The 56,179-nt window shown below is 63.4% G+C and carries 57 protein-coding genes (2 of these 57 only partly in view); 34 read left to right on the top strand and 23 right to left on the bottom strand.

The features are described 5' to 3' along the window. Positions 1-1,350, top strand: partial view of an alpha-L-rhamnosidase-related protein gene (locus ACODTW_RS17225; RefSeq protein WP_488947291.1) — the 3' portion only. The gene continues 1,035 nt to the left of window position 1, outside the view; only the last 1,350 of its 2,385 coding nucleotides appear in the window; its start codon lies beyond the left edge, outside the window; it ends in the stop codon at positions 1,348-1,350. Between the two features lie 10 nt (positions 1,351-1,360). Continuing rightward, positions 1,361-2,776, top strand: coding sequence for an NAD-dependent epimerase/dehydratase family protein (locus ACODTW_RS17220; protein ID WP_488947290.1), 1,416 nt, complete (start codon positions 1,361-1,363; stop codon positions 2,774-2,776). A 48-nt stretch (positions 2,777-2,824) separates the two neighbouring features. Here the strand turns inward: ACODTW_RS17220 and ACODTW_RS17215 are convergent, their stop codons facing one another. The 3 genes from ACODTW_RS17215 to ACODTW_RS17205 are packed head-to-tail and all read right to left on the bottom strand — an operon-like array spanning position 2,825 to position 5,283. Continuing rightward, positions 2,825-3,757: an alpha/beta hydrolase gene (locus tag ACODTW_RS17215; RefSeq protein ID WP_488947289.1), complete on the bottom strand. Its 933-nt coding sequence runs from the start codon at positions 3,755-3,757 to the stop codon at positions 2,825-2,827. Between the two features lie 34 nt (positions 3,758-3,791). Further along, positions 3,792-4,466 (bottom strand): hypothetical protein, encoded by a 675-nt coding sequence (locus ACODTW_RS17210; RefSeq protein WP_488947288.1) that lies wholly within the window; start codon positions 4,464-4,466, stop codon positions 3,792-3,794. A gap of 16 nt (positions 4,467-4,482) precedes the next feature. Then, on the bottom strand, positions 4,483-5,283 hold the full coding sequence (locus ACODTW_RS17205; protein WP_488947287.1) for an SDR family NAD(P)-dependent oxidoreductase: 801 nt from the start codon (positions 5,281-5,283) through the stop codon (positions 4,483-4,485). A gap of 171 nt (positions 5,284-5,454) precedes the next feature. Between ACODTW_RS17205 and ACODTW_RS17200 the strand changes: the two genes are divergently transcribed. From ACODTW_RS17200 to ACODTW_RS17190, 3 genes are all read left to right on the top strand, one after another. After that, positions 5,455-6,534 (top strand): hypothetical protein, encoded by a 1,080-nt coding sequence (locus ACODTW_RS17200; RefSeq protein ID WP_488947286.1) that lies wholly within the window; start codon positions 5,455-5,457, stop codon positions 6,532-6,534. Positions 6,535-6,623: 89 nt separating this feature from the next. Then, entirely contained in the window at positions 6,624-7,019 is a 396-nt protein-coding gene (locus ACODTW_RS17195) for a VOC family protein (RefSeq protein WP_488947285.1), read from the top strand. Between the two features lie 80 nt (positions 7,020-7,099). After that, the gene (locus ACODTW_RS17190; RefSeq protein ID WP_488947284.1) at positions 7,100-8,323 is read left to right on the top strand and encodes an NADH:flavin oxidoreductase; all 1,224 of its coding nucleotides are present in this window, start codon (positions 7,100-7,102) and stop codon (positions 8,321-8,323) included. Between the two features lie 33 nt (positions 8,324-8,356). Here the strand turns inward: ACODTW_RS17190 and ACODTW_RS17185 are convergent, their stop codons facing one another. From ACODTW_RS17185 to ACODTW_RS17160, 6 genes are all read right to left on the bottom strand, one after another. Beyond that, on the bottom strand, positions 8,357-8,857 hold the full coding sequence (locus tag ACODTW_RS17185) for an Lrp/AsnC family transcriptional regulator (RefSeq protein ID WP_488947283.1): 501 nt from the start codon (positions 8,855-8,857) through the stop codon (positions 8,357-8,359). Next, positions 8,854-9,336, bottom strand: coding sequence for an Lrp/AsnC family transcriptional regulator (locus ACODTW_RS17180; RefSeq protein ID WP_488947282.1), 483 nt, complete (start codon positions 9,334-9,336; stop codon positions 8,854-8,856). Before ACODTW_RS17180 ends, ACODTW_RS17185 begins: the two co-directional genes overlap by 4 nt. A gap of 218 nt (positions 9,337-9,554) precedes the next feature. Further along, positions 9,555-10,355 (bottom strand): sugar phosphate isomerase/epimerase family protein, encoded by an 801-nt coding sequence (locus ACODTW_RS17175; protein ID WP_488947281.1) that lies wholly within the window; start codon positions 10,353-10,355, stop codon positions 9,555-9,557. Next, a complete protein-coding gene (locus ACODTW_RS17170) occupies positions 10,355-10,816 on the bottom strand; it encodes a flavin reductase family protein (protein WP_488947280.1) in 462 nt (153 codons plus the stop codon). The genes ACODTW_RS17175 and ACODTW_RS17170 overlap by 1 nt, the downstream gene beginning before the upstream one ends. Positions 10,817-10,841: 25 nt before the next feature. Next, a complete protein-coding gene (locus ACODTW_RS17165) occupies positions 10,842-11,657 on the bottom strand; it encodes an alpha/beta fold hydrolase (RefSeq protein WP_488947279.1) in 816 nt (271 codons plus the stop codon). Between the two features lie 14 nt (positions 11,658-11,671). Further along, complete coding sequence (locus ACODTW_RS17160) at positions 11,672-12,892, bottom strand: acyl-CoA dehydrogenase family protein (RefSeq protein WP_488947278.1); 1,221 nt, start codon at positions 12,890-12,892, stop codon at positions 11,672-11,674. A 330-nt stretch (positions 12,893-13,222) separates the two neighbouring features. Between ACODTW_RS17160 and ACODTW_RS17155 the strand changes: the two genes are divergently transcribed. From ACODTW_RS17155 to ACODTW_RS17070, 18 genes are read left to right on the top strand one after another with little or no spacing between them, the layout of a single operon-like run. Then, positions 13,223-14,143 (top strand): VOC family protein, encoded by a 921-nt coding sequence (locus ACODTW_RS17155; RefSeq protein WP_488947277.1) that lies wholly within the window; start codon positions 13,223-13,225, stop codon positions 14,141-14,143. Between the two features lie 4 nt (positions 14,144-14,147). Then, the gene (locus ACODTW_RS17150) at positions 14,148-15,029 is read left to right on the top strand and encodes a CoA transferase subunit A (protein ID WP_488947276.1); all 882 of its coding nucleotides are present in this window, start codon (positions 14,148-14,150) and stop codon (positions 15,027-15,029) included. Positions 15,030-15,041: 12 nt separating this feature from the next. Then, the gene (locus tag ACODTW_RS17145; RefSeq protein ID WP_488947275.1) at positions 15,042-15,839 is read left to right on the top strand and encodes a CoA-transferase subunit beta; all 798 of its coding nucleotides are present in this window, start codon (positions 15,042-15,044) and stop codon (positions 15,837-15,839) included. A gap of 10 nt (positions 15,840-15,849) precedes the next feature. After that, the gene (locus tag ACODTW_RS17140; RefSeq protein ID WP_488947274.1) at positions 15,850-16,746 is read left to right on the top strand and encodes an enoyl-CoA hydratase; all 897 of its coding nucleotides are present in this window, start codon (positions 15,850-15,852) and stop codon (positions 16,744-16,746) included. Then, positions 16,746-17,825 (top strand): NAD(P)H-dependent flavin oxidoreductase, encoded by a 1,080-nt coding sequence (locus ACODTW_RS17135; protein WP_488947273.1) that lies wholly within the window; start codon positions 16,746-16,748, stop codon positions 17,823-17,825. The genes ACODTW_RS17140 and ACODTW_RS17135 overlap by 1 nt, the downstream gene beginning before the upstream one ends. Before the next feature lie 15 nt (positions 17,826-17,840). After that, positions 17,841-18,590, top strand: coding sequence for an enoyl-CoA hydratase family protein (locus ACODTW_RS17130; protein WP_488947272.1), 750 nt, complete (start codon positions 17,841-17,843; stop codon positions 18,588-18,590). Further along, positions 18,590-19,744, top strand: a complete 1,155-nt coding sequence (locus ACODTW_RS17125; protein ID WP_488947271.1) for an acyl-CoA dehydrogenase — start codon at positions 18,590-18,592, stop codon at positions 19,742-19,744. Before ACODTW_RS17130 ends, ACODTW_RS17125 begins: the two co-directional genes overlap by 1 nt. A gap of 15 nt (positions 19,745-19,759) precedes the next feature. Further along, entirely contained in the window at positions 19,760-20,791 is a 1,032-nt protein-coding gene (locus ACODTW_RS17120; protein WP_488947270.1) for an acyl-CoA dehydrogenase family protein, read from the top strand. After that, complete coding sequence (locus ACODTW_RS17115) at positions 20,784-21,935, top strand: acetyl-CoA C-acetyltransferase (RefSeq protein ID WP_488947269.1); 1,152 nt, start codon at positions 20,784-20,786, stop codon at positions 21,933-21,935. The genes ACODTW_RS17120 and ACODTW_RS17115 overlap by 8 nt, the downstream gene beginning before the upstream one ends. A gap of 21 nt (positions 21,936-21,956) precedes the next feature. Beyond that, complete coding sequence (locus ACODTW_RS17110) at positions 21,957-22,601, top strand: phenylacetic acid degradation protein PaaY (RefSeq protein WP_488947268.1); 645 nt, start codon at positions 21,957-21,959, stop codon at positions 22,599-22,601. A 2-nt stretch (positions 22,602-22,603) separates the two neighbouring features. Beyond that, entirely contained in the window at positions 22,604-23,509 is a 906-nt protein-coding gene (locus ACODTW_RS17105) for an SDR family oxidoreductase (RefSeq protein WP_488947267.1), read from the top strand. A 3-nt stretch (positions 23,510-23,512) separates the two neighbouring features. Next, complete coding sequence (locus tag ACODTW_RS17100; RefSeq protein ID WP_488947266.1) at positions 23,513-24,595, top strand: acyl-CoA dehydrogenase family protein; 1,083 nt, start codon at positions 23,513-23,515, stop codon at positions 24,593-24,595. Continuing rightward, positions 24,592-25,380: an SDR family oxidoreductase gene (locus ACODTW_RS17095; RefSeq protein ID WP_488947265.1), complete on the top strand. Its 789-nt coding sequence runs from the start codon at positions 24,592-24,594 to the stop codon at positions 25,378-25,380. Before ACODTW_RS17100 ends, ACODTW_RS17095 begins: the two co-directional genes overlap by 4 nt. A gap of 2 nt (positions 25,381-25,382) precedes the next feature. Next, positions 25,383-25,844: a MaoC family dehydratase gene (locus ACODTW_RS17090; RefSeq protein WP_488947264.1), complete on the top strand. Its 462-nt coding sequence runs from the start codon at positions 25,383-25,385 to the stop codon at positions 25,842-25,844. Between the two features lie 3 nt (positions 25,845-25,847). Next, positions 25,848-26,222 (top strand): nuclear transport factor 2 family protein, encoded by a 375-nt coding sequence (locus ACODTW_RS17085; RefSeq protein WP_488947263.1) that lies wholly within the window; start codon positions 25,848-25,850, stop codon positions 26,220-26,222. A 9-nt stretch (positions 26,223-26,231) separates the two neighbouring features. Beyond that, positions 26,232-27,434 carry an acetyl-CoA C-acyltransferase gene (locus ACODTW_RS17080; protein WP_488947262.1) on the top strand — a complete coding sequence of 401 codons (1,203 nt, stop codon included), beginning with the start codon at positions 26,232-26,234 and terminating at the stop codon, positions 27,432-27,434. Beyond that, positions 27,434-28,606, top strand: coding sequence for an acyl-CoA dehydrogenase family protein (locus ACODTW_RS17075; protein ID WP_488947261.1), 1,173 nt, complete (start codon positions 27,434-27,436; stop codon positions 28,604-28,606). The genes ACODTW_RS17080 and ACODTW_RS17075 overlap by 1 nt, the downstream gene beginning before the upstream one ends. Further along, positions 28,603-30,183, top strand: coding sequence for a FadD3 family acyl-CoA ligase (locus ACODTW_RS17070; protein ID WP_488947260.1), 1,581 nt, complete (start codon positions 28,603-28,605; stop codon positions 30,181-30,183). The genes ACODTW_RS17075 and ACODTW_RS17070 overlap by 4 nt, the downstream gene beginning before the upstream one ends. A gap of 255 nt (positions 30,184-30,438) precedes the next feature. Here the strand turns inward: ACODTW_RS17070 and ACODTW_RS17065 are convergent, their stop codons facing one another. The 4 genes from ACODTW_RS17065 to ACODTW_RS17050 all read right to left on the bottom strand — a co-directional run bounded on the left by ACODTW_RS17065 (position 30,439) and on the right by ACODTW_RS17050 (position 34,812). Next, positions 30,439-30,891 (bottom strand): VOC family protein, encoded by a 453-nt coding sequence (locus ACODTW_RS17065; protein WP_488947259.1) that lies wholly within the window; start codon positions 30,889-30,891, stop codon positions 30,439-30,441. 19 nt (positions 30,892-30,910) lie between these two features. Then, entirely contained in the window at positions 30,911-31,336 is a 426-nt protein-coding gene (locus ACODTW_RS17060) for a nuclear transport factor 2 family protein (RefSeq protein ID WP_488947258.1), read from the bottom strand. 109 nt (positions 31,337-31,445) lie between these two features. Further along, on the bottom strand, positions 31,446-33,812 hold the full coding sequence (locus tag ACODTW_RS17055; protein ID WP_488947257.1) for a TonB-dependent receptor: 2,367 nt from the start codon (positions 33,810-33,812) through the stop codon (positions 31,446-31,448). A 217-nt stretch (positions 33,813-34,029) separates the two neighbouring features. Then, the gene (locus ACODTW_RS17050) at positions 34,030-34,812 is read right to left on the bottom strand and encodes an SDR family oxidoreductase (protein ID WP_488947256.1); all 783 of its coding nucleotides are present in this window, start codon (positions 34,810-34,812) and stop codon (positions 34,030-34,032) included. 244 nt (positions 34,813-35,056) lie between these two features. Here ACODTW_RS17050 and ACODTW_RS17045 point away from each other — a divergent pair, with 244 nt between their 5' ends. From ACODTW_RS17045 to ACODTW_RS17035, 3 genes are read left to right on the top strand one after another with little or no spacing between them, the layout of a single operon-like run. Then, the gene (locus ACODTW_RS17045; protein ID WP_488947255.1) at positions 35,057-36,136 is read left to right on the top strand and encodes an aromatic ring-hydroxylating dioxygenase subunit alpha; all 1,080 of its coding nucleotides are present in this window, start codon (positions 35,057-35,059) and stop codon (positions 36,134-36,136) included. 15 nt (positions 36,137-36,151) lie between these two features. Beyond that, positions 36,152-37,018, top strand: coding sequence for an SDR family NAD(P)-dependent oxidoreductase (locus ACODTW_RS17040; protein ID WP_488947254.1), 867 nt, complete (start codon positions 36,152-36,154; stop codon positions 37,016-37,018). A gap of 48 nt (positions 37,019-37,066) precedes the next feature. Continuing rightward, complete coding sequence (locus ACODTW_RS17035; RefSeq protein WP_488947253.1) at positions 37,067-37,519, top strand: nuclear transport factor 2 family protein; 453 nt, start codon at positions 37,067-37,069, stop codon at positions 37,517-37,519. Between the two features lie 26 nt (positions 37,520-37,545). Here ACODTW_RS17035 and ACODTW_RS17030 read toward each other — a convergent pair whose 3' ends face one another. After that, positions 37,546-39,144 carry a GMC family oxidoreductase gene (locus tag ACODTW_RS17030; protein ID WP_488947252.1) on the bottom strand — a complete coding sequence of 533 codons (1,599 nt, stop codon included), beginning with the start codon at positions 39,142-39,144 and terminating at the stop codon, positions 37,546-37,548. Positions 39,145-39,357: 213 nt separating this feature from the next. Here ACODTW_RS17030 and ACODTW_RS17025 point away from each other — a divergent pair, with 213 nt between their 5' ends. Continuing rightward, entirely contained in the window at positions 39,358-41,055 is a 1,698-nt protein-coding gene (locus ACODTW_RS17025; protein ID WP_488947251.1) for an FAD-dependent oxidoreductase, read from the top strand. A gap of 34 nt (positions 41,056-41,089) precedes the next feature. On the opposite strand, the gene ACODTW_RS17020 is transcribed toward ACODTW_RS17025, so the two are convergent. Continuing rightward, a complete protein-coding gene (locus tag ACODTW_RS17020) occupies positions 41,090-41,602 on the bottom strand; it encodes a nuclear transport factor 2 family protein (RefSeq protein ID WP_488947250.1) in 513 nt (170 codons plus the stop codon). A 145-nt stretch (positions 41,603-41,747) separates the two neighbouring features. Here ACODTW_RS17020 and ACODTW_RS17015 point away from each other — a divergent pair, with 145 nt between their 5' ends. Next, entirely contained in the window at positions 41,748-42,917 is a 1,170-nt protein-coding gene (locus tag ACODTW_RS17015; RefSeq protein ID WP_488947249.1) for a sulfotransferase family protein, read from the top strand. A 15-nt stretch (positions 42,918-42,932) separates the two neighbouring features. Then, a complete protein-coding gene (locus ACODTW_RS17010) occupies positions 42,933-43,559 on the top strand; it encodes a nuclear transport factor 2 family protein (protein WP_488947248.1) in 627 nt (208 codons plus the stop codon). A 95-nt stretch (positions 43,560-43,654) separates the two neighbouring features. On the opposite strand, the gene ACODTW_RS17005 is transcribed toward ACODTW_RS17010, so the two are convergent. Together ACODTW_RS17005 and ACODTW_RS17000 are read right to left on the bottom strand one after the other, a co-directional pair. Further along, the gene (locus ACODTW_RS17005; RefSeq protein ID WP_488947247.1) at positions 43,655-44,872 is read right to left on the bottom strand and encodes a cytochrome P450; all 1,218 of its coding nucleotides are present in this window, start codon (positions 44,870-44,872) and stop codon (positions 43,655-43,657) included. Beyond that, on the bottom strand, positions 44,869-45,075 hold the full coding sequence (locus ACODTW_RS17000) for a ferredoxin (protein WP_488947246.1): 207 nt from the start codon (positions 45,073-45,075) through the stop codon (positions 44,869-44,871). Before ACODTW_RS17000 ends, ACODTW_RS17005 begins: the two co-directional genes overlap by 4 nt. 135 nt (positions 45,076-45,210) lie before the next feature. On the opposite strand from ACODTW_RS17000, the gene ACODTW_RS16995 reads away from it, so the two are divergent. Then, positions 45,211-46,062 carry a helix-turn-helix transcriptional regulator gene (locus tag ACODTW_RS16995; RefSeq protein WP_488947245.1) on the top strand — a complete coding sequence of 284 codons (852 nt, stop codon included), beginning with the start codon at positions 45,211-45,213 and terminating at the stop codon, positions 46,060-46,062. 47 nt (positions 46,063-46,109) lie between these two features. Here ACODTW_RS16995 and ACODTW_RS16990 read toward each other — a convergent pair whose 3' ends face one another. Next, positions 46,110-47,309 (bottom strand): MFS transporter, encoded by a 1,200-nt coding sequence (locus tag ACODTW_RS16990; RefSeq protein WP_488947244.1) that lies wholly within the window; start codon positions 47,307-47,309, stop codon positions 46,110-46,112. 168 nt (positions 47,310-47,477) lie between these two features. Here ACODTW_RS16990 and ACODTW_RS16985 point away from each other — a divergent pair, with 168 nt between their 5' ends. After that, positions 47,478-48,545, top strand: a complete 1,068-nt coding sequence (locus ACODTW_RS16985; RefSeq protein WP_488947243.1) for an alkene reductase — start codon at positions 47,478-47,480, stop codon at positions 48,543-48,545. Between the two features lie 12 nt (positions 48,546-48,557). Here ACODTW_RS16985 and ACODTW_RS16980 read toward each other — a convergent pair whose 3' ends face one another. Together ACODTW_RS16980 and ACODTW_RS16975 are read right to left on the bottom strand one after the other, a co-directional pair. Further along, entirely contained in the window at positions 48,558-49,022 is a 465-nt protein-coding gene (locus tag ACODTW_RS16980; RefSeq protein ID WP_488947242.1) for a nuclear transport factor 2 family protein, read from the bottom strand. Between the two features lie 98 nt (positions 49,023-49,120). Next, positions 49,121-50,221 carry a helix-turn-helix transcriptional regulator gene (locus ACODTW_RS16975; RefSeq protein WP_488947241.1) on the bottom strand — a complete coding sequence of 367 codons (1,101 nt, stop codon included), beginning with the start codon at positions 50,219-50,221 and terminating at the stop codon, positions 49,121-49,123. A 101-nt stretch (positions 50,222-50,322) separates the two neighbouring features. Between ACODTW_RS16975 and cysD the strand changes: the two genes are divergently transcribed. From cysD to ACODTW_RS16960, 3 genes are all read left to right on the top strand, one after another. Next, entirely contained in the window at positions 50,323-51,231 is a 909-nt protein-coding gene (gene cysD / locus ACODTW_RS16970) for a sulfate adenylyltransferase subunit CysD (protein ID WP_488947240.1), read from the top strand. A gap of 69 nt (positions 51,232-51,300) precedes the next feature. Further along, complete coding sequence (cysN, locus tag ACODTW_RS16965) at positions 51,301-53,223, top strand: sulfate adenylyltransferase subunit CysN (RefSeq protein WP_488947239.1); 1,923 nt, start codon at positions 51,301-51,303, stop codon at positions 53,221-53,223. Between the two features lie 11 nt (positions 53,224-53,234). After that, positions 53,235-53,999, top strand: a complete 765-nt coding sequence (locus tag ACODTW_RS16960; RefSeq protein WP_488947238.1) for a 3'(2'),5'-bisphosphate nucleotidase CysQ — start codon at positions 53,235-53,237, stop codon at positions 53,997-53,999. A gap of 56 nt (positions 54,000-54,055) precedes the next feature. Here ACODTW_RS16960 and ACODTW_RS16955 read toward each other — a convergent pair whose 3' ends face one another. The 3 genes in view from ACODTW_RS16955 to ACODTW_RS16945 are tightly spaced (at most 42 nt apart) and all read right to left on the bottom strand, a layout consistent with a single transcriptional unit that may run on beyond the window. After that, on the bottom strand, positions 54,056-55,150 hold the full coding sequence (locus ACODTW_RS16955) for a DUF1214 domain-containing protein (RefSeq protein WP_488947237.1): 1,095 nt from the start codon (positions 55,148-55,150) through the stop codon (positions 54,056-54,058). 34 nt (positions 55,151-55,184) lie between these two features. After that, on the bottom strand, positions 55,185-55,970 hold the full coding sequence (locus ACODTW_RS16950; RefSeq protein ID WP_488947236.1) for an SDR family oxidoreductase: 786 nt from the start codon (positions 55,968-55,970) through the stop codon (positions 55,185-55,187). Positions 55,971-56,012: 42 nt separating this feature from the next. Beyond that, positions 56,013-56,179: the 3' portion of an aldo/keto reductase gene (locus ACODTW_RS16945; protein ID WP_488947235.1), read on the bottom strand. The gene runs 805 nt beyond the window's last position; only the last 167 of its 972 coding nucleotides appear in the window; the start codon falls outside the window, past its right edge; the stop codon is at positions 56,013-56,015.

The following is a 56,179-nucleotide window of genomic DNA, read 5'->3' as shown; positions in this document are numbered from 1 at the left end:
ATTGAGGTGACGACCAAGGAACGGCCGCTGACCCTGGAAAAACTTTCCGTCTTCGAAACCGGCTATCCGTTCCAAAAGGTAGCACGGTTTGAGAGCAGCGATCCGGAACTGGACCATATCTGGCGCGTCGGCTGGCGCACTGCAGAGGTCGATGCCCATGAAACCTATATGGACACATCCTTCTGGGAACAGTTGCAATATGCTGGCGACACGCGCCTTCAGATGCTGATTTCCTACGCCGTTTCGGGTGATCCAAGGCTGGCCGAACAGGCCATCGACGCCTTTGCCAGTTCCAACACCGATAACGGCCTGATCGAAGCCGCATATCCCACCCGCCGCCCCAACGCCATCGCCCCCTTCTCCCTGTTGTGGGTGGGGATGCTGCATGACTGGTGGATGGAACAGCCGGACCCACGACCCATCGCCCGGAACCTGGACCGGATGCGCACCGTGCTGGACTGGTTCGAGAAATACCGGTCTCCCCGCGGCTTGCTGACCCGGAATCCGCAATGGAACTTCATCGACTGGGCCGGGCAGACCGCCGTGGACCGTGACAAGTTCCCTTCCTATAGCAAAGAAACCAATGAAAGCTGCCTGATGTCAGTCACCTGGCTGGGGGCGCTGGATCAGGGGGCGGCACTGGAGGGAGCCCTGGGCGATGCGGGGCGCGCTGCCAGCTTCAAGGGGAAGGCTGACGCCCTGCGGACCGCCCTTCGCCAACATTGCTGGAACGTCGAACGCGGTCTTTTCGCCGACAACCCCGATCTGGATGTGTTCAGCCAGCACACCAACGCGTTGGCTGTGCTGTATGATGTGGCCACGCCCGAACAGGCACCGGGCATCCTGGATCGCATCATGGCGCCGGGCAAGGGCATCGACGCGCCGGAAGGCATGTTCACCACCAGCTATTATTTTGCCTGGTACCTGATCCGGGCCTTCGATCATGCCGGCCTGTCCGAGCGCTATCCAAGCCTGCTGAAGACCTGGCGGGATCTGCTGGCGCTCAATTACACCACTTGGCCGGAGGAGCGTGGCAACACCCGGTCCGATAGTCACGCCTGGAGCGCGCATCCCACCGCCGACCTGCTGGGCATCGTCGCCGGTATCCGTTCCGCCGCCCCTGGTTACGCAGCTCTGCGCGTGGAACCGCATTTGGGCAGCCTGACCCGGTTGGATGCAACCGCCGCAACCCCACACGGGCCGGTCAAGGTGCGCTATCGGCTGGAAGGCGGCTGGCTGGAGGCCGAGATCGACAGGCCGGCCAATCTACCCGGCAGCTTCATCTGGAACGGACAATCCCATCCCTTGAACGAGAGCCGGACGCGGCTGCGGCTGCGCGCATCGCCCTGAAAGCCCCATCATGAAGAATGATCAGACGATTTTCCTGACCGGCGCCACGGGGAACATGGGCCGGGAAGCCCTGGCGCATCTGCTCGCCAGGGGCGGGGCCAAGATACGCATCCTGGTCCTGCCCACGGAGGCCAAACATCCGGTGATCCAGCAATTCGGCGGGCACCGTGATGTTGACATCCTCTGGGGCGACCTGACCAAGTATGAAGATGTGGAACGCGGCGTGGCCGGATCGGATATCGTGCTGCATGTGGGCGGCATGGTTTCCCCTCTGGCTGACCGGTTCCCGGAACTGACGCGGCGCGTGAATGTCGGCGGGGCGCAGAACATCGTCCACGCCATCCAGAACCAGCCGGAACCCGACCGCATCCGTCTGGTCTATATCGGCACCGTCGCCCAGACGGGCAGCCGCATGGCGCCCGTTCATTGGGGTCGCACGGGCGACCCCATCAAGATCAGTTGCTTCGACCATTACGCCGTCACGAAGACGGAAGCGGAAGCCATCGTCGCCACGTCCGGATTAAAGCATTGGGTATCCTTGCGCCAGACGGGCATGGCTTATCCGACCATCTGGAAGACCCACGACCCGATCATGTTCCACAATCCGTTCAACGGGGTGTTTGAATGGGTCACGGCCAAGGACAGCGGCCGGCTGATGGCAAATATCTGCGGCGCGGACGTGCCGGAGACGCTCTGGCGGGGCTTCTACAATATCGGCGGCGGGGAAAGCTGCCGGGTGGTGAACCATGAATATATGGTTCAGATGTTCACGGCCTTGGGCATCCAGGACTTCCGCCGGATCTTCGATCCCAACTGGTTCGCCACCCGCAATTTCCATGGCCAGTGGTACAGCGATTCCGACCGGCTGGAAGCCCTGGTCCCCTACCGTAGTCAGACAATCAGCGATTTCCTGAGCGATCTGGCGGCCAATGTGCCCTGGCTGGTAAAAACCATCGGCCGTTTCGCCCCCGGATTGATCCGCAGCCGGATTGAGACCCTGGCCAAGGCCGAGGGCGGATCGCTGCATTGGCTGGCAACGGACGACCGCGACCATATCAACGCCTATTTCGGCTCCCGTCAGGCATGGGAGGCGCTCACGTCAAGCTGGGACAAGTACCGCCTCGACCAGCCGTCGCGCACGCCAACCCTGCTCAACCATGGCTATGATGAAAGCGTGGCGCCTGCCGACTGGACCGTTTCGACGCTGCGCGATGCGGCCAGGTACAGGGGCAGCCGCTTCCTGGGCGACAATGCAAACGCCCACTTGCCCGCCCCCTGGGAATGTGCGCTGGGTCATGAGTTCAGTATGACGCCAAACCTTATGCTGAAGGGTGGCCACTGGTGCCCCCACTGCCAGACAGATCCGGCCAGCTATGGACGCGTCATGGCAAAAAGCCCGTTCTTCGCGCAGGTGGCGCCGTTCTGAAGATCAGTTCCCTGAAGCCCTTCCGGGCTTCAGGGACAGCGCGACCGGTCACCGCGCCCAGCAGAGTTTCAGCCAGCCGCTGGCATCATCAATGGCAGAACGGGCGCAATCCACCATGCCCAGCCAGGACACAAAGCCGTGGATGGCGCCGATATAGCGGCGGGTCAGCACCGGCACCCCGGCCGCGATCAGCCTTCGGCCATAGGCCTCGGAATCATCGCTGGTGCTGTCATATTCCGCGGTGATGATAAGCGCCGGAGCCACCCCCCGGAAATCCGTCGCCCGTCCGGGAGAGGCCAGCGGGTTCTCCCGGTCTTCGGGCCTGGTCAAATAGGCGTCCCAGAAATAAAGCACATCCTTGATGTCAGACAGCGGCGCGTGGGGATAGCGCTTCCAGGTCTCCCCCTCTCCCGTGGGATAGCCGTCGCCGCCATAGATCAGCACCTGCGCCGACAGCTTCGGTCCGCCCTCGTCGCGCGCCCGCAACGCCACGGCAGCCGACAGCACGCCACCGGCACTGTCGCCGGCAACAGCGATCTTGCCTGGGATGCCACCGATCTCCGCCGCGTTTTCGGCGGCCCACAGGGTGGCGGCCCAGCAATCATCGACGGGGGCCGGGAACGGATATTCGGGCGCCAGCCGGTATTCCACCGACACCAGCACGCATTGCGCCGCATGGCACAGGCCGCGTGCGATCATGTCCTGCGTGTCCAGGTCCCCCATGACGAAGCCGCCGCCATGAAAATAAACCAGCACCGGTGCCGGCATGCCGGTCGCCGGCTGATAGATGCGCACGCGCAGGGCACCACCGGGTCCATCGATCAGCCGGTCACTGATCTCCCCCATGGGCAGGTCGAGTTTGGGAAAGCTGGTCGATGCCTGGCGCACCAGATCGCGCATGGTGGCCAACGGCACCTGATCCATCTTCGGGAACTGCGCCATTCCGGCAATGAACGGCTCAAGCTGTGGATCGAACTTCATTTTTCCTCCCTGGAAAGACTGAGGGCGGCGCCCTTCAGAATTCCGTCTTCGTGAACATGTTTTCGGGATAGCCGGGGAACACATAGTCCAGTTCGATCACCAGCTTCTCGCCCAGCGGGCCGGCGGCGAAGATGTCGGTATCGACAAAGGCCTGCACGGCATGGCGGCCATAGGTGTAACGCGGCGTACCCCCGAACACGGGTGACGCGTCCAGCCGCTGGTCCACGGCATCGGTACCCCGGCGTGAGCGGTTGGACAGAAGATTCAGCCGCCCCTTGAAATCCGGATCATTCTGCGACCAGTCCTTCAGTGTCAGCATGGTCTGTTCGATCCATTCCAGGCTGTCAGCCAGGATACCGACATGGAAACCATATTCCGGATCGCTGGCCTGGGCCGCGCGGAAGTTAGTGACAGAGGGATGCTCAGCCCCCGTGCCCACGCCAAGGGCCGCATGGATGGCGGCCTGCAGGGCGCGGTCGGGTTCCGGCAGGGCCGACAGATACACGATCCCCTGCCCGCGCCCGCCCTCGTCCGGGTTCAGCACCAGTTGATAGAAGCGACTGCCATCGGGCAGCGGGAAATCCTGGACAACCTGGAATCCGACCAGACCCAGCAGGCGCGCAGCCAGCGGACCTTCCTGCGGATTGCGGTAATGCAGTGCGATATGACCCAGGCTGCGCCGGACCGCAGCGGCCTCGTTCGCGGACATTCTTTCCTCCCGTTGATTACAGGGACATCGGCTTGGCGATGCTGGCGGGCGCGCCCGGCAGCGAGACGTGGTAATGGCCAGCGCTCCAGCCGCCATCGACGGCCAGTTCCGCCCCGCAGATGTAGGACGCATCGTCGGAACAGAGGAACAGAGCGGCGGCGGCCACCTCGCCGGGTTCGCCCATGCGTTGCAGGGGCACTTCCTCGTACCCAAGGTTCTTGGAAGCGCCGGTCAGGCGCATGGGATTGCCCATCTCCGTGTCGATGCCACCGGGATGGATGGAATTGACCCGCACACCACGATGGCCGAATTCCAGCGCTGCCGATCGTGTCAGCCCGCGCACCGCCCATTTGGAAGCGACATAGGCCGCAACGCCGCTGCTGCCGCGCAACCCGTCGATGGAGGAGAAATTGACGATGGCGCCACGGCCAGCCGCCACCATGGCGCCGCCCACGATCTTGAGCCCCAGGAAGGTACCCTTCACGTTCACCCGCTGCACGCGGTCAAATGCCTCCTCTGTCAGACTGGCAAAATCGGCGAAATGCACAATACCGGCATTGTTGACAAGGGCATCAATGCGACCGTGACGTTCAAGGACGGCCGCCACCAGCGCCTCCCAATCCGACGCCAGACCGACATCCAGACGCTGGAACATGGCACCGGCGCCAAGGTCGGTCACCAACGCATGCCCCTCCTCTTCCGCCACATCGGCGACAACGACCAGCGCGCCCTCGCGCGCGAACAGGCGCGCCATGGCAGCACCCATCCCCTTGGCGCCGCCGGTAATGATGGCAACGCGATCCTTCAAACGCTCCAACTTTTCCTCCAACTTTGCGTATATTTCGGCTATTGTATGGACGCATTCCGCCGTTTCGTCCAGTGGGGGTTCGGATGCCCCGAAGGGCCTTGACGCCGAATTATTGTAAGTGCTTACTTACTACAGAATCGGAAGCGGTTCAACCGACCGCCGCATATGGGAAGGAAACAAATGCTGACCGAAGCACATAAGAATGAACTGGCGAAGATCCTTCGCCCGGTGGCACCGCCGCGTGAATTGACCGATCTTTACACGCCTGACCAGCTCCAGCGCCTGCTGGGTGTGGTGCGCGACAGCGGTCCGCACAAGTTGATCATCGCGCAGCATTTCTCATCACCGGAAGCCCTGATCGCCACGTTGTCCGGTGGCTTCCCGGAGGGTGTAACGCCGTCGCTGGACATGTTCCTGACGCCGACCTTCCGGAATTTCTATGCCAACTATTCGGCCTGCCTGTTCCCGGAAATCGATGACTGCTTCTTCAACAGCCGCTTCCTGGATCTGGCGCGCGGCTATTGGGGAGCCAAGTACGCCAAGCCGCAGATGATGCTGTTCAACGTGAACGGCCCGTGCGGAAACAACGATCCGGGCCATTTGGACAGCCCCAGTTTCCGGGGCATCCGGTACGAGAATGCGCCAACCTGGCTATGCTCCGTCATGGCCAAGTCGGGCCTGTTCCGCGATTATCTGATCAAGATGGCGCAGGTCATTGCCTGGTTCAGCCATGACCCGGAAAGCGGCTTCACCTATTGGCCTGACGGACCGCGCGCCGCACCCAAGCGTCTATTGCCGCCGGTCTATAACCGGGGTGTCCTGGTACAGAATGAACTGATGGTGCACCGGGGCGAGGCCAATGGCCCCCTGGACCAGCGGTTCCCGGAGGGGCTGGACTTTACCTCCCTGTTCTCTGGCGCTGCCGACAGCAAGGATCATTGGGTCGTAAAGACCGGCGAGAAGGAGATCGCCCGGTATCACACCGATGAACTGCGCTTCCTGGTCCATTGGTCTGCGGAAGTGTTCGAGGATTTCGCTGAGTTGAAGAAGAACATGGACCATAGCGACGACCTGACCTTCGACCGGGTGTTCGACACCCTGATCAAGGATGTGCGCGCCAAGGGCATCCAGATCGAAACCCCAACCAACCCGCTGGTGGACCCTGTGTTCATCGGCACGTTGAATGCCGCTTACGACGTGGGTCGCCCGACGATCTATCCGCCGGAAGCGCCGCTGTCTCCGCTGCGTCTGGTCGCCTGACCGGTGCGGTGGCTGAAGGCGGGGGAAGGCCCGGTCGGCTTCCCCCGCCTTCTTTATATGTTCATTACAGAAAAACTGGGGAGGATGGAATGCAGGTTCCCTTTACGATGCTGGGCTTCACCAAGCTGCTGGTGAACGACCTGGAAGCGACGGCCGAATTTTACAAGAAGGTCTGCGAACTGACGGAAACCGGGCGGGTCGAGGCGGAAATCGCCGGTCGCAAGATCAGCGAAATCCTGTTTGCACCAGCCTATCAGGGAGCCGCGACCTTCGTGCTGTTGAAATTCCTGGACGCGCAGAAGCCGTCCAATGACGAGGTGATCCTGGGTTTCATCACGCCCGACGTCGATGCCTTCATCGCGCGTGCGGTAGAAGCTGGCGGCACGTTGGTACAGCCCGCCTACAACGACACAGCACACGGCGTGAAGGTCGGCTTTGTCAGCGATATTGAAGGCCACCTGATAGAGGTGGTGCAACTGCTCTGATGGTTCGGCTCAGGTTTGGCGGTCCTGCCACGGCACCGCCATGCCCGTCCCCATCCCCCAGGACAAGCTGGAGCCACATCATGGCCAATGCCCTTTCCCCCGTGATGATCGGGCCGATTTCGCTGCGCAACCGTTTCATCCGGTCCGGCGCCAACGAAATGATGACCAAGGACAGTCTTCCGACAAAGGCATTGCTGGAATTCCACCGCAATCTGGCAGCCGGCGGCGTGGGCATGACCACGCTGGCCTATATCGCGGTGTCGCCCGACGGGCGCACCTTCACAAGCCAGGGCGTGCTTGACGATGCCGCCATTCCGCACTACCGCGCCATCACCGACGCCGTGCATGCCCAGGGCGCCCGGGCATCGGCCCAGATCACCCATGCCGGCAGCTTTGTCCAGCATAAGGAGTTGTCGACGCCGCGTGCCATGTCGGCCAGCGGCGGTATCGACCAGATCGGCGTGCTGATGGGCAGGCCATTTCAACGGGCCATGACCCGCGCAGACATGGATCAGGTGCGCGACGAGTTCGTGGCCGCCGCCTTGCGTGCGGAAACGGCCGGGTTCGATGCCGTGGAACTGCATATGGGCCATGGCTATTTGCTGAACCAGTTCATCTCACCCTTGTCCAATAAGCGGCGTGACGAATATGGCCGGGATGCGGCCGGTCGAGCGCGCTATCCGGCGGAAATCCTGGCCGCCGTGAAACGGGCCGTGGGCGGGCGGCTGGCCGTTCTGGCCAAGATCAACCTCTATGACGGGGTCAAGGGCGGCGCGACGGCGGAGGATGCCGTTATCACAGCCCGGGTGTTGGAGGCGGCAGGGGCCGATATGCTGGTCCTGTCCGGTGGCCGTAATATCGAGGCCGCCTGGGCCATCTTCCAGAGCCCCCTGCCCTATGACGACCTGGCTAAACTGTCGCCGGGCTGGAAGAGCAAGCTGCAATTTGGCCTGCTGAAGCTGACAACACCGAAAGCCCTGCGTTTCTCAGAACTCTATTTCCTGGAAGCCGCACGCAAGGTTCGGGCTGCCGTAACATGCCAGTTGGGCTATCTGGGCGGCGTCCTTTCGCTGGCTGCCGCACAGCAAACCCTGAATGAAGGCTTCGATGCGGCTGTGATCGCCCGCGCCCTGGTCCATGACCCGGCCTTGATCAATCACTTCGCTATCAATCCGGCGCACCGATCGGGCTGCGATGCCTGCAACCGCTGTGTGGCCGCCATGTACGGCCCGTCGGGCACCCACTGCCCCAAAACGGGTAATGCTCTGGCCCCCTCGCTCAACCAGATTGTCGCAGCAGCCTGACGACACGACCCTACCGGGCGGCGGTCGTGGAGCCTAAACCGTCTCCACCCGCCGCTTCGGCAGAGACACCTTCGCCATCCCGGCTTCGTATTTCAGATTATGTACTGAAATCGAAATATCGACATGGCGTACGCCCGCCAGCGGGCGGATGCGGCTGGTCACCAGATCATTCAGCTGTTCGATGCTGGTGAACAGACCCATGGCCAGCAGGCTGTACCGACCCAACAGCTTGATCACGCACCCTATCTCCGGCATGGCGGACAAGGTTTCCGCCAGCTCGGCCACATGGGACGGCTGCGCATCGATCCCCATCATGCACAGGTTGGGTGATCCAGCCATGCGGAAATCCGTCACGACCGTGAATTGGATCAGGCCGTCCACCTGAAGCCGCTTGATGCGGGTTCGGATGGTTCCTTCGGTGACGCCCAATTCCGCCGCAATGGCCCGGTTCGACACACGCGCATCGCGGGCCAGTTTCTGGACGATACCCCGGTCCAGATCGTCCAGCTTCACACCGTTGGCACTCTCACTCATAGCGGCACCACATTGAATTCGAATTTGACAATGTCGGCGGCAATGCCGGGGCTGATCTGGTAGACCCCTTCCACCGCGGAGATATGCTCCGACAGCAGACCATTGAACTCCGACAGATCATGAAGGGCAACCAGCAGTTCCAGGTCGTGCCCCCCTGTCATCACATTGACGCTCAACACCTCGTCAAGCTTGGCCAGATCGCGCCCTACCTCAAACACATCCCGGCCCTGCACCTTGACGCCAAGCGCGATCAGCAGATTGTAGCCATGGGCTGAGAAGTCGGTGACCGCCACAACGCGCATCGCTCGCGCCTCGTCCATCCGCTGCAGCCGGGCGGACACGGTCGCCGCCGTGATGGACAGCCGTTCTGCGATCTCCTGATTGGTCGCCCGACCGTTGGAGCGAAGGATCGCAATGATACTATTGTCCAGCGCGTCCAATGATGCTGGCGTAATGGCCTTGCCGCTTCTTATCTGCATTTCTCTACGGGTTCCCTACAACATCCCCAACTACGCATTTCGCAGTTATATCAGAACATAATCTCCGACCGCCAGCCATGTTCGCACCTGCGACGCAGCCCATAATGCGTAATTCTGTCAACAGACCATCGCGAAAAACATGAATCTTGACCCGCACATCCTGGCCAGAAGCAGACCGTGGCGATGCTGCTCCGGGAAATATCGGCCCCCTTCAGGCCTTACGCAAACAGGCGCCTTGTGGCGGAAACCGCATTGCGTGCCCGGTCCAGCGCCGGGATGCCGGCGGCGATGGCCGCTTCCTGGGGCACTTCCACGCTGAACGACACACCGGCGGCAACATTCCCGATGAAGGCGCGGATGTCGAAGGCGCCTTCGCCCGGCAACAGCCGCTGAAGCCCCGCCTCCCACTCGATAAGGTCAGCAGACATGGCGGTCGGGCCATCGCTGATCTGCGCGATCTGGATGCGCGGATCGGCCAGTAGCGTCCAACTGTCCTGCCAATCCCCACCCCGCATCACATGCAGCAGGTCCAGCGTTACACCGATATCCGCGCGCCCAACCATATCGATCATCGCCAGAGCTTGGGCAAGGGTGCGGACCTGCGATGGCGGATAGAACTCGATTGACAGGCCAACGCCGTAACCGGCGGCCAGCAGCGCCAGTTCCGCCAGCTTATCGGCTCGGCGCCCAGGATCGCGGTCATAGCAAAGCACATTGGCCAACGGCGCACCCAGATCTGCCGCCGCCGCCAAGGCCGGTTCGAACCCCGCCACCTCCGTCCGACCGGCCATGGTGAAGGGATAGACCAGATCGACCACCACCCCGCCCGCTGCCATGGCGGCCTTTGTCGCCCGGCGTTCGGCCGCATCCCGGATCAGATCGTACACCGGCATTCGGGGCAGCACGTCCATCGAATGCAGGAACAGGCACATGCCCGCGCACCCCGTCGCGGCGGCCAGATCGGCCAGTTGCGACGGGGTGGCGTCGGTGACGGTGAGATGGTCCAGCGAGAGCCGCATCACAAATAGGCCCCGTCCTGGTAGATCAGCGGTGACACAGGCCCGCTCAACCGCACCGCCTCGACACGGGCGATGACGATGCTGTGCGTGCCATAGGGCACCACTTGATCGATGCGGCAGGAGAGACCGGCCTGCGCCTCACACAGTATCGGCAGGCCATTGGCGTCGCTTTCCCATTGGCCGACGCGGAAGCGCTGATCTCTGGGCATGGCTCCGCCAAACGCTATCGACACCTCCTGCTGATGCCGCGACAGAATGTTGACGCAAAGCGGCGCGTCCGGCAGCAGACAGGCGTGAAGGCCCGCCGAACGGTTGACACACAACAGGATCGCCGGGGGCTCCATTGTCAGCGAGGTGATGGAGGTCGCAGCCATGCCGACAGGCCCGTCCACCCCCAGGCCGGTAACGATGCCGACAGCCGAGGCCAACCGGCGCATGGCGCCCCGGAACGCCAACGGCATCCCATCGCCCAGGGTTTGTTCAGCACTACCCATGAAGGAAGCTCAGCGACAGGCGGTTGAACTCGTCTGCCCGCTCCACCTGCACCCAATGTCCGACCTTGTTGAAGGTGACGACACGGACATCATCGCAGGATTCCAGGAAATAGTTGATGCCGGTCAATGGCATGAACCGTTCCGCGAAGCCCCAGAAGATCAGGATCGGCATCTCCAGTTCACCAAGGCGCGGGCGCAGGTTTGGGGTCCGCATCCGCACGATCACATCCTTGGGCTGGGTGCGGGCCACGGCGAACCGCTCCTTCACCAGTTCGTCGGTGACATGGACGGGATCATAGACAAGGTTGGTGATCAGGCGCCGCTGCTCATTCTCATTGAAGTCCGGGCCGCCGAAGGAACTCACCATGCCGGCAATGCCGGGCATTTTGAAATATTCCTCCCGCTCCTCGATGCAGCCCGGCGCCATCAGGATCAGACGATCAACGAATTCCGGATGGTCGAGCGCCATCTGGATGGCGATGCCACCGCCCAGCGAATTGCCGACCAGCGTCGCCTTCTCGACGCCATGCGCGATCAACGCCTCGTACAGCGTGTCGGTGAACAGTTGCAGCGTGTAGTCGATGCCTTCCGGCTTCGACGACGCACCATAGCCGATCAGGTCGGGAAGGATGGCACGGTAGCCGCCATCCACAAACGAGGGCGCATTCTGACGGAAGTTGGACTGTCCTGACGCCCCAGGGCCGCTGCCATGGATGAACACCACCGCAGGACCCGCCCCCATTTCGGCCACGACAATGTCGTGGCCGCCGCTGACGCGATGGGTCTTGCACAAAATCGCTTTGGCCATGCCAGTCGCCTCCATTAGAGGAACGTGAAGGCGGGCGGTTCGCCCAGCATCGTACCGATCACGTCGCTGTTGCGATTGCCGGGATCATTGGCGACGTGCGCGCGGGCCGCCAGCAGGTCCAGCCATGGTTGCAGGATGGGGCTGGACATATAGACGGCGCGGCCACCCAGCAGCTTCACCATGTCGTCGACCAGATCGGCCATGCGGCGCACGACACTGGACGACTGGTAGGCGAACAGGGCCCGTCGTTCCATGGGAACCACCTCGCCACGCTCGGCATAGCCGATCAGTTCCTCGAACGTGGCGCGCTGGGTCAACTCCATCTCGTTGACCTCCGCATGCGCACGCGCGATGGCCGCATGCAGGAACGGATCGGCCTTGGATGCCTTGCCTGTATTGGTCGACACACGGCTTTTCATGATCTCCATCGCGGCCGAAATCGCCGCACGTGCGCCACCAAAGGCCGATGTAGAAACCGACCGCATGAAAAGCTGCGCCCAGGGCATGCGATAAAGCGGCCCGTCATTCAGTACCTGGCCCGGATTCTTGCAGGCGAAACCGTCGCTGGCCTTGTGCGTGCGGTATTCAGGTACAAAAACCCGGTCCACCACGATATCGAAGCTGCCGGTGCCCTGCAGGCCGAACGTGTCCCAGGTGCCTTCAATTACCTTATAGTCGGAACCGGGCAGCAGGAAGCTCCGCATATCCGGCGGACCGCCGGTCGCGAAATTGATGGCACCCAGCAGCACCCAGCCGCAATGGGTGGACCCGGTGGAGAAACCCCAGCGGCCTGACAGATAGAAGCCACCCTCTACCGGCTCCACCTTGCCGACGGGCTGATAGGTGGAAGAAACGAGCATATCCGGCGTTTCGGCCCAGACGTCGGCCTGCGCGCGCTCATCGAAAAGGGCCAGTTCATAGGGGTGGCATCCGACCACGCCGAACATCCAGCCAGTCGACATACAACCCTCGGCCAGCGCCTTCTGCACCTCGAAGAACACATTGGGATGCATCTCGTACCCGCCCCAGCGCTTGGGCTGGAGAATGCGGAAAAAGCCGGCATCCCGCAATTCGGCGATCGTTTGCGCCGGCACATTGTGCCCCACCGTGCAATCCCTGGCCCGCCCCCGCAGGGTGGGGATCATCGCCCGTGCGCGCTCGATCAGCGCTGAGGGGGCGGGTGCCACACCCGTTTCATCATCCGCCTGCCGGATTGGTGCCGTCCTCGCGTTCATTCTACCCATCTCCAGTCTTTTCGCACATGGATGATACCGATATGCGTAGATAGATTTATTTAAAAAAACGCAAACCGTCAAGCGATGGGGGGTTGCGTTTTTTCATTCGCGCCCTTATTCCAAGTCGGAAGCGGGTTGCGATGCATCATAAATGAAATCCGAAAATATCACTGCTTTATATGCATCAATCCGTAAAAGATTGCGTGTTTGCGTAGATAGTGGAATACAATCCAACGATCAGTTCCGCCGACCCTCAGCAGCCCACCCCCTGCGGCCGCCGTCAGCCGGCACTACGGACCGATATCGTTTTCGAAGCGAGGGCATTCAGAGATGGCCGTACAGTCATTGGGCTACGTTGTGATCGAGACCCAGGATCTTGCCAAATGGCGCGACTTCGCCGTCGACGTCGTCGGGGCTATGCCGGCCGAGTCGAACCGGGAGGATGTGCTTCTGTTCCGCATCGACGACCGTGCCTTCCGGCTGTGGGTGCAGAAGGGCGAGAAGGATGCGTTCGTCGCACCGGGCTGGGAATTTGCCGGCAAGGCTGAGCTCGATGCCGCATTGGACAGGCTGCGCGCAGTGGGCCGGCCGGTGGAGATCGCCGACATTATGGAGGCGCGGGAACGGAAGGTCTATGCGCTGGCCCGGTCCAGCGACCCGGCCGGGAACCCGATGGAGCTTTATTACGGCCGCTTCTACGATTATGCGCCGTTCGTCTCCAAGGCCGGCGTCACAGGCTTCGTCACCGGAGCCAATGGCGACATGGGCCTGGGCCACATCGTCCTGACCGCGCCGAATTTTGAGGAAACGCACAGCTTCTACAAGGATGTGCTGGGCTTCGGCGACACCGACCTCGGCCGTTTCTACCTGGGCGGTGGCGGTCCGGAAGACCCGGGCGTCGGCTTCGCCTTCCTGCATGCCCGCAATGGCCGCCACCACAGTCTTGCCCTGGGCCAGTTGCCCGAAAGCCCGAACGGCGCCGTCCATATGATGCTGGAAGTGGCCGCCCTGGAGGATGTGGGCCGTGCCTATGACCGCGTGCTGAAAAGCAAGGGCAAGGTGCCGCTGTCTGCGACCCTGGGCCGTCACGTCAACGACAAGATGACGTCCTTCTACATGCAGACGCCCAGCGGCTTTGACCTGGAATATGGCTGGAACGGTCTGATCATCGACCCGGCCACCTGGGTGACCACGACCAGCCTGTCGATCAGTGACTGGGGCCACAAATGGGCCCACGAGAAGGATGACTGACACTATGCTCGACAAGCGCATGAGCGTCGACGACATCGTCGACACATTGTCCGATGGCATGACGATCGGCATCGGCGGGTGGGCGACGCGGCGCAAGCCGATGGCGCTGGTTCGCGCCATTGCCCGATCACGCCTGAAGGATCTTACCCTGGTCTCCGGCTATGGTGGGCCGGAGGTTGGCCTGCTGGCCGCCACGAGCAAAATCCGCAAGCTGGTCTTCGCCTTCGTCAGCCTGGATCATTATCCGCTGGAACCGCATTTCCGCACCGCGCGCCAGGCCGGCGCCTTTGAGGTGCTGGAACTGGATGAGGGCATGTTCCACTGGGGCCTGCGGGCTGCCGCGATGAAACTGCCCTTCCTGCCCACGCGCATCGGCATCGGCACCGACATCATCACCCAGCCGGGCTTCAAACTGGTGAAAAGCCCGTATGAGGATGGCGAGGAACTGGTGGCCATGCCGGCGATCAAGCTGGACGTGGCGCTGATCCACGCGCACCGGTCGGATGAACGCGGCAACCTGCTGACGCTCAGCCCCGATCCGTTCTTCGATGAACTCTATGTGCGTGCTGCCGACAGGGCCTATGCCACGGTGGAGAAGATCGTGCCGACCGCCGAACTCGACATGGCGGCCAACAGCCGGTTCAATCTGGTTGAACGCGCCCGGATAACGGGCGTGGCCGAGACGCCGTTCGGTGCGCACCCGACCAGTGCCGCGCCGGATTACCAGCTCGATCTTAAGCACATCAAAACCTATGTCGAGAGTGCGACCTCGCCCGAGGCCTGGGCCGCCTACAAAGCCGCCTTTGTGGATGTGGACGAGAACGCCTACCTCGCCACCATCGGGGGTCCCGCGACGCTGACCGCCCTTCCCAAGCCGGTTTATTGAGGAGCGAGAGACATGACCGACAGCCTCTATTCGCTCGCCGAACTGATGATCGTGGCCGCTGCCGAGGCGTGGCGTGACAGTGGTGAGATCATGGCGACCGGGATCGGCCCCCTGCCCCGCATCGGCGCCGGCCTTGCCAAGAAGACCTTCAGCCCCGCCATCCAGACCACCGATGGTGAGGTGTGGTACACGACCGAGCCGCTGGGTCCGGGCAAGCCGACGTCACCGCCGGAACTGGAAGGCCTGTCCCATTACGATCGGGTGTTCTCCACCCTGTGGGGCGGCAAGCGCCACGCGATGGTCGGCCCCGTCCAGATCGACCGCTACGGCCAGGCCAATATCAGCGTCATCGGCGACCATAAGAAGCCAAAATCGGCGATGCTGGGCGCGCGTGGCTTTCCCGGCAACTCGATCAGCCATCCCAACAGTTTCTTCTTCACCAGCCACAACAAGCGGGCCTTTGTAGAAGGAGAGGTCGATTTCGTCTGCATGGCGGGCTTCAACCCCAAGCGCTACTTGAATGGCAAGCAGCCTGCGGGGCTGGACCTGCGCATCATCGTCACCAACCTCTGCGTGATGGATTTCGAGGGGCCGGACCACGCGATCCGCGTCAAGTCGCTGCATCCCGGCGTCACGTTCGAGGAAGTGCAGGACAATACCGGCTTCCCCCTGGCCCGGTCGACGGGCGACATCCCGGTTACCCCGGCACCAACGGCCGAACAACTGGCTCTGATCGCCAAGCTTGATCCGAACGGGGTACGGCACACGGCCCTGAAAGACAACCCGCCGGGCGACCGCCGCGCCGCATGAGGGGGACGCCATGAACGATCTGGTTGAGCCGAAGAAGGTGGAGATCGTCTACGAAACGATTGAGCCCGTCCGGTACGAAGTGGATGGCGCGGTCGCACATATCATCATGAACCGCCCGACCTATAACAACGCCCAGAACAGCCAGATGACCTATGCGCTGGATGCGGCGTTCCGGCGGGCGGTGGATGACGACGCCATCCGCGTCATCGTCCTGCGCGGGGAAGGCAAGCATTTCTCCGCCGGGCACGATATCGGCACGCCGGGCCGCGATGTCACCGCATCGTGGCAGCGGCAAATGCTGGTGCCCGACCATACCAACAAGCCGGCGGCGGAGTTCCTTTATACCCGCGAGCATGAGGTCTATATCGGCATGTGCCGCCGCTGGCGCGACATCCCGAAGCCGACCATCGCCGCGGTGCAGGGCGCCTGCGTGGCTGGCGGCCTTATGCTGGCCTGGGTCTGCGACATCATTGTCGCCACCGAGGATGCCTTTTTCCAGGACCCGGTGAACCGCATGGGCATTCCGGGCGTTGAATATTTCGCGCACGGTTTCGAGTTGCCGCCCCGCATCGCGAAGGAATTCATCCTACTGGGAGAACGGATGCCGGCGCAGCGCGCCTATGATTTCGGCATGGTCAACCGGCTGTCCACCCGAGAGAATCTGCTGGCCGATGTGAAGAAGATCGCCGACGAGTTGGCGACGCGGTCGCGCCTGGGCAACTGGCTGACCAAGCAGGCGCTGAACCATGTGGAGGATCTGCGCGGCAAGCGTACCGCCACCGACGCGCATTTCCATATGCATCACTTCGCCCACGCGCAAAGCGATCTGGTGTCGCAGAACAGCCTGGGTGGCATGGATGCCAAATCCATGGCCGCCGCCAATAAAAAGCAGGCGGGGGATCAGTGATGGGCGAGCCGCTGCACACGATCCTGGTCAGCCGCCTGGGCTGCCGCTGGCCGATCATCCAGACGGCCATGGGCTGGGTCGCGGAACCCAGCCTGGTGATCGGCAGCAGCAACGCCGGCGCGTTCGGGTTTCTGGGTGCGGCGGTGATGACCCCGGATGAGGCGCGGGAAAAGCTTCTGGCGGTGCGTCGCGGCACCGACCGCCCCTTCGGCGTGAATTTCCACAGCTTCCAGCCGGGCGCCGACCGCATTGTCGATCTGATTATCGCCAACCGGAAACAGGTTCGTGCCGTTTCCTTCGGCCGCGGGCCGGACGCCAAGATGATCGGCCGCTTCAAGGATGCCGGCATCCTGTGCGTGCCGACCGTCGGTGCCGTCAAGCACGCCCAGAAGATGGAGCAGCTTGGCGTCGACATGGTGAATGTGCAGGGCGGCGAAGGCGGCGGGCATACGGGTTCGGTGCCCACGACCGTGCTGCTGCCGCAGGTGCTGGACGCGGTGAAGGTTCCGGTCATCGCCAGCGGCGGCTTTGCCGACGGGCGCGGGCTGGTGGCGGCACTGGCCTATGGCGCGGTCGGCATCGCCATGGGCACCCGCTTCCTGCTGACCCGGGAAAGCCCGGTCCCCGACAGCGCCAAGGCCGGCTATCTGGCGGCCACCACCGACGGTATCGTCGTCACTACCAAGCTGGACGGCATTCCGCAACGCATGGTGCGCACCAAGCTGATGGACCGGATCGAACGGTCCGGCCGCATCGGCATGTGGCTGCGCGCGCTGGAAGCCGGGCGCCAGATGAAGGCGCAGACCGGTGCCTCCTGGCTGGACATGCTGAGATCGGCCCGTGCCATGACGGCCCACGGCGCCATGCCGCTGCAACAGGCGATGATGGCCGCGACCATGCCCATGCTGATCCAGAAGGCGGTGGTCGAAGGCGACATCGAACGCGGCGTGATGGCAACGGGCGTGGTGGGCGGCCGCATCAGCGAGGTACCCACCTGCCAGGACCTGATCGACCGCATCGTTGCGGAGGCCCATGACCGCCTGGCGGCACTCGCCGCGCTGGGCCGCGAAACCGCCTGAAAGGAGCAGTCTGCCGTGCCCATCACGCTCAGCATCCGCAACAGAATCGCCGAAATCCTGTTCGACCACCCGCCGGTCAACGCCTTTGACACCAAGGGCTGGGAATCGATCCCGGCCCTGGTCAATCAGGCGTCGGTCAACGAAGATGTCCGCTGCGTGCTGATCCGCGCCAAGGGACGCGGATTTTGCGGTGGCGTCGATATCAAGGAGATGGCGGCCCATCCCGAACGCATCGCCAAGCTGAACCGCGATAATTACCTGACCTTCAAGGCCATCCGCGACTGCGCCGTGCCCGTGGTCGGCGCGCTGCACGGATTCGTGATCGGTGGCGGGGTCAACATTGCCGGCGCCTGCGACGCGCTGATCGCGGCCGAGGGCGCCTATTTCTCCCTGCCGGAGATTGATCGCGGTGCCATGGGCGGGGCGGCGTTCATGTCCCGCATGTTGCCGATCCAGATGGTCCGGGCCAATTTCTTCACCGGCGGCCGTATCCCCGTGGAGGATGCCCACCGCCATGGCTCCGTTCACAAGATCGTGCCGCTGGACCGGCTGGAGGAAGAGGCGTTCGCTTTCTGCGAGATCATCGCCGCGAAAAGCCGTACCGCGCTGGTCATCGCCAAGCAGGCGCTGAACCTGATCGAGCCGACGAACCCGTCCGACAATTACCGCATCGAACAGGGCTTCACGCTCGAAATGTACATGCATGAAGACAGCCAGAAGGCGCGCGACGCCTTCGCAGAGCGCAAAGGCACGGCGGTGTTCTGATGGACCTGACCTACACGACCGAACAGCAATCCTTCCGCGCCGAGGTGCGTGCCTGGCTGGAAGCGCATGTGCCGGCCCAGCCGCTGGAGCATTTCGATGCGACCCGTGCGGGCTTCGAGGCGCACCGCGCCTGGGAACGCACGCTGAAATCCGGCGATTGGGGCATGGTGACCTGGCCACGGGAATATGGGGGCCGTGGCCTTGACCTGATCCAGTGGCTGATCTTCGAGGAGGAATATTACCGGGCCGGCGCGCCGGGCCGCGTGAACCAGAACGGCATCTTCCTGCTGGGCCCCACGCTGATCGAATTCGGCACGCATGAACAGCGACAGCGCTTTCTGCCGCCCATGGCCTCGGGCGAGGAAATCTGGGCGCAAGCCTGGTCGGAGCCGCAGGCCGGCAGCGATCTGGCCGGCGTGCGCGCCACGGCGGTGCGCGATGGCGACAACTATGTCCTGAACGGCCACAAGATCTGGTCCAGCCGCGCCGTGTTCGCCGACTGGGCGTTCGGTCTGTTCCGGGAACCGGGCAGCGAGCGGCACAAGGGCCTGAGCCTGATCTTCTTCCCGCTGAAAGCGCCCGGCGTCACCGTCAACGCGATCCGTAAGATCAACGGCCATGTCGGTTTCGCCGAGATATTCCTGGAAGATGTGCGGGTGCCGGTATTCAACCGTCTGGGTGAGGAAGGCCAGGGCTGGCACATCTGCATGGCCACCGCCGGGTTCGAACGGGGCCTGATGCTGCGGTCGCCCGCGCGCTATCAGGTGGCGGCCGCCAAACTGGCCGATCTGTGGAAGGCGCACCGTGACAGCGCCGATCCGGCCCTGGAGGCCGATGTCGTCCGCGCGCACATGAATGCGGAAGCCTACGCGCTGAACATCTACCAGACCGCCTCGCGCCTGATGGCCGGGGCCGGGATCGGGCCGGAGGCCAGCACGAACAAGATCTTCTGGTCGGAGCTGGACATCCATCTGCACCGTACGGCGCTGGCCATCCTGGGACCGCTGGCCGAACTGATGCCGGACGCGCCAGATGCCAGCCCCGGTGACTGGCTGGACGATTACATCTTCGCGCTGGCCGGTCCGATCTATGCCGGGTCGAACGAGATCCAGCGCAACATCATCGCCGAGCGCATGCTCGGCCTGCCGCGCTGAGGGGGGGACGCAGCCATGGATTTCACCCTCTCCCAAGAACAGACGATGTTCGTGGAAACGGCGCGCACCCTGTTCACCGACACCTGCACGCCCGACCATTGGCGCCGGATGATGGAGACCGGCACGTCCCGTCAGGACGCGCGCTGGCAGGCGATTGTGGAAACCGGCCTGACGCTGATCCTGCTGCCGGAAAGTGCTGGCGGCATCGGCCTGACGGAGGTGGATTTCGCCCTGATCGCGCGGGAGGCGGGCTATGTCGCCCTGCCCGATCCGCTGGTCGAAAGCGCGGGCATCGCCACCCCCATGCTGGCCGCACTGGCACCGGACAGCGACATCCTGGCCGATCCCGGCGCCAGCATCGCCATCGCGCACCCACTCAACCCGTTCATTGCCAATGCCGACACGGCCGCCGCCTTGCTGCTACACCAAGACGGGCAGGCCTTTCTGGCCACGCCCGATCAGGTGACGCTGGTCGCCGAACCCAGCATCGACCCGTTTCGCCGCCTGTTCCGCGTCGATTGGGACCCAGCACGGGTCCAGGCGCTGGGGCCCGCCGACTGGGATCTGGCGCTGGATCGCGGGGCCCTGTTCGCGGCGGCCCAAGGTTTGGGGTTGGCCCAGCGCGCCGTTGACATGGCCGTCGCCTATGCCAAGGACCGGCAGCAGTTCGGCAAGCCCATCGGCTCCTATCAGGCGGTGAAGCACCACCTTGCCTCGGCCCAGGTCGCCATCGAATTCGCCCGCCCCGTCGTACTGGCCGCCGCCGCCGATATCGGCCACCGCGACGCCCAGGCCCGCGCCCGCGTCAGCCACGCCAAGATCGTGGCGCTGGAAGCCGCCGATCAGGCCGCCCGCGCCGCCATCCAGGTGCATGGCGCCATGGGCTATAGCTGGGAGGTCGATGTGCATCTGCTGCTGAAACGTACGCTGGCCCTGACGCAGAGCTGGGGCACGCCCGCCTTCCACCGCGCCCGCGTCACCCACCGGCTGTTCAATCAGCCGACCGGCCCCGACCAGACCTTCGCCCGCGAGATAGAAAATGCCTGAAGCCTATATCATCGACGCCGTCCGCACCCCCGTCGGCCGCAAGAAGGGCAGTCTGGCGGCCATGCATCCGGCAGACCTCGGTGCGCATCCGATCAAGGCGCTGCTGGCCCGCACCGGCATCGATCCCCTGACCGTCGATGACGTGGTCTGGGGCTGCACGGAAACCATCGGCGGACAGGCCGGCGATATCGGCCGCACCGCCTGGCTGGTCGCGGGATTGCCGGAGGAGGTGCCCGGCGTCACCATCGACCGCCAGTGCGGTTCCTCCCAGCAGGCCGTGCATTTCGCGGCCCAGGGGGTGATGAGCGGCACGCAGGATCTGGTCATCGCCGGCGGCAGCCAGGCGATGAACCGCATTCCCATCATGGCGGCGATGAGTGCCGGCAAGGAATATGGCTTCGACAGCCCCTTCCTGACCTCCCCCGGCTGGCTGGCCCGCTATGGCACTGAAACCGTGGACCAGATCAAGTCGGCGGAGATGATCGCAGCCAAGTGGGGCATCAGCCGGCGGGCGATGGAGGAATTCGCGCTTGTCTCCCACTGCCGCGCGCAGGCGGCCATCGACGCCGGCTGGTTCCGCAACGAGATCGCGCCGGTCGGCGACTTCGCCGTCGATGAGACGGTGCGCCCCACCTCCACCCTGGAAGGGCTGGCGGCGCTGAAGACCGTGAACGAGGGAGGGATCATCACCGCCGGCATCGCCAGCCAGAATTGCGACGCCGCCGCAGCATTGCTGATCGCCAGCGAAAGGGCCGTGAAGGAATATGGGCTGAAGCCCCGCGCACGTATCCATCACCTGTCGGTGCGCGGCGACAATCCGGTCTGGATGCTGACCGGTCCGATCCCGGCCACCCGCTACGCGCTGGCCAAGGCGGGGATGAGCATCGATGACATCGACCTGTTCGAATGCAACGAGGCCTTCGCCTCCATTCCCATGGCCTGGATGAAGGAACTGGGCATCCCGCACGAGAAGGTGAATGTCCAGGGCGGTGCCATCGCGCTGGGCCATCCCATCGGCGCCACCGGCGCGCGCCTGATGACGACGCTGCTGGGCGCGCTGGAGCGAACGGGCGGGCGCTATGGCCTGCAGACCATGTGCGAGGGCGGCGGTCAGGCCAACGTCACCATCATTGAACGCCTTTGAATTTAAGGGAGCAGCCACGCCATGCCCTGTTATGCCTATCAGGGGATCGTCCCGGTCGTTGATCCGACCAGCTACGTCCATCCGTTGGCGTCGCTGATCGGCGATGTGATCGTGGGGCCGGGCTGCTTCATCGCGCCAGGCGCGTCCCTGCGCGGTGATTTCGGCCGGATCGTGGTGGAAGGCGATGCCAGCATCCAGGACAGCGTCACCGTCCACGCCAATACCCTGCGCGACACCATCATCCGGCGCGGGGCTACCATCGCGCATGGCGCCATCATCCATGGCTGCGAGATTGGCGAGAATACGCTGGTCGGCATGAATGCCGTGGTGCTGGACGATGCCGTGATCGGGCCGGAAAATCTGATCGCCGCCCTGTCGCTGGTGAAATCGGACATGGTGACCGCGCCGCGCAGCCTGGTGGCCGGCAACCCGGCCCGGATCGTACGCAGCTTTGAGCCGCATCAGATCACCTGGCGCAATGATGGAACCGGGGAATACCAGCGCCTGACGCGGGAGGCACTGACCGATTTCATCGAAACGGCACCGCTTCCCGCACCGGAGGCCGACCGCCCCCGCCCGAAATCCGACGCCATCGCCGTTCGCCTGCGCGGCCCCGCCGCTGCCGAGCGCGAACGCCGGGCGCAAGCCAATCATCAAGGGAGCTGAACGTGGGTATCTGTGAAGGACGGGTGGTAATCGTGACCGGTGCCGGAAATGGTCTGGGCAAGGCCTATGCCCTGGCGCTGGCGGCCGAGGGCGCCAAGGTCGTCGTCAACGACCTGGGTGTGGGCACCCATGGCGAGGCCGGGGCCACCAAGGGCGCCGCCGAACAGGTGGTGGACCAGATCCGGGCCATGGGGGGCGCAGCCGTCGCCAATACCGATGACGTCGCCGACTGGGATGCCGGCAAACGCATGGTCGATGCCGCGATCAGCCATTTTGGCCGGCTGGACGCCGTGGTCAACAATGCCGGCTTCGTGCGCGACCGCATGTTCTTTACCTGCACCCCGGAAGAATGGGACGCCGTGCTGCGCGTGCATCTGCGCGGCCATTTCTGCACCACGCGCCATGCCTGCGATTACTGGCGCGCGCAGCATAAGGCCGGCCATCCCGTCAATGCCCGCATCATCAACACCACCAGCGGTGCCGGGCTTCAGGGGTCGGTGGGCCAGTCGGCCTATTCAACGGCCAAGGGCGGCATCGCCACCCTGACGCTGGTTCAGGCCGCCGAACTGGCGCGCTATGGCGTCACGGCCAATGCGCTGGCCCCCAACGCCCGCACCCGGATGACCAGCACCGGCGCCTTCAACATGGCGGCAAAGGAAGGGGAGTTCGACGTCTATGCGCCGGAGAACATGGCCCCGCTGGTCTGCTATCTGGTGTCCGAAGAGTCCAAGGGCGTGACCGGTCAGGTCTTCGAACTGAAGGGCGGCACGCTATTCCTGTCCCAGGGCTGGACCGACAGTCAGGCCTTCGAGAAGGGCGCCCGCTTCGACGCGGGCGAGATGGACGGCATCGTCCGCAAGCTGATCGCAACCCGTGAACCGGCCAAGCCGGTCTATGGAGCATCCTGACCCATGGATTTCGCGCTCACCGAGGATCAACGCGCCATCCAGGCCGCCGCCCACGACTATCTGTCGCAAGCGGCCGGCCCCGACATCGTGCGCAAGGCAGTGGAGGGGCCGACCGGCTTCGACGCCGACCTGTGGCAGGGACTGGCCGTAGAGATGGGCTTTGCCGGGCTGATGGTACCGGAAGCCCATGGCGGTTCCGGTCTGGGGGCCGTGGAAATGGCGCTGGTGCTGGAGGAGACGGGCCGCACCCTGGCACCCGTCCCGTTCTTTGAAACGGCCGTGCTGGCGGTGCAGGCCGTGCTGTGGGCGGGCAGCGAGGAACAGAAGGCCACCCTACTGCCGCGTCTGGCAACGGGCACGCGCGCCTGCTTCGCCGGGACCGCGACCCGGCCCACCCTGGCCGGCGGCAGACTGTCCGGGATCGCCGATTTCGCCACCTTCGGCCATGTCGCCGACCTGTTCATCGTCGCCACCGCCGATGACAGCCTGGTGGTGCTGGAGGCCGGCACGTCCGGCCTGACGGTGGAACCGCTACCCAGCCTGGACCGCACCCGCCGCTTCGCCCGCCTGTCCTTCGACTGCGTAGTGACAGACGATCAGGTGCTGGGAGCGCCGGGGGGGGCCAAGGCCGCCATCGACCGCACGCTGACCATCGGGGCCGGACTGCTGGCCGCCGAACAGACGGGGGCCATGCAATACAGCCTCGACGCCACGGTCGATTACAGCAAGCAGCGCATCCAGTTCGGGCGGCTGATCGGGTCATTCCAGGCGGTCAAGCATATGCTGGCCGACATGATGCTGCTGGTGGAGGCGTCCCGCTCCGCCGCCTATTACGCCGCGGCCGCCATCGACGAGGAAGGCAGTACCGAGCTGGCAGAGGCCTGCGCCGTTGCCCGCGCCTATGTCAGCGACGCCTTCCGGTCGGTGGCCGGCGACGCCATCCAGCTTCACGGCGGCATCGGCTTCACCTGGGAACATCACGCCCACCTTTATTTCAAGCGCGCGCGCGCAACGGCAAGCTGGCTTGGCACGGCCGACCAGCATCGGGAGGCGCTCGCCCGGATCATCCTGAAGGACGCCTCATGACCACGCCCTGCCCCGTCCCCCCCTACCCCCAGCCGCGCGGCCTGCTGAACGGTAAAACCGTCGTCATCACCGCCGCTGCCGGCACCGGCATCGGCTTTTCCGCCGCCTTGCGCGCGGCAGAGGAAGGGGCCACCCTGCTGATCAGCGACTTCCATGAACGCCGGCTGGGTGAGGCCGCCGACCGGATCGCGGAAAAAGTCGGAAAGCGACCCGGCACCTTTGTCTGCGATGTCACGGTGGAAGCAGCAGTGCAGGGCCTGCGGGATGCGGCCCTGTCGGAGCTGGGCCGTGTCGATGTCCTCATCAATAATGCCGGCCTGGGCGGCGAGGGTTCCATCATCGACATGACGGATGAACAGTGGAGCCGAGTGCTGGATGTCACCCTGACATCGCTGTTCCGCATGACGCGCGCCTTCCTGCCCGCCATGTACGCGGCCAAGTCGGGGGTGATGGTCAACAACGCCTCCGTCCTGGGCTGGCGCGCGCAGAAGGGGCAGGCGCATTACGCCGCCGCCAAGGCCGGCGTCATGGCCTTCACCCGCTGCGCCGCCCTGGAGGCGGCTGAACATAATGTCCGCATCAACGCCGTCTCCCCCAGCCTGGCCATGCATCCGTTCCTGGCCAAGGTGACCACGCAGGAGGCGCTGGAGAAGCTGGTGCAGAAGGAGGCCTTCGGTCGCCCGGCAGAGGTTTGGGAAATCGCCAATGTCATGATGTTCCTGGCCAGCGACCTGTCCAGCTACATGACCGGTGAGACGGTTTCCGTCTCCAGCCAGCAGGCCTGACCATGACGACGATCTTCGCCTCCCCGCGCGATCTGCTGGGCCAGGAAGGCACGGTGCTCGATCCCAGCGACTGGCTGCGGATCGAGCAGGAGCGCATTGATGATTTCGGCCGGGTGACGGGCGATCTGCAATGGATCCATGTCGATCCGGTGCGCGCCAAGGATGGCCCGTTCGGGGCCACCATCGCGCATGGCTATCTGACCCTGGCCCTGACCAACCTGTTCATGCCGCAGATGATTGAGGTGCGGGGCTTCAGCAGCGGGTTGAATGTCGGCACTGATCGGCTGCGCTTCATCAACCCGGTCACGGTCGACTCCCGCATCCGCGGTACCGGCACCATCCTGTCGGCTGAAGAGGCCAAGGGCGGGGCCATCCAGTGCGTCATCCGCGTCACCGTGGAGATCGAGGGCCAGGAGAAACCCGCCTGCGTCGTCGACGCCATCACCCGTTACTACATGGAGTAGGAAATGCCTGATCCCCGGAAGATGGAAGCGGCCGTCCATGCCTATGTCGCCGCCTTTGCCGCCGGCTCCGCCGATGATGTGGCGGCACTGTACGCCCTGGATGGCACGGTCGAAGACCCGATCGGCACCCCGATCCATCGCGGGCGGGACACCATCCGTGCCTTCTATACCGAAGCCATGAAAACCGGCGCGAAACTGGCCCTGCAGGGGCCGATCCGCATCGCCGGCGACTACGCCGTCTTTCCCTTCGCCGTGAATCTTCACTACCAGGGCGCGGACAAGCGGATCGACGTGATCGACACGTTCAAATTCGATGATGACAACAAGATCGTCGAGATGCGGGCCTTCTGGGGTCCGTCCAACATGCACGGATTTTAAGGAACGGACATGCGCGACGCAGCCATCATCTCCACCGCCCGCACCGGTGTCGGCAAGGCCTATCGGGGTGCGTTCAACGATACCGAGGCGCCGGTTCTGTCCGCCCATGTGGTCAATGCCGCCATTGACCGCGCGGGCATTGACCCGGCGCGGGTGGACGATGTCTATCTGGGCGTTGGCAACCATTGGAATACCCAGAGCTATAATCTGGGTCGCCTGACCGTTCACGGATCGGTCCTGCCGGACAGTGTCGGCGGCTTCACCCTGGACCGCAAATGCTCCTCCGGGCTAAACGCCATCGCGCTGGCCGCGCGCGGCATCATCGCCAACGAAATCGACGTGGCCGTGGCCGGCGGGATGGAGAGCATCTCGCTCACCATCAACAAGCACGCGCCGCAGTTCCGCAACCGGTCTGACTTCATCAAAGCGCACGACCCGCACGCCTATATGGTGATGATCGAGACGGCGGAACTGGTAGCCGACCGCTATGGCATCAGCCGCGAGGACCAGGATCATTTCTCCGCCATCAGCCAGCAGCGCGCGGGTGCCGCCCACGCCGCCGGCCGGTTCGCCGATGAAATCGTACCGATCACCGTCCAGAAGGCCCTGTTCGACAAGGACGGCAACGAGACCGGCAAGGAACAGGTGACCCTGGATCGGGACGAGGGCGTGCGCGGCGACACCACCTACGACAAGCTGGCCGCCCTGAAGCCCGTGTTCAAGGACGGGCTGCTTATCAAGGAAGGTCGCCATATCACGGCCGGCAATGCCAGCCAGCTTTCCGACGGCGCATCGGCCCAGGTGGTCATGGACCTGGATACGGCGCAGAAGGAAGGGCTGCCCGTCCTGGGCCTCTATCGTGGCTTCCAGGTGGCCGGCTGCAAGGCGGAGGAAATGGGCATCGGCCCCGTTTTCGCCATCCCCAAGCTGCTGAAGCGCGCCGGCCTGACCTTGGATGATATCGGCCTGTTTGAGATCAATGAGGCCTTCGCCAGCCAGGCAATCTATTGCCAGCGCAAGCTGGGCATTAATCCCGACAGGCTGAACGTCAATGGCGGCGGCATCGCCATCGGCCATCCGTTCGGCATGACCGGGTCACGCCTGGTCGGACATGCGCTGATCGAGGGCAAGCGTCGCGGCGTCAAATATGTCGTCGTCTCGATGTGCGTCGCCGGCGGCATGGGTGCGGCCGGATTGTTCGAGGTGGCGTGATGCAACTCGCCTTCGCCCCCGAACTCAAGGCGTTCCGCGAGGAAGCGGCCGACTGGCTGAACACACAGCTTGCCGGCCCCTTCAAATCCATCCGCGGCCAGACCAACCAGACCGACAATGTCGCGGAACGCCGCGCCTGGGAAGCCGCCCTGGGTGCTGCACGCTGGAGCGTCATCGGCTGGCCGGAACAATGGGGCGGGCGCGATGCCTCCATCGCTCAGCAGGTGATCTTCGCCGAGGAATATGCCCGCGCCAAGGGGCCGCCGCGTGTCGGCCATCTGGGTGTCGAACTGCTGGGCCCCACCCTGCTGGCCATGGGCAGCGAGGAGCAGAAGGCCCGGTTCCTGCCCGACATCGCGCAGGGCCGCGCCATCTGGTGCCAGGGCTATTCCGAACCGGGCGCCGGGTCCGACCTGGCCAATGTCCGCACCAAGGCCCGGCTGGAAGGCGACCGCTATGTCATCGACGGCCAGAAGATCTGGACCTCCATGGGTACCATTGCCGACTGGTGCTTCGTCGTGGCCCGTACCACCCCAGGCAGCGTCGGCAACAAGGGTCTGTCCTTCCTGATGGTGCCGATGGACCAGCCGGGCGTCGATCCCCGCCCCATCCGCCAGATGACCGGCGAGGCGGAATTCGCCGAAGTTTTCTTCGACGGGGCCAGGGCGCTGGCGGCCGACCGGGTGGGGGCCGAGGGCGAGGGCTGGAAGGTGGCGATGGCGCTGCTGGGCTTTGAGCGGGGCGTCTCCACGCTGGCCCAGCAGATGCATTTCAGGACCGAACTGGACGAGATCATTGTCACCGCCATCGCCAATGGCAGGGCCGCCGATCCGATCTGCCGTCAGAAGATCGCCCACGCCCATGCCGGCCTGAAGATCATGCGCTACAACGCCCTGCGCATGCTGTCGGGCGGCAATGGCGGGGACCTGGGCAGTGCGGCCTATACCTACAAGCTCTACTGGTCGCGCTGGCACCGTGATCTGGGGGAACTGACCATGGATGTGCTGGGCCAGCAAGGCGAGATCGGCGCCAGCGACGAACGGTTCGAGGGGCTGCCCAACATGTTCCTGATGAGCCGGTCCGACACGATCTATGCCGGCACCGACCAGATCCAGCGCAACATCATCGCCGAGCGCGGGCTCGGCCTGCCCAGGGAGCCGCGCGGCGCATGACCGAACCGATGGGCCAATGGCCGGGGACCATTCCCCATGCGGCACAGGCCGCCGCCCAGCGCTGGCCGGACAAGACGGGGCTGATCGTCGGCGACCGGCAATGGACATTCGCGCAATTATGGGCGGATGCCCGCGCCGCTGCCTCGGCCTTTCTGGCCAATGGCATTGGCCGGGGCGACCGCGTCGCCCTCTGGGCCCCCAACCTGCGCGAATGGATCCTGGCGGCCATCGGCGCGCAGGTGACGGGCGCCTGCATCGTGCCCCTGAACACCCGCTTCAAAGGGGTGGAAGCCGGCGACATCATCGGGCGCGCCCGCGCCAGGATGCTGTTCGTGCCGCATCGCTTCCTTGATACCGATTACCGCGTCTTGATTGCAGGGCAGGACCTGCCCGATCTGGCGCGGACAATCCTGATCGGCGATGACGGTCCCGACGGCTGGGACGGTTTCATTGCCGCTGGTAAGGGCAGCCATGATCCGGCGGTCGATGCCGCGCTGGATCGGCTGAGCCGCGATGCTATCTGCGATATCATCTTCACCTCGGGCACCACCGGGCGACCCAAGGGGGTGATGACGGCGCACAGACAGGTGACGCAGATTTTCGGCGACTGGGCCGTGCGCGTCGATCTGCGCCAGGGCGACCGCTACCTGATCGTCAATCCCTTCTTTCATACCTTTGGTTACAAGGCCGGCTGGGTTCCCTGCCTGCTGCGCGGGGCGACCATCGTGCCGATGGCGACTTTCGACGTGGCGGAAATGGTGCGCCAGATCGAGGTGAACAGGATCAGCTTCATTCCCGGTCCCCCCACCATCTATCAGTCGCTGTTGCAGGAACTGGCCGGCGGCAAGGTGCGCGACTTTTCGTCCCTGCGCGTCGCTGTCACCGGGGCGGCCCCTGTCGCCCCGGCGCTGGTGGAACGGATGCGCCGCGAACTGGGCATGTCCAACATCGTCAACGGCTATGGCATGACGGAATGCGGCGCCATTTCCATGACACGCCAGGGGGATGACGCGCAGACCGTGGCCGGCACCTGCGGCTATCCCCTGCCCGGCACCCAGGTGCGCTGTGTCGATGACAATGGAAACGACGTGTCACCGGGAGAGACCGGGGAACTGTGGGTGAAAAGCCACGCGGTGATGCGGGGATATCTGGACGATCCGGAAGCAACCAAGGAAGCCATCGACGAGGACGGCTGGCTGCATACCGGCGATATCGGCACCATCGATGCCCAGGGCTATCTCAACATCACCGACCGCAAGAAAGACATGTATATTTCAGGCGGTTTCAACTGCTATCCGGCGGAGATTGAGAAGCTGCTGATGGCCCATCCCGCCATCGAGATCGCGGCCGTCATCGGCGTGCCGGACGAGCGCATGGGAGAGGTCGGCAAGGCTTTTGTCGTGCTGCGGCCCGATGCGCAGGCGAATGATGCCAGCATCATCCAATGGGCGCGCGCCAACATGGCGAATTACAAGGTGCCGCGCCAGGTGACCTTCGTCAGCACACTGCCGCGCAATGCCGGCGGGAAATTGCTGCGCACGGAACTGCGGGCGCAGGAAAGCCGTCATCAAGACTGAGCATGGCCAGCCATCGTCGGCCCGTTGTTGCCCGTCAGCCTTGGTCGACGGCGACAACGGGGTTGAGAGCAGGTACTGAAGTTGGTGGATTATACCGCGTCCCGGTGATCGCAACCGATCACCGGGCTTCAATCGCCAGCGCCGCCATCCGGCGGCTTGGCTACGCCGCACATGCGGCGCGGCGGCAGTCGCCGCCGTACCAGATCCCGATGAGTTGCACTCACCGGGATCTGGTATTACATCGTCGCCAGCAGATCAGGTTGTCTTCTGTTCGATCCTCGCGAGGCTCACCGTAAAGCCGCACTTTTCCGACGAATCCATCATAAATTCCTGATATCGCTCGAAGAACCCACCCAGGTGAAGGTCGATCTCCGCCTGCGTATAGTCAAGCGCGTGAACAGGCGCAAAGCCACTGCGCCGGGCGCGGGCCAGGGCGGCTTCACCGTCGCTGACGCCGAAGAACACATTCATGACACCGTCGCCATGCTTTGCCAGGAACCCGGACACGGCACTGCTGTCTTCCCGGCCGGGCATCGGGGCGCAGAGTTCGATCCCTGCGTCCCAGGCGATGGAAACCCGAATGCCGAACGGCTCCCCGGTCCAGTCCGCGTCATGAAAGGTCGCGCCCAGAAGATCGCTGTACAGTTCCTTGGCCTTTTCGAGATCGTGAACCGCGATCAGAACGCGATTGACACCGAGCAGCCCCATTTCAGCCCCCTTCATTCAATCAAATTGGCGAGGAAGCCCAACCCCTTACTTGCCTGCGTTCCCGAATGCGCCAACCGGTATGGGTGCGGAGGAGCTGGTCTTCGTACCAAAGGCCATTGACCGTGGTGCGTTCGCTGCCGTCAGGCGCGCGCAACGTCATCGGGACAATTGCCGCGGAACGAGCCGTGGCAACGTCCCCATCCAGATCGACCACCACCGTGGACACCATGTGCTGTGTCCCCGCCATAAGGTCGAGGATCGGTCGCAGGAATGCCTCCAAATCGTCGCACCCACCCCGTGGCCCCCCGAGTGCCGTGAAATCCAGCGTCGCATCCGCGGTGAATATTGCCCGGAATGACGGCCAGTCCCGCTGATCCAGGGCATGGCAATAGCGCGCAAGAAGTTCGTTGATTTCGATTTTATCGGATAAGGCGCCGATATCCATGGCTTGCTTTCCTCCCTCCAGCCGCAGATTCGCTCCCAAAAGCGCAGGGTAGAGCTGCATGTCAGAGGAGGGGCAACATGCCCCTCCTCTTGGACTCATAGGAGAAGCATCAGAAGCTGATCTTCGCATCCACCCCGAACGTGCGCGGCTGCTTGTAGGAGCCTGCCGCATAGTTCAGCGATCCGAAATCGATGGCGAAGTCTATGTTCCGCTGATTGGTCAGATTGTCACCCCAGATCCCGATCTCCATTTCACCTCCCTGCACCTGGATTTCAGACAGGGAGAGGCGCGCCTTCAGATTATGATCCGGCCGTGATCGCACCTGCTTGTTGAAAACATTGACCCGATCCAGATTGTTGTAATAGAGCGTGCTGCGGTACGCATAGTCGATGCGCGCCGTGAGACGCCCCAGTTCGACCGGTGTCGAATATTGTCCCCCGACATGCGCATTGAACTTGGCCGATTGCGGCATGCGGGCTTCATCCGCCACATCGATCAGCACGTTGGTCAACGGGTCCCGATACAGATACTGCTTGTATTTGGGATCGGTGTAACCCAGCGACCCGTCGAAGGTCAGTCCCTCTACCGGCGCCACAGTCAGTTCGGCTTCAACCCCGCGCAATTGCACCTTACCGGCATTGACGATCAGCGAATTGACGCCGCCCGAACCGGCGGCGAACTGGTTGATCTGCTGATTGTCGTAATCGGTCTGGAACAGGGCCAGGTTGAAGCGGACGCGACGGTCGAACAGCTCCGTCTTGACGCCCCCCTCATAGGCCATCACGTCCTCGGGTTCAAACGCGTTGATCACGACGGCTCGTGGGCTCATGCCGCCCGAACGATAGCCGGTGGAGAGCCGGACATAGCCCATCACGTCGTCAGTAAAGCGGTAATTGGCCGACAGCAGCCAGGAAAGGTCATCATAGCCGACCTTGCCATGCAGGTTCGGCACGACGTCACCGCGCAGATCGAGGGTCTTGCGATCCTCAGTGTAGCGCAGGCCACCGGTCAGTTCGAGCCTTTCCTCGAACAAAGCGGGCTTCCAGCTGACCTGACCGAAGGCAGCCTTCGAGGACGCCGTACCCCCGAACGCCTGGACCGGGGTCAGGTTGAGGCCGACGAGCCGCAAGCCGGGATTGAGCGCCGCGACGGCGTCCGCCACGCTCTGCGGAAAGCCGGCAAAGCCCAACGCCGCGACGGGCAGCGCCACGGTCAGTGCCTGATGGTTCGATTCCGAAGATTTCTCATAAAAATAATAGGCGCCTGCGACATAGCTGAACTCTCCGACCGTGCCCAGGGCCTGAAGCTCCTGGCTGAACTGCCACTGCTTCTGCGGGGCATTGTTGCCGTTCAGCAGCGTTACCGGTTGCACCGAGGTCAGCGTCGGGGACGTGAAATCGATCACCCGCCCCCGCAGATTGCCGTTCCCACCCAGCGTCAGGATCGTGTCCTGAAAGAAGGTGCGGTAGGAACTGATCGACTTCAGCGTCATTTCCGGCAGCGCTTCATATTCGACCGTCAGGCCATGGCCCTTGATCTTGGCGGTGGCATCATAACGCGTCTTGCCATCGCGATCCCGGAAACCAGCCATCAAGCCGACGCCGAGGCGATCGGGGCTGATCAGGAACGGATCGCCACCCAGCGATGCCGATTGGCCGAAATAGGCGATCGTGTCCGGAGTTGCCTGCAGAACCTGGAAATAGGGCGAGGAGCCGCGACGGTCATTATAGTCGAAACTGTAATTGACCGTGGCCTTCTCGAAATCGGCCTGGATGTTGGCGATGAATGCATCACCGTTCAGCGCGCCCGGATCGTCGCTGGCGGGACGCAGCCGGTTGTCGACATAGCCATCGCGCTCCCGGTGCATCGCGGAAAATGAAGCTTTGAATGGCGTGTCGGCGATAATGCCGGTATCGACCCGGCTGCGCAGATACCAGTCATTATACCGGCCATAGCCGGCCTTGGCCTCGGCATGAAAATTATCGGACGGTTTGCGCGACACAAGCTGGATGGCGCCACCCACCGTGTTGCGGCCGAACAGGGTGCCCTGCGGCCCGCGCAGAACCTCGATCCTTTCCAGGTCGACCAGATCGAACAAGGCACCGGCCGAGCGTGCGACATAGACGCCGTCCAGATAGATGCCGACCGCCTGTTCAGCGACCGACGAAGGTTCCTGGTTGCCGATACCGCGGATATAGACCGAGGCCGCCGTCGGGCTGGTCGATTGCTGTAGGATCGTCAGATTCGGCGTGAATTGCGGAATGGACGTGACATCCTTGATATTCTGCTGTTCAAGAAAATCACCGCTGAGCGCCGTCACCGCCACGGGAATGGTCTGAAGCGATTCAGACACGCGCCGCGCCGTGACCACGATTTCCAGAAGACCGGAGAATTCATCCTGTGCGGGCGGCGCGCTTTTCTCCTGCGCCTGCACCGCCACAGGCGATACCAGCATCATAGCGGCAATGGCCGCCAACCGGCGGCTCCATGAAGCGTACATAATCCCTCCCATTTCCTTGATTTTCGGTTGTCGGCGGCCGTCTGCGCAGCCTTTCGGCAGGCCGCTCCTGCGTCCTACCATTTGATTTTTAATACGCATGATAAAACTTATCAAATCATTTTGTGGCTTTTTGCGTATGTTATATATGATTATGGAACGATCTATATGAAGCCCAAACGTCGACGTTGTCACATCAGGGTGGCGACGCAGGCACGGCTTCCTGCCTGACGATATCCAGGAACAGCGGGCGCTCCCCGCCGCCATGCACGGCCAATTGCGCGCCACTGACATAGGCTGCCTCCGGCGAGGCGAGGAACAGGACAGCCTCAGCCACGTCGCCGCCGCGCCCCATCCGCCCCAGAGGCAGAGATGCAGCAATCCGTTCCTGAGCGCGCGACGATCCATAGGTCATCTCCGCGCTCTCCGTTTCGATCAGGCCGACGATGATGGCGTTGACACGCACCTCCGGCCCCCATTCCTGGGCCAGGCTGGTGGTCACGCTGAGCAGGCCCGCCTTGGCGGCACCATAAATCGCCGTATCGGGCGATGGGCGCACGGCGCTGACGCTTGCGATATTGACGATCGACCCGCGCGATGCCTTCAGATGCGGATAAGCCGCCTGCGACACATGCAGCGGGGCCAGCAGGTTCAGTTGCAGGATACGCTCGGAAAAGCGCGGGCTGGCCGTCGCCGCCTGCGCCTGCGGCGACCCGCCGGCATTGTTGACCACAATATCCAGCCGGCCATGGCGGCCAATGATCGCGGTGACCAGGGACGCCACCTGGACCGGATCGCGGATGTCGCAGGCATGGAATCCAGCCTCACAGCCATCCTGTGTGATCGGTTCCTCTGGTGCGGACCTCCCGCAGGTTTCCACAACACAGCCCGCTGCCAGCAGCCGGCGCACGATCGCCGCACCGATCCCACGCGTGCCGCCGGTCACCAGCGCGACCTTGCCGTCCAGTCGAATACCCATGTCGGTTTCTCCTTCCTCTATCTCCCGATGGGCGGCGGCGATCCATGCGCGACCGCCGTCATCTGGATGGGAGATTAATATCATGCGTAAAATTATTAACATTTTGATCTACATCATCAACATTCTTCTTAATTTAATTGATCATTTGCGTAGATAAATCGATGCAGATATGATCTGCATCGACTTGCCCCTATGGGAAGGGGCGATGTATGATGGCGCATATATCGAACGAAAGGGTACCGACATGGTGACGTCAGCGGATTATCGACTGGGAAGCTTCGACTATCCACGCGGCTGGTTCATGATCGGCACGTCGGATGACGCGACCAAGAGCCCCAAGCCCATCCGCTATTTCGGTCAGGACCTGGTGCTGTATCGCGGCGAGAGTGGCACCGCCTATGTGGTGGAGGCCTACTGCCCGCACATGGGCGCGCATCTGGCCAAGAACGCCACTTCCTATATCGTGCGCGACGGGGAACAGATCGAAGGTGAGTCCATCCGCTGCCCCTATCATGGCTGGCGCTTCGGCGCCGACGGGGCCTGCGATCACATCCCCTATTCGCAGCAGCGGCCGAAGGCGGCGAAGCTGCGCACCTTCACCACGGTGGAACGGGCCGGTATCATCTGGATCTGGCACGACCCGGAACAACAGGAACCAGAATATCCCCTGCCCGACTTTGGTGGCCACTGGGACGAGGCTGGCTGGGTGCGCTGGAAGATCGACCATATGGGCGATCTCACCAGCCATCCGATCGAGATCGTGGACAACATGGCCGATCTGGCCCATTTCACGCCGATCCACGGGTCGGTCAACACCACCTATTTTGCCAATGAATTCAAGGGCCATGTGGTCTATCAGTATTTCTCGTCGGGCCACCGCACACTGGTGAGCGCACCGGGCGCGCAGCTCCACACCTCCACCTGGTATACCGGCCCGGCCATCCTGCAGTCGGAAATGAAGGGTGACTTCAATTCGCTGATCATGATTGCCCATACACCAGTGGAAGAAGGCTGCACCCGGGTTTGGCACGGGCTGATGGTGCAGGTGAATGACGGCAGCAGTCCCATCACCGACGAACAACGGGCAGGCGCCCTGGCCTATCAGGAAGGCAGCCGCTTGGCCCTGGCCCAGGATGTGGAGGTGTGGCAGTACAAGCGCCCCTGCATCAACCCCATGGTGGTGGCGGGCGACGGCCCCTTCGGCAAGCTTCGCACCTGGTACAAGCAGTTCTTCCAGCCGCGCGACAAGGTCGAGGAATGGCAGAAGCGGGTCAATGGTCTGGTCGTCAGCATCGACAAGCGTGACGGCAATCAGGCCGCCTGAAGCAGGAAGCAATCCATGGCGAACAGAAGCGAGCGCCCCGTGGCCGTGGTCACGGGCGCCAGCCGGGGTGCGGGGCGCGGCATCGCCGTGGCCCTGGGTCAGAAGGGTTTCCGGGTCTATGTCACCGGACGCACCATCACCGAGGGTCAGGCGCCGCTGCCCGGTACCATCGGCGCCACGGCGGCGCAGGTCGACGCTGCGGGCGGCGAAGGCCGGGCGGTGCAGGTAGACCATGCCGACGAACAGGCCATCGCCGCCCTGTTCGACCGGGTCGCCACGGAGAGCGGCCGGCTCGACATCCTGGTCAATAATGTGGCGTCGCTGCATGACGATCTGGTGAGGCCGGGCCCGTTCTGGGAGAAATCCACCGGGCTGGTGGACATCCTGGATGTCGGCCTGCGGTCGCATTATCTGGCGAGTTGGCATGCGGCCCGAATGATGGTGCCGGCCCGTGACGGGTTGATCGCCTTCACCTCCTCCTTCGGTTCCGTCTGCTACATGCACGGGCCCGCCTATGGCGCGCAGAAGGCGGGCGTGGATAAGTTCGCCGCCGATATGGGGGTGGATTTCCGGGAAACGGGCGTGGCGGCAGTGGCGCTGTGGATGGGGCCATTGCTGACGGAACGAACCGCCCGCACGTTGGCCCAACATCCCGCGCAATATGAGAAATTCATGGCCGATGCGGAGACGCCGGAATTCAATGGACGGGTGATTGCCGCCATCCATGCCGATCCAGCCCGTGCCGACCTGAGCGGCCAAACGCTGATATCGGCGGAAATTGCCGGGCGCTATGGCCTGACCGACAGCAATGGACGTATCCCGCCCTCCTATCGCGCGATGCTGGGCGACCCACGCATCCCGCACCCGGCCATCGTCACCTAACACAAGGCTATGTCGGAGCGGACACCTTTCACATGAAGGGCGTGACATATGAGTGATGCGATCTTCGAGACCGAACGCGCCATTACCCGTGGCCTCGCCACATTCGCCCGCATTCTCGATGAAAAGCGCTGGGATGCGCTGGGGGAGGTGTTTGCGGAGGATGTGACCTTCGACTATGGGTCGGGCCAAATACAGCGCGGCCTGCCCGCGCTGCGCGATCAGATGACCCGGTTCCTCGACCGCTGCGGCCCCACCCAACACCTGATCGGCAGCATCTTGATTGATGCCGACGGTGACAAGGCCCATAGCCGCGCCTATGTCCAGGCTCGCCACCAGCGGACCGGAGATCCGGCCGGCACGATCTTCGACAGTTGTGGCGATTATCATGATGGCTGGGCACGCCAAGCCAAAGGCTGGCGCATCGTTCATCGCCATGCGAAATGGCTCGTCCATAGCGGCGATCCGACGATACTTGGAGCCGGAGAAGCGGACCTGGGTTGACAGTTACAGATACACTGGTCGGCACCTCAGCCCTGCCGGCCAAGAATCATATCGGCCGCCTTTTCGGCGACCATCATTGTGGGCACGTTGGTGTTGCCGCCTGGCACACGCGGCATAACAGACGCGTCTACGACGCGCAGCCCCTGGATGCCATGCACCCGCAATTGTGGATCGACGACCGCCAGCGGGTCGCGCCCCATTCGGCAGGTGCCGACACTGTGGATATCGGAAATGGCGCTGGCCCGCAGATAAGCGTCCAGTTCCGCATCCGATCGCACATCGGCACCGGGGGCCAGTTCCTCGCCACGCAGCGGATCGAACGGCGCCTGTGCAAATATATCGCGCACGGCGCGGATGGCGGCCCGGCCCATGGCCAGATCTTCCGGCGTCGACAGGATGTTGGGATCAATGGCCAGCGGGTCGGACGGCGACGGCCCCGTCAGGCGGATCTCGCCGACGCTGTGCGGGCTCAACAGATCGATATGGGCGAAATACCCGTGCTGCATGATCAGCTTGCGCCCCATCGCCTCGTACAGCGCCATGGCAAAATGCACTTTCACGTCCGGTTCCGCCGATCCAGGCATGGTGCGCAGATAGGCGGACACCTCGGCCGGCGGATTGGCCAGGGGCCCCCGGCGGAACAGCAGGAAATTGACGATCCCCTTCGCCGCCACCAGCGGGTTGAAGAAATTGAACATGGAGATGGGCTGGGTGCAGGCCTGCTTGACCGTGACCGCCACATGGTCGCGGTAATTCTGCCCGACGCCGGGAAGGTCATGCACCACCGGCACCCCGTGCGCCGCCAAGTGCGCGCCCTCCCCAATGCCGGACAGCATCAGGACATGGGGCGAATGGATGGCCCCGGCCGACACGATCACCTCACGCGTGGCCTGCGCCGTGACCCGTGTACCCTTACGGCTATAGGTGACGCCCGTTGCCCGCCGGTTGGTAACCACGACCCGCTCCACATGCGCCTCGGTCACGACATGCAGGTTGGGCCGCCCGCGCGCCGGCCGCAGATAGGCGCGTGCGGCACTCCACCGCCGCCCGGCCGATGCCGTCACATCAGCGGGGCCGACCCCTTCGCGCACAGCGCCATTGGTATCGTCATTATAGGGAACGCCCGCCGCCTGCGCCGCCGCCGCAAACGCGCGGGCCAGCGGGTGGACGATGCCCGGCCGGGTGACCAGCACCGGTCCGCCACGCCCGTGATAGGTGGCGTCGCCGCCCGGCCGGTAATCCTCCAGCTTGCGGAAATAGGGCAGCACATCGTCGAAGCTCCACCCCTCGTTCCCCAATTGCCGCCACAGGTCGTAATCGCTGCGCGCGCCCCGGTCATAGACCATGCCGTTGATCGAGGAGGAGCCGCCCAGCACCTTGCCGCGCGGGGTATACATCTGCCGGTCACCGGCATGTTTCTGGGGAACGCTGACATGCATCCACTGGAACAGGCCACCATACATGATCGGCAGCAGGCCGCCGGGCGCCTGGATGAAGACACTGCGGTCATGCCCGCCCGCCTCGATCAGCAAGACCTTGTTGCGCGGGTCCGCGGACAGCCGGCCGGCCAGGACGCAGCCCGCCGAGCCCGCGCCCACAATGATGAAATCATAGGTGTCGGCCATGTTCTCTCCCCACGGCGCCCGGTGGCGCGGTCTATGCTATTGGCAAGCTGTTGGCATGTCAGCACCCGGTCAGTCGCCGGGACACCCCCATGACGCGAAGAATATCATGGAGGAAGATGGGGATATCATATAATTATCGCCCATGATATTGATGATTTGCGTAGAGTACGTCATCAAACCGAATGAACAACACGATCACGACAGGGGTAGGGAATGGCAGCGGCAGACCTTTGGGATCACGAGGTCGATGTGCTTGTGGTGGGCTCAGGCGCAGGCGGCCTGACCGCCGCCATCAATGCCGCCGACGCGCACGGCAAGGTGCTGGTGATCGAAAAGGCGGCGGAATTCGGCGGCACCTCGGCCACGTCCGGCGGCGGCATCTGGATTCCGTGCAGTGATGAGGCGCGTGCAGCCGGCCTGGAGGATAGCGCCGAGGACGCCTTTACTTATGTCCGCCCACAAAGCGCGCCCAATGTGCCGGACGGGGTGATCCGCGCCTTCATCCGCCACGCCCCGGAAATGCTGCGCTGGCTGCAGGCCAATACACCCGTGCGGTATGACAGCGTGCCCTATCCCGATTATCATGTCGAGTATCCGGGCGGGAAACATGGGTTCCGCACCCATCTGCCGCGCACCTTCGACGGTCGCCAATTGGGTGACGACATCCTGAAGCTGCGCGGCCCCTCGCCCGCCGCCAGCCTGGGTGGCGTCATCAACTGGAGTTTCGCCGACACCCATTATCTGCTGTTCCGCAACAAGGGATGGCAGAAGGTGCTCACCCGGATGCTGTGGGACTATGTCAGCGACATTCCCCACCGTTTCCGGTCCCGCAAGGATCGCCGGCTGACCCTGGGCAACGCCCTGGTCGGCGGGCTGTGGATGGCCATCAAGCAACGCGGCATCCCCGTCTGGCTGGAAACGCCGCTGCTGGATCTGGTGGTCGAGGACGGGCGCGTGACCGGTGCCGTCGTCATGCAGGACGGCAAGAAGGTACGAATCGGGACAAGACGAGGGGTCATCCTGGCGGCCGGCGGGTTTGAGCGCAATCGCGAGATGCGGGCCAAATATCTGCCGGGTTCCGATGATCCGGAGATCAGCGGCTCGCAGGTCAACAATACCGGCGACAGCATCCTGGCGGCCGACCGGATTGGCGCTGGCATGCGCAATCTACAATCCACATGGTCGGCCCCCGTCTTCCGCGTTCCGGGTGAGGATCGGGCCCGCCTTTCCTCCATCGAACGCGCCCTGCCTGGCTGCATCATGGTCAACCGGCAGGGCAAGCGGTATCTGAACGAGGCCGCGTCCTATCATGTGGTGGGCAAGCAGATGATCGCGATGGAGCGGGAGGGTGGCCAGACCAACCCCTCCTGGTTCGTGTTCGACGCAACCTACCGCCACAAATACCCGGCCGGCGCGCTGCTGCCGCTGATCCCCGACGCCCTGCACCCGGCGGGGGTGCGCCAGGTGCTGAAGAAGGCCCCGACGGTGGAGAAGCTGGCCGAAGCCATCGGCGTGCCGCCGGCCACCCTCAAGGCCACGCTGGAACGGTTCAACGCCGATGCGCGCAAAGGGGTGGACAGTGAATTCGACCGGGGCGGTCCCGCTTATGACCGGATGTATGGTGACCAGCGGGTTAAGCCAAACCCCACGCTGGCCCCCATCGAGAAGGGGCCCTTCTATGCGCTTCCCATCCATGGCGGCGATATCGGCACCAATGGCGGCATCGTCACCGACGAACATGCCCGCGTCCTGGACCGAGACGATCAGGTGATTGCCGGCCTCTATGCCGTGGGGAACAATGCCGCCTCTGTGATGGGCGAAAGTTATCCCGGTGCCGGTGTCACCCTGGGGCCGGCCATGACCTTCGGCTATATCGCGAGCCGGCATGCGATGGGTGCCAACCAGCCCTGACCGATAGGGTCAGGGCCCTGGATCCCGCGCCGTCTCATCGCGGCGGCGCAGGCGGGCCTTCGATGTCGGAGCGGGCGGCGACCAGAACCTGCTCGGCGCCCTTCTCGTCCACCTGCTTGACCAGCATGGACATGCGGCGGCTGACCGACCGGGTAATCCGCCACTGATCCCCGACGCGGACGAATTCATCCTCGTAATTGACGGCCAACTGGGTGTGCCGTCTGGTGTCGGTATCGATCTGAAAGAAGTGCAGATCGAACCATCCGGTGGCCTTGTCGGGGCCAGTCAGTTCGACGATGGCATTGCTGAGATGATGCATATCCACGATGTTGGGCCGGCAGCCCCATTGCTGAAAGATCGCGGCGAAGGCGTCCGGGTCGGTGAACAGCGGAAAACCTTCGAAATCGATGACTGCATCGGCAGTGAAACAGTTCCTGACGATCTCCGGTTGCTTGCGGTCGCAGGCGCGAACATAGCGTGCCTTCAATGCCTGGATCGCCTGGATATCCTCCAGCCGCGCAATCCGGGCCTCCAGATCAGGGCTCATAACGCCTCCCCACTCGATGTTCTGCGTATATTTCTTAACATATTTATACGCATTCATCGAATAAAATTGAAAATTTGTTCGTATTGACGCACAATATGCCCAACAGCAGACAGTATCATTCATAGAATCCGGGAGAGAGCGCACCATGGTCGATCAACAGGCAATGCCGGCCCATTTTGACCGCGACACCCTGTTGCGGGCAGCAACCGACCGCGCGGGTCTGGACGATTTCGGCGACACCTGGTTCCTGGAGCCGATGGACCGTTACATCGCCGCCGCCAATCAGGAAGGCCGCCTGACGGCACAGGGCCTTGCCATGCAGACAGAGGTGATTATCAAGGGGCTGACCAGCCGGCTGCGTATGGTGGACGACATCAAACGCCACCCCGACATTCTTGACGAGCGGGTGGAGGTCGCCGGCATCATCCTGGGACTTCCGCGTACCGGCAGCACGATTTTCCACCGCCTGCTGGCCCAGGCACCCGGCATGACGGCCATCCGCTGGTTCGAGGCGCAGAATTTCGCGCCATTCCCGAACGAGAAGCCCGGCGACCCGGTCGAACGCCGCGCCTATGCCCAGGCGATGATCGACGGCTGGCTGAACGCGGCCCCGGAACTGGCCTCCATCCACCCGCTCGACCCGGAGGCGCCGGACGAGGAAATCCTGATCCTGGGCCAGATGTTTGTCAGCACCATGGTGGAGGGCATGACCTTCGTGCCCAGTTTCGCCCGCTGGCTGAACACCTATGACCAGTCCCGTGGGCATGAGGACCTGAAGACCATTCTGAAATACCTGCAATGGCAGGAGCCGTCGCGTCGCGGCAAACGCTGGATCCTGAAAAGCCCGTCGAACCTGCCCTATGCCGAATTGGCGGCCAAGGCGTTCCCCGACGCGCTGCTGATCATGACCCACCGCGACCCGCTGCAGACCGTGCCCTCCTATGTCAGCATGCAGGCCACCCTCTACAAGCTCGGCGCCCGGATATCGGACGCGGAGGTTGGTGCATTCTGGCTGGCCCGCCTGATCGAGTGGATGCAACGGTTCGAGACGGCGCGCGTGCGCATTGGCGAGGAACGGTTCATCGACATCGATTACCGTACGGTGGCCCGGACGCCACTGCAGGAGGCTAGGCGCGTACTGGACCGAATGGGCATCCCGACCGGTCCCGACACCGATGCCGCCCTGACCGAATTCATGGAAGGCAATCAGCGGGAACAACGGCCCGCGCATGACTATTCGCTGGAACGTTTCGGCTTGGACGAGGCGGCGATCAAGCAGGCCTTCGCGGATTACCGTGCCCGCTATATCCGATGATCCGGACGACATCACATGACCATGACGCTGGAAGCCCGGATCGACCGGCTGGAATCGCTGGACGCCATCCGTCAACTGCCCGCGAAATACGCGCTGGCGCTGGACATGCGCGATTCAGACGCCTGGGTGGGGTTGTTCCCTGAGGATGTGAAGGTCGGCGGCGGCAAGACCGGTCGCAAGGCGCTGCGCGACTGGTTCGACGAGACGCATTCGATACAGTTCGACGGCACCTCCCACCATATCGGCGGCCATATCATCGATTTCGATGATGCCGACCATGCCCAGGGCGTCGTCTATTCCAAGAACGAGCATGAAAGCGGACCGGAATGGGTCATCATGCAGATGATGTATTTCGACAAGTATGAGCGGATCGACGGGCGCTGGTATTTCCGCCGCCGCCTGCCGCTCTACTGGTACGCCAGCGACCTCAACAAGCCGCCCGTCGGCCAGCGCAAGATGCGCTGGCCCGGCGTGCCGCCCTACGAAGGCAGCTTCCACGACCTGTTCCCCTCCTGGAAGGACTATTGGGCGCGCGGCGGTAAGCCCCATGATGGCCCCGTCGCCTCACCCGCCCCCCTGGACCGCTTCATCGAGACCATGCGCCGGGACGCCCCCCTGCCCCGCCCGCGCGTGCGGAGTTAGGGCCTACCCTTGATCAGATGGCTAAAAGCGACCGGGAAAGTTTCCTCGCAAGGAAACTTTCCCGGTCGCACGCCATGTTCCCCTCGGCCCGGCCCCTACCAGACCAGCTTCAGCGATTCAAAGCCCATAACGGCACCGCCGAAGGCGGAAAAGGCTTCCTGTTCCTCCGCCAACTGGAAATCAGGGATCTGCTTCAGCCATTCCTGAAGCGAGATCATGATTTCCCGCTTGGCCAGATGCGATCCCATACAGCGATGAGGTCCGACACCAAAGGTAACATGGTTATTGACCTTGCGGTCGAGGTCGATGGTCTGCGGGTTCTCGAAAACCGCCGGATCGCGGTTGGCCACGGTGTTGGGTAGCACTACGCGGTCGTTGCGCTTCAACTGGATGCCCCGGAATTCGCAATCGTGCGTGACCCGGCGATAGAGGTTCGAGACGGCGTTGATGCGCATCAACTCCTCAATGGCCAGCAGGAAGGCTGCCGGATCATCCAGCTTGTCGCGGAAATACGCGCGGGCGAGCGGCGTGGTCGCCAGATAGCGCCAGACATAGGCCATGGTGTTGGTCACAGTGTCCAGCCCGGCCACGAACAGCAGGAAGCCGCAATTCAGGATATCGTGCCAGGCATGCTGCTTGCCCTCTGACGTGCGGGCATTGACGATGGTCGAGGCGATGTCATTGCCTGGATTGCGCTCCTTCTCCCGGAACAGTTCCTCCAGCACGCCATAGATCTCCGTCACGTTCGCGGCGCGGATGGCCGGGTCGGTGCTGCGGAAGAAGGTATTGGCGATGCGCAGGAATTCTGGCAGCCGTTCTTCGGGCAGGCCGAATAGATCCAGGAAGGTACCGGTGGGGAACTTCGACGCATAATCGGCGATGAAGTCGCAACCACTACGACCGGCAAAACCGGAGATCAGCCCCTCTGCCCGGTGCTGAAGCCCCTCCGTCATCCGGCGCACGGCCAGCGGCGTGAACATCGGGGCCAGAAGCTGGCGGAAGATATTGTGATCGGGCGGATCGACACCCTGCGGCTGCATGGTGGGAAACGGCTCGATCGGTGGGATCGGCGTCTGATGGGTGGAAAACACCGTATGGTCGCGATAGGCTTCGACGATATCGGCGTAATTCAGGAACACCCAATGGCCGCCATTATGCGGCGTATAGAAGATAGACGGCACTTTCCGGCGGACCAGCCCGTGCCAGATCTCCGCCGGGTCGTTCAGTCCTTCGGGGATATGGAAGAAATCGAAATCGACGACCAGGTCGACAGGCACATGATCGGGCGGGGACGGTTGCCACAGCAGACTCATGACGCGGCTCCCTTCACGATGCGCAAGGCGCCCTCCGGGCAATTGCGGATGGCCAGCCGCACTTTGGCCTCAAGCTCGGCTGCAAATTCTGGCTCATTGATAACGCATTTGCCCAGGACCGCATCGGTGGAGAACACTTCCGGACACAAATCCTCGCAGCGGGCATGTCCCTGGCAGACCGCCAGGTTGACGACCACTTTCATTGATCATTCCTCCCTAAAATCGTTGCCCAGATTTTAGCAGCGGCCCACTCCACCTCCCATTCGACGGCTGGAACAGAAAAGGACATTCAGCGCTAATCGTGCTACTGACTTTTTCCCCTGTTCCGGACTGCCACGATGGATTTCACACCTACGACCCTTCACCAGATCGCGCTTGCCGATGGGCGGCTGGAACTGGTCGAATGGCACTTCCCTGACATGATCGATTTCCGGCGTACGGAATCCGACCTGATGCTGGAAATGTCGCTGCCGCCGCATTCAGCGGATGCATCGGCAGAGTTCCCCGACATCGCGCCGGGCCAGCACTGCTTCATGGGGACCTTGTTCGTCCGTTACCCGGATGTGGCCCTGCATGGCCGGGGCGAAGGCGGCCATATCCGCGTCATGCGCGCTGTCTTCGACCCCACCGTTGCAGTTTCAATCCTGGGGAGTGACCGCCCTCCGCCCCTGCGGTTCCTGCAATCACTGTTGGATATACGCAGCGACGGCCTGCGTGCGCTTATGCGGCTGGCCTATCGCGAACTCACCAACGAGGTGGATCGGTCGGTCGATGCGCTGGATGCCCTGTTCAGTCTGCTGGTAATCGAGATGCGCCGCCTGCTCGAGCGGCAACCCCATACTCCGGCCAGCGGTCGGATGGCCGCCTGGCAATATCGACGGATACGCGAACGGGTCGCCGAGGGGGGAGAACCGCCATCGGCCGCGGACCTCGCCGCCTTGTGCGGCGTCAGCTCTCGCCACCTGCATCGGCAGTTCCAGGCCCTGACCGGCACCACCATCGCCAAATATGTGGAGAATTCACGGATCGAACGCGCCAAGGATTTGCTTGTTAGCACCGACTGGCCGGTGAAGAACATCGCCTTTTCCTGCGGGTTTCCGCATCCCAACAGCTTCGCGCGTGTCTTCCGGCGGGTGACGGGCCTGCCGCCACACATTTTCCGGCAACGCGCGACGGGCGCCGGCGTTTGAAAAAAATTCAAGGTTAGCAGGGCATTTCCGGTCACCGGAAATACGCTCTATGCGACCCCGAACGATGGCGCTTTACGGGTAGAGCGGCCCGTTGCCCGCGCCACCAGCAGGAACAGTGTCGCCACCGCCCCGCATGCGCCGATGACGATGATCGTCACCAGACCATAATTCCCCGTGATGTCGCGCACCCAGCCCGCTGCCGGCGGCAGGCAGAAGGTCAGCGGCAGGGTGAACAGGCCGAAAAAGCCAATCGCACGTGGCAGGGCGGCGATGCCGAAGGCCTGGGCTGCCATGATATTGACCGGCGGATAGATTGCCGGACCGCAGATACCCAGGACGAACACCGCCGGGATCATCGCCGGCAACCAGCTTGACGTGCCGATGACCAGCCAGCTTGCGGCAAAGCCGCTGCCCACCAGCGCAAGGGTCCGCGCCGCGCCGATCCGGTCGGCCAGAAAGCCCGACAGCATGGACCCCAGGATTGCCGCCGCCCCCAACACCGAGACAAGCAAGGCCGCCAGATCGACCTGCACACCCTTTTCCACCGCGAGCGCGACCATGTGGGAAATGCCGGTGATCCCCGCCGCATTCAAGGTTCCGCCGCCCAGCACCATCACCCAGAATAATGGGCGGGAAAGAACGGCGCGCGCGTCGGCAGGCGCGGTCGTGGCATGGTCGCCTTTCTTCCCGTCAACGGCTGAACAGGAAACCGACGGTGGGTCGGCAATACCTAGAAGGAAAGGCAGCAGCAGCAGATGCAGCGCTGCCAGTGCCAGGAAAAATGACGGCAGGCCGAAACGCTGGATGATGCCCAGGCCCAGCAATGGAATGAGCGCGATCAACAGCGGGACATTGGCAAGACCCACGGCCCGGCCACGCCGCTGTGGATACCATCCACCCGCCAGCAGGCTGGTCGGAAAGGACCCGCACAGCGCCAGACCTGGGCCGATCAGCAGGCCATAGGCGGCAAGCACCACCGTCATATTCGGTGCAGCCGCAAGCAGTACGTAGCCGCTTCCCGATAACAACAACCCCAGCAGCATGGTCATCCGCAACCCGTTACGGATGACCAGACGCGCCGACACCGGACCCAGAAGCCCCATGGTAAGGACAGTGAGAGCCAGACCCATGGCGGCTAACCCGCGCGTTGCCTCAAACCGCTCCTGGATGGCCAGTACACTGACACTGAAGCCCCCGAATGCACAGCCGATCACGACGTTCTGTGCCAGGAAGGCGCGCAGCAGCATCCAGCGCGCCTGTCCCGCCGGGGGAGTGGTGGCGACATCCCGCAATGATCCAGTCATTCTATTGCTCCGCGCTGATTCGCCGATTTCGTTGATGGCTGACCATAGCCTCATCCATCTGCGTCGTGATATACTAGTTACAATACGCATTATGAAAGAATTTGAGAGGCCATGGTGGATATCTTCTCACCCGTGCGGCTGGGCGCGATCAACCTGTCCAACCGCATCGTCATGGCGCCAATGACCCGCGACCGGGCGGGGTCGGGCGATGTGCCCACGGCCCTGATGGTGGAATATTACCGGCAGCGGGCCAGCGCCGGCCTGATCATCACCGAAGGGGTGCAGCCCAGCCCAGCAGGCAAGGGCTACTGGCGGACGCCGGGCATCCACAGCACGGCGCAAACCGCCGCCTGGCGCGATGTGGCGGGCGCGGTGCAAGGTGCCGGCGGAGGCATGGTGATGCAGATCATGCATGTGGGTCGCGTCTCTGTCCGCGCCAACAAGGATGCCGATGCTGACACGGTGGCACCATCCGCCATCGCGTCGCGCGATCCGGTTCCTGGTCCCGATGGCGTACCCGTGCCACCCGAAATGCCCCGCGCCCTGGAAACCGCCGAAATCCCGGCATTGATCGCGGAGTTTGTCCAGGCTGCACGCAACGCCCGCGCCGCCGGCATGGAGGGGGTGGAGCTACATTGCACCAGCGGCTATCTGCCCATGCAGTTCCTGTCGACCGGCAGCAACCGGCGCACCGACCGCTATGGCGGCAGCGTCACCAACCGCATCCGCTTCGTGGTGGAGATCCTGGAGGGCATGGCCGGGGCCATCGGCGCGGACCGGGTGGGTTTCCGCATCTTTCCCAACAATCCCTACAACGACATGCAGGATGACGACCCGGCCGCCACATATGGCGCGCTACTGCGGGCCGCAGATCCGCTGAGGCTGGCCTATGCGCATGTCATCCACGCCCCGACGCCGGAACTGGACGCGCTGGCCCTGGTCAGGTCGCACTGGACCAGCCCCGTGATCGCCAACAACAATCTGAAGCGCGACACGGCTCAGGCCCTGCTGGATGGGGGGGGCGTTGACGCGGTGTCCTTCGGGCGGCCCTACATCAGCAACCCTGATCTGGTCGAACGTTTCCGCCGCAATGCCCCGCTTGCCCGTCCGGATCGGGACACGATTTATAGTGGTCACGGTGATGACGCATGGGGATATACGGACTATTCGCCCCTATAGGTCGGGATCGGCTCACCCGGCGCTTTCAAGCCCCGGTACCGGCGCCATTGCGGGCGCATTGTGAATATAGCTCATCTCTTCACGCCGCTCGGTTATCCGCCAGCCATCCGGCGTACGTACCAGCGTGTCCTTGTACCACAGCCCGATGAAGAACACCTGATCGGCCCCGTCAGCTCCCCGATGGACCATGGGGTTGAACAGAATGCTGCGGCAAGCGGCATGGTCGCCATTCAATGTCAGCTTGGAGGTGGCGACCATGTGCTGGAATGATGGAAAGCGCTCCAGCGCCATGGGCAGCCATCGCTTTATCTCGGGGTAATCGCCTTTTATGCCTCCGGCCTCACTATAGTCGATCCGGGCATCGGGCGTGAACACATGGTCCAGCCCGTCCCAATCCCGTTCATCAATCGCGTGGGCGTACCGGGCCAGAAGGTCCTGAATCTCAAGCCGGTCGGAGATTTCCTGTAACGACAACATGCGTCACTCGCTATATGCGTTTTATGAACATACATATGTTACGCATATTCACAGCACATGGCCATGATTGTCTGCCTGTACCCAGTTCGAAACCCTTGTCACGCCAGAGCCAGAACGCCGGCCAAGATGAAGCGAATCAGGTCGGACTGGCCGCGGGCGCCCATCTTGGCATAGATCGTCTTGGAATAGCTGCGCGCCGTCTGCTCCGACAGGCCCAGATGGGCGGCTGCTTCCACAATCGTCATGCCACGGCTGAGCGCATAGGCCAGCCGCGCCTCGCTGGGCAGCAAGCCGAACAGCTCGGCGATCTGCTCGTGCCGGTCGGCAACCGACTCGCTGTCGCCATGCAGATAGGCAATGGCTACCGGGGCCGGGCCGGTGGGAGCCAGTTCCCGCTGGGCCGGCACGACCAGCATATCCACCCACGGGTCGCGGCTGACCGGCAGGGCGCGGGGACGGGCCTGGACATTATCCGCGCATTCCCGGATCACAACGTCCAGTTCCTTGCCCAGCGCCGCCCGCCTGCCCGTCAGCCGCCCCTGCCGATCCCGGCACAATTCCGGACAATGGCGTAGCAGATGCTCGGCATGCGCGCTCGCCTCCACGATGCGCGCCTGCCGGTCCAGACTGATCCATCCGAAATTCAGGCGCTGCACCGCCTGCGTCGCCACACTGGCCCGGAACCGCTCCTTTTCGATCGCGACATAGGTGCGCAAGGCGGCCCTCACATGGGGGACCAACGCGCTCAACAAAGCGCTGTTGGCGGCGGTGAATTCCGGTTCGTCGCGCGCCGCGCACAGCCAGGCACTGACGCCCTTCGGCTCGGTGACCCTGACGATCCGGCCCCTGCGCATGCCGCTTGGCACCAGCAAATCCTGAAAAAAAATGCAATGCCGCGGGTCCTGCATGTCCAGCAGTTCCGACAGCGCATAGACGCGCCCCTCTCGCAGCCGGAAATACGGCAAGGGATCGCTGTAAATCTGTTGCTGGTAAAGCTGGCGCAATGCCGGGGGCGAACGGCTGCCGGCAAACAGTTCCACCGGATCGCCAGCATTCCGGTCCGGCGGACGGAAGATCAGGCTGACATAATTTGCCTGCAACTGTGCCCGCAAGCGCTCCAGAAAGCTCGACCAGAGCGGCTGTTCAAACGGCCCCTCATGGATCGCGGTCAGAAGATCGTCGCCCGTTGGCAGATTCATCGCGATCCCCCCCCCAGATGGGGGCTTTATACCGGTCGGGAACATGGCATGTCGAGGGACAACAATCAGCGTCTTCTGACGAACAAGAACAGGTTGAGGACATGACCATCCCAGAGCTCACCCACCTCCAACGCCTTGAATCCGAGGCTATCCACATCATGCGTGAAGTGGTGTCGGAGGCGGGAAAACCCGTCATGCTCTATTCGGTGGGCAAGGACAGCGCCGTGATGCTGCATCTGGCGAAGAAGGCCTTCTATCCGTCCCCGCCGCCCTTTCCGTTATTGCATGTCGATACGACGTGGAAATTCCGCGACATGTACGCCCTGCGCGACAAGGCGGCAGCGGATGCGGGCATGGAGTTGCTGGTCTACCAGAACCCGGAGGCGGTGGAGCGGGGCATCAATCCCTTCGATCACGGCGCCCTGCATACCGACATGTGGAAGACGGAGGGGCTGAAGCAGGCGCTGACCCTGCACGGTTTCGACGCGGCCTTTGGCGGCGCGCGACGGGACGAAGAGAAGAGCCGGGCCAAGGAACGCATCTTCTCCTTCCGCACCGCCTCGCACCGCTGGGACCCCAAGGCGCAGCGGCCTGAACTCTGGCGACTTTACAATGCGCGCAAGGCCAAGGGTGAATCAATCCGCGTCTTCCCGATCAGCAACTGGACCGAACTGGACATCTGGCAATATATCCATCTGGAAGGCATCGACATCGTCCCCCTCTATTTCGCGGCCCCGCGCCCCACGGTGGAGCGCGATGGATTGCTGCTGATGGTGGATGACGACCGGTTCCGTCTGAATGAAGGCGAAGTGCCGGTGCAACGGTCCATCCGGTTCCGCACGCTGGGTTGTTACCCCCTGACGGGGGCGGTCGAAAGCCAGGCGAGGACCCTGCCTGAAATCATCCAGGAAATGCTGCTGACCACCACCAGCGAACGGCAAGGCCGCGCCATCGATAAGGATGCCGGCGACGCCAGCATGGAGAAGAAGAAGCAGGAAGGCTATTTCTGACGCTGCGCGTCGCCTTCCCTTTCAGATCAATGCGATGCCGGCCAAGCCCCGGCATGACGAGGTAGCGACATGACCGCTTTCCGACCCCTGACTGCCGATCCCGTCTACAGGACCGATGCCCTGATCGCGCAGGATATAGACACCTACCTTGAAACGCACCGTCACAAGACGATGCTGCGCTTCATCACCTGCGGATCGGTCGATGACGGTAAATCGACGCTGATCGGTCGCCTGCTCTATGACAGCAAGATGATCTTCGAGGATCAGTTGGCCGCCCTGGAGGCGGACAGCCGTCGTGTCGGCACCCAGGGGCAAGAGATCGACTTCGCGCTGCTGGTCGACGGCCTGGCGGCGGAGCGCGAGCAGGGCATCACCATCGACGTCGCCTATCGTTTCTTCGCGACCGAAAAGCGCAAATTCATCGTGGCCGACACGCCGGGGCACGAACAATATACGCGCAACATGGTGACCGGCGCGTCCACGGCCGATCTTGCCATCATCCTGATCGATGCGCGCAAGGGCGTGCTGACGCAGACCCGCCGTCACTCCTATCTGGCGCATCTGATCGGCATCAAGAACATCGTGCTGGCCGTGAACAAGATGGATCTGGTCGGGTACAGTCAGCCGGTATTCGATGCCATCGTGAAGGATTACGCTGCCTTCGCGCACACGATCGGGATCCAGGACTTCCTGGCCCTGCCGATTTCCGGCTTCAAGGGCGACAATATCACCACGCCCAGCGCGAACACGCCCTGGTATCAGGGTCCCTCCCTGATGCAGCATCTGGAGGCGGTGGAGATTGACGCAACGACCGATGCGCGCAAACCGTTCCGCATGGCCGTTCAATGGGTCAACCGCCCTAACCTGGATTTCCGTGGCTTTTCCGGCCTGATCGGTACCGGCTCGGTCCAACCCGGCGACGCCATCCGCATCCTGCCGTCGGGCAAGACATCGACGGTCCGGCGCATCGTCACGCTGGACGGCGATCTTAATCAGGCCGTGGCCGGCCAGTCGGTCACACTGACATTGGCCGACGAGGTCGATTGTTCGCGCGGCGACGTCATCGCTACCGCCGACAGCCCGCCCCAGGTCGCTGACCAGTTCGAGGCGAGGATCGTCTGGATGCACGAGGCGGAGATGCTGCCCGGCCGTCCCTACTGGCTGAAGATTGGTGCCCAGACAGTCACCGCGACGATCCAGCATCCCAAATATCAGGTCAATGTTAACACCATGGAGCATCTGGCGGCGAAAACGCTGGATCTCAACGCCATCGGCGTCGCCAATCTGTCGACCGACCGGCCGATCCCGTTCGATGCCTATGCCGACAGCCGTGACCTGGGCGGCTTCATCCTGATCGACAAGATGACCAACGCCACGGTGGCGGCGGGCATGCTGCATTTCGCGCTGCGCCGGGCCGACAATGTGCATTGGCAGGCGCTGGACGTGACGCGGGAGCATCATGCCGCCATCAAGAACCAGAAGCCCGCCGTGCTGTGGCTCACCGGCCTGTCGGGGGCCGGGAAATCGACCATCGCCAATCTGGTGGAACGGAAGCTGGCGCGGATGAACCGCCACACCTTCCTGCTGGATGGCGACAATGTGCGCCATGGGCTGAACCGCGACCTGGGCTTCACCAATGCCGACCGGGTGGAGAATATCCGCCGCGTGGGCGAGGTGGCGAAGCTGATGACCGATGCCGGCCTGATCGTCATCACCGCCTTCATCTCGCCGTTCCGGTCCGAACGCGACATGGTTCGCCAGATGATGCAGCCCGGTGAATTCATCGAGGTTCATATCGACACAGCCCTGGCGGACGCCGAAGCGCGCGACGTCAAGGGCCTTTACGCCAAGGCGCGCGCCGGCAAGCTGAAGAACTTCACCGGCATCGACAGCCCCTATGAACCACCAGTCGACCCCGAAGTGCGCATCGACACCAGTGTGATGACCGCCGAGCAGGCCGCCGACGCCATCATTGCCCGACTGATCCCGTGAGCACAGACCCCATGACCAACGCAAATACCATGACCGACGCCGAACTCGCCGCGCATCTGGCCGAAACGGCCGGGCGCATCCTGCTGGAGGTCCGTGCATCAGGGCTGTTCGATCCAAAGGCGCTGGGCAAGGCTGGCGACCAGACGGCCAACCAGTTCCTGGTCCACGCCATCCGGGCAGCCCGCCCGGATGACGGCCTACTGTCGGAGGAGGAAAAGGACAATCCCGACCGGCTGCACAAATCCCGCGTCTGGATCATCGATCCCGTCGATGGTACCCGCGAATATGGGGAGGTGCGGTCCGACTGGGCGGTGCATGTCGCCCTGGCCATCAACGGCGCCCCCTTGATCGGCGCCGTTGCCCTGCCCGGCCTTGACGGTGGCATGGTTCTGCGCACGGACCGCACTGTCAGTGTCCCACCAGCGCCGGAAAGGCTGCGGATGGTCGTCTCCCGCACCCGGCCGGCGAAGGAAGCCGTAGCGGTGGCGGAAATGCTGGGGGCAGAACTGGTGCCGATGGGCTCGGCCGGCGCAAAAGCCATGGCGGTGATCCTCGGCCAGGCCGACATCTACCTGCATTCCGGCGGCCAGTATGAGTGGGACAGTTGTGCCCCCGCCGCCGTGGCGCGCGCCCACGGACTGCATATCTCACGCATTGACGGGTCGCCGCTGGTCTATAACCAGCGCGACACCTATATGCCCGACCTGCTGATCTGCCGGCCCTGTCACGCGCCATCCGTGCGCGCAGCCCTGGATGCGGTCAACACCGGGGCCTGAACTGTGTGGAGTGCTGCCATACCCCCGGATGGGAGTGTGGCAGCACCCCGATGACTTTACAGCTTCACCACGCGGCAGGTCGGCACGGGATGGGCCTCCGCCTCGATCCAACGCCAGAGCGCGGTGCCGCTGCGATGACCGGCCAGGTCAATCCAGTTGCCGAAGCCCGGATCGACATCGGCGCAGACCAGAACGACGCGGCCATCCGCCTCGTACCGCGCCTTCGAACCGTTGATCCAGATCTTCTGGTTCACATGGTCGAGCGATTCCATCCACCAATTATCAAGCTGGAAATTCCAGAACCGGCATTTCGGCGGTGTGGCCTCCAGCACCAGCGCCTCGCCGGGCTGGAGGTCATAATAAAGGTGCCCGTACCAGATCTTCGGGTCGCCACCGGCCCGCCAGAAAACGGACTGGTCGGCCTCATAGAAACGGTTGGGCGTGGCCTTGAACCATTCCGACCAGTTGGCGAAGGTGTTCGCGGTACCGCGCACCCAGGCCGCTACCCCGGTCAACTGCGCCTCGATCTTTTCCGGGGTCAGCAGGGCCGGTACCTTAGGCTCCCCCACCCGCTCGATCCGGATATCGGCCGGCACCTGCGTGGCCTTGTCGTCAAAGGTCTGACGGATGATCAGCAGCGTCGTATCGTCCGCCATGGGCAGCCAATTGCCGGGCTTGGGCTCCCGGCTGACCAGGATCTCGAACCCGCCATCAGCGTCGAACACCATGTCAGAAAACTCGATCTCCCCGGTCGAGGCCATGGTGCCGTCGATGGCGTAACGGTTGGCCTTGCTGCCGATGCTGAGATAGGGGACGGTGCCGCGCGTGCCCCGGATACGATAATCCCGGTCGCCCCTGACCACGACCTGTTGATACAGATTGTCCGGATTGTCGGCCCCGATCTTGATCGTGTCGTCGGTCAGCAGGAAGATGCGGGGGAAATCAGGGTCGGATGAATCCACCAGCATGTTCAGTGCCGTGCGAGCCAGACGGCTGAGATAACGCACGCCTTCCGCCTGATCCAGCGGGTTGGCCGGCGCCTGCTCGCGCAGAAGCACCTCCCCCGCCTCTGCCAGACGCTCGCAGAAACTGCGCCATGTCTGGGCCAGACGCACGTCGCCGGCATTACCGGCGGACATATCCTCGCTCACGTCCCGCTCCTCCCGCCTTTTATGCCTCCCCGGATCACGGGGCCATCCATTCCCCGCCATTCACATCCAGCACCGCACCCGTCACCATCTTCGTGTAATCCGATACGAACATCAGGACAGTGCGGCCACACTCCTCCTCTGGCGGGATCACCCGCAGGGGAATGTTCTGCGCGACACCGGCGGCAATGGCCTCCACCGTTGTTCCGGCGTGTTGCGCCATCTCCTTCAGGGCGTTGCGCACCGGCTCTCCCCACAACCACCCCATCCGCGTGGCATTGACCCGGATATTGTAGGGGCCGAGTTCAGCCGCCAGTTGGCGCGAGGCCGTCACCAGCGCGCCCTTCGACACCGCATAGGAGAGCGAGCCACCGGGCAGATGCTTCTGCGCCTGCATCGTGGCGATATTCACAATCGCCCCGCCGCCCTGCGCCTTCATCTGCGGTGCCACCGCCTGTGCCATCCGCACGGCGCCCAGGCAGGTGACGTCGATGACCTGGGCCCATTTCTCCACATCTGTGGTTTCCAGCGACCCCATCTCCCCGCCGGCATAGGCGCTGTTGACCAGACCGTCGATCCGGCCGAACGCATCGATGGTCGCCGCTACCAGCCGCGTGCAGTGACCGGCATCGCTGACATCGGTCTGCACGGCGATGGCCTGCCCACCCGACGCCGTGATGTCCGACACCACCGCGTCGAGGAAGTTCTTGTTGCGCGCCGCCAGCACCACCTTGGCGCCCTCCGCCGCAGCGATCCTGGCCATGGCCTGTCCCATGCCCGGTCCGACGCCGGTGATGATGACAACCTTATCCTTGAGCAGCATTGTTTCCTCCGCGAGAACCCGCCGCCGACCCGAAATGGCGCGTCAGGCCACCTGCAACTGGGCGATTTCCTCGGCGCTGAGCTTGACGCCGACGGCCTTGACACTTTCAGTCAGTTGCTCTGGCCGGCTGGCCCCGATGATGGGGATGGTCTGCAATGGCTGGTCGATCAGATAGGCCAGGACGATCTCGTTGATGCTGACGCCATGCT

It is taken from the genome of Niveispirillum sp. FG148 (genome assembly GCF_057809655.1).
The sequence above is the reverse complement of the archived record's forward strand: the minus strand, read 5'-3'. Positions and strand labels throughout refer to the sequence as shown.

What these genes read in the sequence shown, in the direction of transcription:
- ACODTW_RS17220 (WP_488947290.1), top strand. Translation starts at nt 1,361, where the DNA reads ATGAAGAATGATCAGACGATTTTCCTGACCGGCGCCACGGGGAACATG.
- ACODTW_RS17215 (WP_488947289.1), bottom strand. Translation starts at nt 3,757, where the DNA reads ATGAAGTTCGATCCACAGCTTGAGCCGTTCATTGCCGGAATGGCGCAG.
- ACODTW_RS17210 (WP_488947288.1), bottom strand. Translation starts at nt 4,466, where the DNA reads ATGTCCGCGAACGAGGCCGCTGCGGTCCGGCGCAGCCTGGGTCATATC.
- ACODTW_RS17200 (WP_488947286.1), top strand. Translation starts at nt 5,455, where the DNA reads ATGCTGACCGAAGCACATAAGAATGAACTGGCGAAGATCCTTCGCCCG.
- ACODTW_RS17195 (WP_488947285.1), top strand. Translation starts at nt 6,624, where the DNA reads ATGCAGGTTCCCTTTACGATGCTGGGCTTCACCAAGCTGCTGGTGAAC.
- ACODTW_RS17190 (WP_488947284.1), top strand. Translation starts at nt 7,100, where the DNA reads ATGGCCAATGCCCTTTCCCCCGTGATGATCGGGCCGATTTCGCTGCGC.
- ACODTW_RS17185 (WP_488947283.1), bottom strand. Translation starts at nt 8,857, where the DNA reads ATGAGTGAGAGTGCCAACGGTGTGAAGCTGGACGATCTGGACCGGGGT.
- ACODTW_RS17180 (WP_488947282.1), bottom strand. Translation starts at nt 9,336, where the DNA reads ATGCAGATAAGAAGCGGCAAGGCCATTACGCCAGCATCATTGGACGCG.
- ACODTW_RS17175 (WP_488947281.1), bottom strand. Translation starts at nt 10,355, where the DNA reads ATGCGGCTCTCGCTGGACCATCTCACCGTCACCGACGCCACCCCGTCG.
- ACODTW_RS17170 (WP_488947280.1), bottom strand. Translation starts at nt 10,816, where the DNA reads ATGCCGTTGGCGTTCCGGGGCGCCATGCGCCGGTTGGCCTCGGCTGTC.
- ACODTW_RS17165 (WP_488947279.1), bottom strand. Translation starts at nt 11,657, where the DNA reads ATGGCCAAAGCGATTTTGTGCAAGACCCATCGCGTCAGCGGCGGCCAC.
- ACODTW_RS17160 (WP_488947278.1), bottom strand. Translation starts at nt 12,892, where the DNA reads ATGAACGCGAGGACGGCACCAATCCGGCAGGCGGATGATGAAACGGGT.
- ACODTW_RS17155 (WP_488947277.1), top strand. Translation starts at nt 13,223, where the DNA reads ATGGCCGTACAGTCATTGGGCTACGTTGTGATCGAGACCCAGGATCTT.
- ACODTW_RS17150 (WP_488947276.1), top strand. Translation starts at nt 14,148, where the DNA reads ATGCTCGACAAGCGCATGAGCGTCGACGACATCGTCGACACATTGTCC.
- ACODTW_RS17145 (WP_488947275.1), top strand. Translation starts at nt 15,042, where the DNA reads ATGACCGACAGCCTCTATTCGCTCGCCGAACTGATGATCGTGGCCGCT.
- ACODTW_RS17140 (WP_488947274.1), top strand. Translation starts at nt 15,850, where the DNA reads ATGAACGATCTGGTTGAGCCGAAGAAGGTGGAGATCGTCTACGAAACG.
- ACODTW_RS17135 (WP_488947273.1), top strand. Translation starts at nt 16,746, where the DNA reads ATGGGCGAGCCGCTGCACACGATCCTGGTCAGCCGCCTGGGCTGCCGC.
- ACODTW_RS17125 (WP_488947271.1), top strand. Translation starts at nt 18,590, where the DNA reads ATGGACCTGACCTACACGACCGAACAGCAATCCTTCCGCGCCGAGGTG.
- ACODTW_RS17120 (WP_488947270.1), top strand. Translation starts at nt 19,760, where the DNA reads ATGGATTTCACCCTCTCCCAAGAACAGACGATGTTCGTGGAAACGGCG.
- ACODTW_RS17115 (WP_488947269.1), top strand. Translation starts at nt 20,784, where the DNA reads ATGCCTGAAGCCTATATCATCGACGCCGTCCGCACCCCCGTCGGCCGC.
- ACODTW_RS17110 (WP_488947268.1), top strand. Translation starts at nt 21,957, where the DNA reads ATGCCCTGTTATGCCTATCAGGGGATCGTCCCGGTCGTTGATCCGACC.
- ACODTW_RS17100 (WP_488947266.1), top strand. Translation starts at nt 23,513, where the DNA reads ATGGATTTCGCGCTCACCGAGGATCAACGCGCCATCCAGGCCGCCGCC.
- ACODTW_RS17095 (WP_488947265.1), top strand. Translation starts at nt 24,592, where the DNA reads ATGACCACGCCCTGCCCCGTCCCCCCCTACCCCCAGCCGCGCGGCCTG.
- ACODTW_RS17090 (WP_488947264.1), top strand. Translation starts at nt 25,383, where the DNA reads ATGACGACGATCTTCGCCTCCCCGCGCGATCTGCTGGGCCAGGAAGGC.
- ACODTW_RS17085 (WP_488947263.1), top strand. Translation starts at nt 25,848, where the DNA reads ATGCCTGATCCCCGGAAGATGGAAGCGGCCGTCCATGCCTATGTCGCC.
- ACODTW_RS17080 (WP_488947262.1), top strand. Translation starts at nt 26,232, where the DNA reads ATGCGCGACGCAGCCATCATCTCCACCGCCCGCACCGGTGTCGGCAAG.
- ACODTW_RS17075 (WP_488947261.1), top strand. Translation starts at nt 27,434, where the DNA reads ATGCAACTCGCCTTCGCCCCCGAACTCAAGGCGTTCCGCGAGGAAGCG.
- ACODTW_RS17070 (WP_488947260.1), top strand. Translation starts at nt 28,603, where the DNA reads ATGACCGAACCGATGGGCCAATGGCCGGGGACCATTCCCCATGCGGCA.
- ACODTW_RS17065 (WP_488947259.1), bottom strand. Translation starts at nt 30,891, where the DNA reads ATGGGGCTGCTCGGTGTCAATCGCGTTCTGATCGCGGTTCACGATCTC.
- ACODTW_RS17060 (WP_488947258.1), bottom strand. Translation starts at nt 31,336, where the DNA reads ATGGATATCGGCGCCTTATCCGATAAAATCGAAATCAACGAACTTCTT.
- ACODTW_RS17050 (WP_488947256.1), bottom strand. Translation starts at nt 34,812, where the DNA reads ATGGGTATTCGACTGGACGGCAAGGTCGCGCTGGTGACCGGCGGCACG.
- ACODTW_RS17045 (WP_488947255.1), top strand. Translation starts at nt 35,057, where the DNA reads ATGGTGACGTCAGCGGATTATCGACTGGGAAGCTTCGACTATCCACGC.
- ACODTW_RS17040 (WP_488947254.1), top strand. Translation starts at nt 36,152, where the DNA reads ATGGCGAACAGAAGCGAGCGCCCCGTGGCCGTGGTCACGGGCGCCAGC.
- ACODTW_RS17035 (WP_488947253.1), top strand. Translation starts at nt 37,067, where the DNA reads ATGAGTGATGCGATCTTCGAGACCGAACGCGCCATTACCCGTGGCCTC.
- ACODTW_RS17030 (WP_488947252.1), bottom strand. Translation starts at nt 39,144, where the DNA reads ATGGCCGACACCTATGATTTCATCATTGTGGGCGCGGGCTCGGCGGGC.
- ACODTW_RS17025 (WP_488947251.1), top strand. Translation starts at nt 39,358, where the DNA reads ATGGCAGCGGCAGACCTTTGGGATCACGAGGTCGATGTGCTTGTGGTG.
- ACODTW_RS17020 (WP_488947250.1), bottom strand. Translation starts at nt 41,602, where the DNA reads ATGAGCCCTGATCTGGAGGCCCGGATTGCGCGGCTGGAGGATATCCAG.
- ACODTW_RS17015 (WP_488947249.1), top strand. Translation starts at nt 41,748, where the DNA reads ATGGTCGATCAACAGGCAATGCCGGCCCATTTTGACCGCGACACCCTG.
- ACODTW_RS17010 (WP_488947248.1), top strand. Translation starts at nt 42,933, where the DNA reads ATGACCATGACGCTGGAAGCCCGGATCGACCGGCTGGAATCGCTGGAC.
- ACODTW_RS17005 (WP_488947247.1), bottom strand. Translation starts at nt 44,872, where the DNA reads ATGAGTCTGCTGTGGCAACCGTCCCCGCCCGATCATGTGCCTGTCGAC.
- ACODTW_RS17000 (WP_488947246.1), bottom strand. Translation starts at nt 45,075, where the DNA reads ATGAAAGTGGTCGTCAACCTGGCGGTCTGCCAGGGACATGCCCGCTGC.
- ACODTW_RS16995 (WP_488947245.1), top strand. Translation starts at nt 45,211, where the DNA reads ATGGATTTCACACCTACGACCCTTCACCAGATCGCGCTTGCCGATGGG.
- ACODTW_RS16990 (WP_488947244.1), bottom strand. Translation starts at nt 47,309, where the DNA reads ATGCTGCTGCGCGCCTTCCTGGCACAGAACGTCGTGATCGGCTGTGCA.
- ACODTW_RS16985 (WP_488947243.1), top strand. Translation starts at nt 47,478, where the DNA reads ATGGTGGATATCTTCTCACCCGTGCGGCTGGGCGCGATCAACCTGTCC.
- ACODTW_RS16980 (WP_488947242.1), bottom strand. Translation starts at nt 49,022, where the DNA reads ATGTTGTCGTTACAGGAAATCTCCGACCGGCTTGAGATTCAGGACCTT.
- ACODTW_RS16975 (WP_488947241.1), bottom strand. Translation starts at nt 50,221, where the DNA reads ATGAATCTGCCAACGGGCGACGATCTTCTGACCGCGATCCATGAGGGG.
- cysD (WP_488947240.1), top strand. Translation starts at nt 50,323, where the DNA reads ATGACCATCCCAGAGCTCACCCACCTCCAACGCCTTGAATCCGAGGCT.
- cysN (WP_488947239.1), top strand. Translation starts at nt 51,301, where the DNA reads ATGACCGCTTTCCGACCCCTGACTGCCGATCCCGTCTACAGGACCGAT.
- ACODTW_RS16960 (WP_488947238.1), top strand. Translation starts at nt 53,235, where the DNA reads ATGACCAACGCAAATACCATGACCGACGCCGAACTCGCCGCGCATCTG.
- ACODTW_RS16950 (WP_488947236.1), bottom strand. Translation starts at nt 55,970, where the DNA reads ATGCTGCTCAAGGATAAGGTTGTCATCATCACCGGCGTCGGACCGGGC.